This window comes from Lacimicrobium sp. SS2-24 (assembly GCF_002201535.1).
GTDB lineage: Bacteria > Pseudomonadota > Gammaproteobacteria > Enterobacterales > Alteromonadaceae > Lacimicrobium.
The window spans coordinates 172,246-229,916 of sequence record NZ_NIWW01000001.1; the positions used below are offsets into that span (position 1 = coordinate 172,246).

General features: G+C 50.5%; 51 protein-coding genes and 3 tRNA genes (2 of these 54 only partly in view). 36 read left to right on the forward strand and 18 right to left on the reverse strand.

What is annotated here, in order from left to right:
• Window positions 1-1,137, reverse strand: partial view of a class I SAM-dependent methyltransferase gene (locus CCY32_RS00730; protein ID WP_088329207.1) — the 5' portion only. It extends 51 nt beyond the left edge of the window; the window shows 1,137 of its 1,188 coding nt (coding positions 1-1,137); its start codon is at window positions 1,135-1,137; the stop codon falls past the left edge of the window.
• Between the two features lie 103 nt (window positions 1,138-1,240).
• On the opposite strand from CCY32_RS00730, the gene yccX reads away from it, so the two are divergent.
• Together yccX and CCY32_RS00740 are read left to right on the forward strand one after the other, a co-directional pair.
• On the forward strand, window positions 1,241-1,513 hold the full coding sequence (gene yccX / locus CCY32_RS00735; protein WP_088328442.1) for an acylphosphatase: 273 nt from the start codon (window positions 1,241-1,243) through the stop codon (window positions 1,511-1,513).
• Entirely contained in the window at window positions 1,513-2,478 is a 966-nt protein-coding gene (locus CCY32_RS00740) for an NAD(P)H-quinone oxidoreductase (protein WP_088328443.1), read from the forward strand. The genes yccX and CCY32_RS00740 overlap by 1 nt, the downstream gene beginning before the upstream one ends.
• Here CCY32_RS00740 and rnhA read toward each other — a convergent pair.
• Entirely contained in the window at window positions 2,466-2,936 is a 471-nt protein-coding gene (rnhA, locus tag CCY32_RS00745) for a ribonuclease HI (RefSeq protein WP_348638935.1), read from the reverse strand. The genes CCY32_RS00740 and rnhA overlap by 13 nt on opposite strands.
• Before the next feature lie 184 nt (window positions 2,937-3,120).
• Here rnhA and dnaQ point away from each other — a divergent pair, with 184 nt between their 5' ends.
• The 5 genes from dnaQ to CCY32_RS00770 all read left to right on the forward strand — a co-directional run bounded on the left by dnaQ (window position 3,121) and on the right by CCY32_RS00770 (window position 5,689).
• Window positions 3,121-3,834, forward strand: coding sequence for a DNA polymerase III subunit epsilon (gene dnaQ / locus CCY32_RS00750; protein WP_088328445.1), 714 nt, complete (start codon window positions 3,121-3,123; stop codon window positions 3,832-3,834).
• A 1-nt stretch (window position 3,835) separates the two neighbouring features.
• The gene (locus CCY32_RS00755) at window positions 3,836-5,212 is read left to right on the forward strand and encodes a TIGR03503 family protein (RefSeq protein WP_088328446.1); all 1,377 of its coding nucleotides are present in this window, start codon (window positions 3,836-3,838) and stop codon (window positions 5,210-5,212) included.
• A gap of 197 nt (window positions 5,213-5,409) precedes the next feature.
• Window positions 5,410-5,486: transfer RNA gene (locus CCY32_RS00760), tRNA-Asp, on the forward strand.
• Window positions 5,487-5,516: 30 nt separating this feature from the next.
• A tRNA-Asp gene (locus tag CCY32_RS00765) sits at window positions 5,517-5,593 on the forward strand.
• Window positions 5,594-5,612: 19 nt separating this feature from the next.
• Window positions 5,613-5,689 (forward strand) — tRNA-Asp (locus tag CCY32_RS00770).
• A 425-nt stretch (window positions 5,690-6,114) separates the two neighbouring features.
• On the opposite strand, the gene fadE is transcribed toward CCY32_RS00770, so the two are convergent.
• The 4 genes from fadE to purM all read right to left on the reverse strand — a co-directional run bounded on the left by fadE (window position 6,115) and on the right by purM (window position 11,092).
• Window positions 6,115-8,577: an acyl-CoA dehydrogenase FadE gene (gene fadE / locus CCY32_RS00775; RefSeq protein ID WP_088328447.1), complete on the reverse strand. Its 2,463-nt coding sequence runs from the start codon at window positions 8,575-8,577 to the stop codon at window positions 6,115-6,117.
• 144 nt (window positions 8,578-8,721) lie between these two features.
• Window positions 8,722-9,426, reverse strand: a complete 705-nt coding sequence (locus CCY32_RS00780) for a DUF3108 domain-containing protein (protein WP_168171392.1) — start codon at window positions 9,424-9,426, stop codon at window positions 8,722-8,724.
• Window positions 9,413-10,051: a phosphoribosylglycinamide formyltransferase gene (gene purN, locus CCY32_RS00785; RefSeq protein WP_088328449.1), complete on the reverse strand. Its 639-nt coding sequence runs from the start codon at window positions 10,049-10,051 to the stop codon at window positions 9,413-9,415. Before purN ends, CCY32_RS00780 begins: the two co-directional genes overlap by 14 nt.
• Window positions 10,052-10,054: 3 nt before the next feature.
• A complete protein-coding gene (gene purM / locus CCY32_RS00790) occupies window positions 10,055-11,092 on the reverse strand; it encodes a phosphoribosylformylglycinamidine cyclo-ligase (protein WP_088329208.1) in 1,038 nt (345 codons plus the stop codon).
• 326 nt (window positions 11,093-11,418) lie between these two features.
• Between purM and CCY32_RS00795 the strand changes: the two genes are divergently transcribed.
• Both CCY32_RS00795 and hda read left to right on the forward strand, forming a co-directional pair.
• A complete protein-coding gene (locus CCY32_RS00795) occupies window positions 11,419-12,501 on the forward strand; it encodes a DUF2066 domain-containing protein (protein ID WP_168171393.1) in 1,083 nt (360 codons plus the stop codon).
• Window positions 12,498-13,196 (forward strand): DnaA regulatory inactivator Hda, encoded by a 699-nt coding sequence (gene hda / locus CCY32_RS00800; RefSeq protein WP_088328451.1) that lies wholly within the window; start codon window positions 12,498-12,500, stop codon window positions 13,194-13,196. The genes CCY32_RS00795 and hda overlap by 4 nt, the downstream gene beginning before the upstream one ends.
• A 74-nt stretch (window positions 13,197-13,270) precedes the next feature.
• Here the strand turns inward: hda and CCY32_RS00805 are convergent, their stop codons facing one another.
• Genes CCY32_RS00805 through arsC form a run of 3 tightly spaced genes read right to left on the reverse strand, consistent with a single transcriptional unit; the run spans window position 13,271 to window position 14,594 of the window.
• Window positions 13,271-13,657, reverse strand: a complete 387-nt coding sequence (locus CCY32_RS00805) for a DUF2069 domain-containing protein (protein WP_348638930.1) — start codon at window positions 13,655-13,657, stop codon at window positions 13,271-13,273.
• Window positions 13,657-14,250, reverse strand: a complete 594-nt coding sequence (wrbA, locus tag CCY32_RS00810; RefSeq protein WP_348638931.1) for an NAD(P)H:quinone oxidoreductase — start codon at window positions 14,248-14,250, stop codon at window positions 13,657-13,659. Before wrbA ends, CCY32_RS00805 begins: the two co-directional genes overlap by 1 nt.
• Entirely contained in the window at window positions 14,247-14,594 is a 348-nt protein-coding gene (gene arsC, locus CCY32_RS00815) for an arsenate reductase (glutaredoxin) (protein WP_088328453.1), read from the reverse strand. Before arsC ends, wrbA begins: the two co-directional genes overlap by 4 nt.
• 134 nt (window positions 14,595-14,728) lie before the next feature.
• Between arsC and CCY32_RS00820 the strand changes: the two genes are divergently transcribed.
• Window positions 14,729-15,202 carry a TlpA disulfide reductase family protein gene (locus tag CCY32_RS00820; RefSeq protein ID WP_246840486.1) on the forward strand — a complete coding sequence of 158 codons (474 nt, stop codon included), beginning with the start codon at window positions 14,729-14,731 and terminating at the stop codon, window positions 15,200-15,202.
• A 12-nt stretch (window positions 15,203-15,214) separates the two neighbouring features.
• Here CCY32_RS00820 and CCY32_RS00825 read toward each other — a convergent pair whose 3' ends face one another.
• A complete protein-coding gene (locus tag CCY32_RS00825; protein ID WP_246840487.1) occupies window positions 15,215-16,606 on the reverse strand; it encodes a M48 family metalloprotease in 1,392 nt (463 codons plus the stop codon).
• A gap of 301 nt (window positions 16,607-16,907) precedes the next feature.
• Between CCY32_RS00825 and CCY32_RS00830 the strand changes: the two genes are divergently transcribed.
• Both CCY32_RS00830 and CCY32_RS00835 read left to right on the forward strand, forming a co-directional pair.
• The gene (locus CCY32_RS00830; RefSeq protein WP_168171394.1) at window positions 16,908-17,138 is read left to right on the forward strand and encodes a sulfurtransferase TusA family protein; all 231 of its coding nucleotides are present in this window, start codon (window positions 16,908-16,910) and stop codon (window positions 17,136-17,138) included.
• On the forward strand, window positions 17,135-18,229 hold the full coding sequence (locus tag CCY32_RS00835; RefSeq protein ID WP_088328455.1) for an AI-2E family transporter: 1,095 nt from the start codon (window positions 17,135-17,137) through the stop codon (window positions 18,227-18,229). Before CCY32_RS00830 ends, CCY32_RS00835 begins: the two co-directional genes overlap by 4 nt.
• Window positions 18,230-18,302: 73 nt before the next feature.
• Here the strand turns inward: CCY32_RS00835 and bcp are convergent, their stop codons facing one another.
• Together bcp and CCY32_RS00845 are read right to left on the reverse strand one after the other, a co-directional pair.
• Window positions 18,303-18,767, reverse strand: a complete 465-nt coding sequence (bcp, locus tag CCY32_RS00840; RefSeq protein ID WP_088328456.1) for a thioredoxin-dependent thiol peroxidase — start codon at window positions 18,765-18,767, stop codon at window positions 18,303-18,305.
• Between the two features lie 7 nt (window positions 18,768-18,774).
• Complete coding sequence (locus tag CCY32_RS00845; protein WP_088328457.1) at window positions 18,775-19,302, reverse strand: ACT domain-containing protein; 528 nt, start codon at window positions 19,300-19,302, stop codon at window positions 18,775-18,777.
• Between the two features lie 167 nt (window positions 19,303-19,469).
• Between CCY32_RS00845 and dapA the strand changes: the two genes are divergently transcribed.
• The 3 genes from dapA to purC are packed head-to-tail and all read left to right on the forward strand — an operon-like array spanning window position 19,470 to window position 22,201.
• A complete protein-coding gene (gene dapA / locus CCY32_RS00850) occupies window positions 19,470-20,351 on the forward strand; it encodes a 4-hydroxy-tetrahydrodipicolinate synthase (protein WP_088329212.1) in 882 nt (293 codons plus the stop codon).
• A gap of 9 nt (window positions 20,352-20,360) precedes the next feature.
• A complete protein-coding gene (bamC, locus tag CCY32_RS00855; protein ID WP_088328458.1) occupies window positions 20,361-21,467 on the forward strand; it encodes an outer membrane protein assembly factor BamC in 1,107 nt (368 codons plus the stop codon).
• A 20-nt stretch (window positions 21,468-21,487) separates the two neighbouring features.
• Window positions 21,488-22,201, forward strand: coding sequence for a phosphoribosylaminoimidazolesuccinocarboxamide synthase (gene purC / locus CCY32_RS00860; RefSeq protein ID WP_088328459.1), 714 nt, complete (start codon window positions 21,488-21,490; stop codon window positions 22,199-22,201).
• Between the two features lie 78 nt (window positions 22,202-22,279).
• Here purC and CCY32_RS17415 read toward each other — a convergent pair whose 3' ends face one another.
• Entirely contained in the window at window positions 22,280-26,107 is a 3,828-nt protein-coding gene (locus tag CCY32_RS17415; protein ID WP_088328460.1) for a S8 family serine peptidase, read from the reverse strand.
• 292 nt (window positions 26,108-26,399) lie between these two features.
• Here CCY32_RS17415 and CCY32_RS00870 point away from each other — a divergent pair, with 292 nt between their 5' ends.
• The 3 genes from CCY32_RS00870 to CCY32_RS00880 are packed head-to-tail and all read left to right on the forward strand — an operon-like array spanning window position 26,400 to window position 30,207.
• Window positions 26,400-27,584 (forward strand): thiamine pyrophosphate-dependent dehydrogenase E1 component subunit alpha, encoded by a 1,185-nt coding sequence (locus tag CCY32_RS00870; protein ID WP_088328461.1) that lies wholly within the window; start codon window positions 26,400-26,402, stop codon window positions 27,582-27,584.
• A 2-nt stretch (window positions 27,585-27,586) separates the two neighbouring features.
• Entirely contained in the window at window positions 27,587-28,564 is a 978-nt protein-coding gene (locus CCY32_RS00875; RefSeq protein WP_088328462.1) for an alpha-ketoacid dehydrogenase subunit beta, read from the forward strand.
• Window positions 28,565-28,575: 11 nt separating this feature from the next.
• The gene (locus tag CCY32_RS00880; protein WP_088328463.1) at window positions 28,576-30,207 is read left to right on the forward strand and encodes a dihydrolipoyllysine-residue acetyltransferase; all 1,632 of its coding nucleotides are present in this window, start codon (window positions 28,576-28,578) and stop codon (window positions 30,205-30,207) included.
• Window positions 30,208-30,399: 192 nt separating this feature from the next.
• Here the strand turns inward: CCY32_RS00880 and CCY32_RS00885 are convergent, their stop codons facing one another.
• From CCY32_RS00885 to CCY32_RS00900, 4 genes are all read right to left on the reverse strand, one after another.
• Complete coding sequence (locus CCY32_RS00885; RefSeq protein WP_088328464.1) at window positions 30,400-30,759, reverse strand: cytochrome b5-like heme/steroid binding domain-containing protein; 360 nt, start codon at window positions 30,757-30,759, stop codon at window positions 30,400-30,402.
• A gap of 11 nt (window positions 30,760-30,770) precedes the next feature.
• Window positions 30,771-32,096, reverse strand: a complete 1,326-nt coding sequence (locus tag CCY32_RS00890; RefSeq protein ID WP_088328465.1) for a ferredoxin reductase family protein — start codon at window positions 32,094-32,096, stop codon at window positions 30,771-30,773.
• On the reverse strand, window positions 32,086-34,218 hold the full coding sequence (locus tag CCY32_RS00895; protein WP_168171395.1) for an MtrB/PioB family decaheme-associated outer membrane protein: 2,133 nt from the start codon (window positions 34,216-34,218) through the stop codon (window positions 32,086-32,088). The genes CCY32_RS00890 and CCY32_RS00895 overlap by 11 nt, the downstream gene beginning before the upstream one ends.
• Window positions 34,219-34,305: 87 nt before the next feature.
• Window positions 34,306-35,178, reverse strand: coding sequence for a DmsE family decaheme c-type cytochrome (locus CCY32_RS00900; RefSeq protein WP_210401663.1), 873 nt, complete (start codon window positions 35,176-35,178; stop codon window positions 34,306-34,308).
• Between the two features lie 280 nt (window positions 35,179-35,458).
• On the opposite strand from CCY32_RS00900, the gene CCY32_RS00905 reads away from it, so the two are divergent.
• From CCY32_RS00905 to CCY32_RS00925, 5 genes are all read left to right on the forward strand, one after another.
• Window positions 35,459-36,739: an amidohydrolase family protein gene (locus CCY32_RS00905; protein ID WP_141096153.1), complete on the forward strand. Its 1,281-nt coding sequence runs from the start codon at window positions 35,459-35,461 to the stop codon at window positions 36,737-36,739.
• Window positions 36,740-36,825: 86 nt separating this feature from the next.
• On the forward strand, window positions 36,826-37,668 hold the full coding sequence (gene rlmJ, locus CCY32_RS00910) for a 23S rRNA (adenine(2030)-N(6))-methyltransferase RlmJ (protein WP_088328469.1): 843 nt from the start codon (window positions 36,826-36,828) through the stop codon (window positions 37,666-37,668).
• A gap of 5 nt (window positions 37,669-37,673) precedes the next feature.
• Window positions 37,674-39,506, forward strand: a complete 1,833-nt coding sequence (locus CCY32_RS00915; RefSeq protein ID WP_088328470.1) for a protein kinase — start codon at window positions 37,674-37,676, stop codon at window positions 39,504-39,506.
• Between the two features lie 4 nt (window positions 39,507-39,510).
• A complete protein-coding gene (gene tesB / locus CCY32_RS00920; RefSeq protein ID WP_088328471.1) occupies window positions 39,511-40,374 on the forward strand; it encodes an acyl-CoA thioesterase II in 864 nt (287 codons plus the stop codon).
• Complete coding sequence (locus CCY32_RS00925) at window positions 40,374-40,901, forward strand: gamma carbonic anhydrase family protein (protein WP_088328472.1); 528 nt, start codon at window positions 40,374-40,376, stop codon at window positions 40,899-40,901. The genes tesB and CCY32_RS00925 overlap by 1 nt, the downstream gene beginning before the upstream one ends.
• A 464-nt stretch (window positions 40,902-41,365) precedes the next feature.
• Here CCY32_RS00925 and rsmF read toward each other — a convergent pair whose 3' ends face one another.
• A complete protein-coding gene (gene rsmF, locus CCY32_RS00930; RefSeq protein ID WP_088328473.1) occupies window positions 41,366-42,802 on the reverse strand; it encodes a 16S rRNA (cytosine(1407)-C(5))-methyltransferase RsmF in 1,437 nt (478 codons plus the stop codon).
• A 130-nt stretch (window positions 42,803-42,932) separates the two neighbouring features.
• On the opposite strand from rsmF, the gene CCY32_RS00935 reads away from it, so the two are divergent.
• The 13 genes from CCY32_RS00935 to CCY32_RS00995 all read left to right on the forward strand — a co-directional run.
• On the forward strand, window positions 42,933-43,187 hold the full coding sequence (locus CCY32_RS00935) for a DUF3862 domain-containing protein (RefSeq protein ID WP_088328474.1): 255 nt from the start codon (window positions 42,933-42,935) through the stop codon (window positions 43,185-43,187).
• A 105-nt stretch (window positions 43,188-43,292) separates the two neighbouring features.
• On the forward strand, window positions 43,293-43,973 hold the full coding sequence (locus CCY32_RS00940; protein ID WP_088328475.1) for an SIMPL domain-containing protein: 681 nt from the start codon (window positions 43,293-43,295) through the stop codon (window positions 43,971-43,973).
• Window positions 43,974-44,048: 75 nt separating this feature from the next.
• Window positions 44,049-44,513, forward strand: coding sequence for a GAF domain-containing protein (locus tag CCY32_RS00945; RefSeq protein ID WP_088328476.1), 465 nt, complete (start codon window positions 44,049-44,051; stop codon window positions 44,511-44,513).
• Window positions 44,510-44,806 carry a hypothetical protein gene (locus tag CCY32_RS00950; protein WP_088328477.1) on the forward strand — a complete coding sequence of 99 codons (297 nt, stop codon included), beginning with the start codon at window positions 44,510-44,512 and terminating at the stop codon, window positions 44,804-44,806. The genes CCY32_RS00945 and CCY32_RS00950 overlap by 4 nt, the downstream gene beginning before the upstream one ends.
• Window positions 44,807-44,815: 9 nt before the next feature.
• Window positions 44,816-45,496, forward strand: a complete 681-nt coding sequence (proQ, locus tag CCY32_RS00955; protein WP_088328478.1) for an RNA chaperone ProQ — start codon at window positions 44,816-44,818, stop codon at window positions 45,494-45,496.
• 4 nt (window positions 45,497-45,500) lie between these two features.
• The gene (prc, locus tag CCY32_RS00960) at window positions 45,501-47,540 is read left to right on the forward strand and encodes a carboxy terminal-processing peptidase (protein WP_088328479.1); all 2,040 of its coding nucleotides are present in this window, start codon (window positions 45,501-45,503) and stop codon (window positions 47,538-47,540) included.
• A gap of 171 nt (window positions 47,541-47,711) precedes the next feature.
• A complete protein-coding gene (locus CCY32_RS00965) occupies window positions 47,712-49,043 on the forward strand; it encodes a sodium-dependent transporter (RefSeq protein WP_088328480.1) in 1,332 nt (443 codons plus the stop codon).
• Between the two features lie 91 nt (window positions 49,044-49,134).
• Window positions 49,135-50,595 carry a Na+/H+ antiporter NhaC gene (gene nhaC, locus CCY32_RS00970; RefSeq protein WP_088328481.1) on the forward strand — a complete coding sequence of 487 codons (1,461 nt, stop codon included), beginning with the start codon at window positions 49,135-49,137 and terminating at the stop codon, window positions 50,593-50,595.
• Window positions 50,596-50,664: 69 nt separating this feature from the next.
• A complete protein-coding gene (gene pepN / locus CCY32_RS00975) occupies window positions 50,665-53,244 on the forward strand; it encodes an aminopeptidase N (RefSeq protein WP_088328482.1) in 2,580 nt (859 codons plus the stop codon).
• A gap of 39 nt (window positions 53,245-53,283) precedes the next feature.
• On the forward strand, window positions 53,284-53,505 hold the full coding sequence (locus CCY32_RS00980) for a DUF2835 family protein (RefSeq protein WP_088328483.1): 222 nt from the start codon (window positions 53,284-53,286) through the stop codon (window positions 53,503-53,505).
• A gap of 206 nt (window positions 53,506-53,711) precedes the next feature.
• Window positions 53,712-55,775, forward strand: a complete 2,064-nt coding sequence (locus tag CCY32_RS00985) for a DUF1302 domain-containing protein (RefSeq protein WP_088328484.1) — start codon at window positions 53,712-53,714, stop codon at window positions 55,773-55,775.
• Between the two features lie 13 nt (window positions 55,776-55,788).
• A complete protein-coding gene (locus CCY32_RS00990; protein ID WP_088328485.1) occupies window positions 55,789-57,153 on the forward strand; it encodes a DUF1329 domain-containing protein in 1,365 nt (454 codons plus the stop codon).
• Between the two features lie 90 nt (window positions 57,154-57,243).
• Window positions 57,244-57,671: the 5' end (the start) of a YCF48-related protein gene (locus CCY32_RS00995; RefSeq protein ID WP_088328486.1), read on the forward strand. It continues 568 nt past the right edge of the window; only the first 428 of its 996 coding nucleotides appear in the window; the start codon lies at window positions 57,244-57,246; its stop codon lies beyond the right edge, outside the window.

Consider the following 57,671-nt stretch of genomic DNA (forward strand, 5'->3'; position numbering starts at 1 on the left):
GCTGGCCACGGGGTGGTCCGCGGCTTGTGATAACCGCTCAAGAAACTGCACCTGTCGTCCTGCATCCAGAGCGGCATCGGCTACCACTTTGTGAAACAGATCTGTGGGCATTAATCCTGAACAGGAAAAGGTACACAGTATCCCGCCCGCTTCAAGTAACTGCATGGCATACATATTGATGTCTTTATAGCCCCGACAGGCACGGTTAAGGCCGGCTTTACTGTCTACAAATTTGGGCGGGTCGAGAATAATCTGATCAAATTTACGCCCTTCGCTGCTGTAGTCTCTAAGAGCCTGAAAGACATCAGCCTGAATAAAGTCTGCCCGGTTCACATCCAGTTGATTAATTTCCAGGTTACGTCGCGCCATGCTTAACGCCTCTTGTGAGACATCCATGTTGATCACTTTTTTCGCACCGTTGGCCAGGGCATAACTGGCAAAGGTACCGGTGTAACTGAAGCAGTTGAGAACGGTTTTATCTAAAGCATAGCTGGCGGCTATGGCTCGGTTATCACGCTGATCTAAATAGAAGCCGGTTTTGTGGCCACGGCGGGGGTCGAGCAGCACTTTGATGCCGTTTTCTTCAATACAGACTTCATCGGCCACTTCACCGTGCAGAACCTGGACCAGTGGCTCAAGTCCCTCCTTTTTTCTTACTGCCACATCGGAGCGCTCCAGTATGGCGCAATCGGGAAAACATTTTTGTAACGCCCAGACGATTTTAGCGCGGTGCTTGTCGGCGCCGGCACTGAGTAACTGACAAACCAGCAGGTTATCGTATTTATCGATAGTGACACCAGGTAAACGATCTGATTCAGCCGCGACCACTCTGAAGCCGGTAAGACCGTTGCGGGCGATCAGCGCCTGGCGTCCTTCCAGAGCCGCTTCAATGCGTCTCAGAAAAAAGCCATTATCAATCACTTCATCGCGTTCAAAGGTCCAGATACGGATCTGTATCTGTGAGTGAGGGGACCAGGCGCCCCGGCCCAGCCAGGTATTATCGCTGGCGTAGACATCGACGGTGTCGCCGGCGCGCAGTTTTCCTTTTTGCTTGTCAATGGCGCTGGCAAAAACCCAGGGATGATGACGGAGAAGGGATTTTTCGCGCTGCGGATGCAAAACCACACTGGATGTCATAGCATTAAACTCAATTGTCAGACTGATGAGGCGCGATTCTATACCCAAATGACCACAAAATGCAGGTTTGCGCACCACAGTGATAAAATAAAACGAGGGCATTATGACGCAACAATGTATAAAAGCCCGGGTAACCGGCAAGGTCCAGGGCGTATTCTTTCGCCGCAACACGCAAATGGAAGCCAAGCGCCTGGGCATAGTCGGTTATGCCAAAAACCTCAGTGATGGCAGTGTTGAGGTACTGGCTTGTGGTGAACCCAGAGCCCTGGAGCAATTAACCGAGTTTTTGCATCAGGGGCCAGAAAAGAGTCGGGTGGATAGCGTTGATGTCGAATCTGCCGGGCAACACCCGACTAACGGTTTCGACGTGCTGTGATGCGTTATATTCAACATTCTGAGAATGGCGAAATGACAATTGCCGAGACTGCCAAACCAGAAAAACGCCCCAACCAGGTACTGGTGAAGGTGATTGCTTTTGGCATCAACCGAGCAGATTTGTTGCAGCGCCAGGGTAAATATCCGCCGCCTCCCGGTGAAAGCCATATACTGGGCCTGGAAATGGCCGGTGAGGTCGTTGCTGTACCTGACGGCTCCTGCTGGCAGCAAGGGGACCGCGTCTGCGGCCTGGTGGCAGGGGGAGGGTATGCCGAGTATGTCAGTGTTAATCAGGATCACCTGATGCGAGTCCCCGATACGCTTTCACTGGAGGATGCTGCGGGCCTTGCGGAAGTGTACCTGACTGCCTATCAGGCACTGTTTCTGCTCGCTGATTTGCAGTCGGGTGAGTCTCTGCTGTTGCATGCAGGAGCCAGTGGGGTAGGTTCTGCTGCTATTCAACTAGCGCGCCTTAAAGGTGCCCGTGTTGCCGTTACCGCCTCTTCGACCGATAAACTGGATTTCTGCCGCGCACTGGGTGCAGAGCTGCTGATTAATTACAAAGAGCAGGATTTTGCCAGTGAGATCAAAAACTCCTGGAAAGGTGTGGATGTGATCGTCGACATTGTCGGTGGCGATTACCTCAACCGCAATCTGCAAGCATTGACGCTCGACGGGCGCATTGTGCAACTGGCCATGTTGCAGGGGCGTTATGCCGATAAACTGGATATGGCGAAAATGTTGCAAAAACGCGCGACATTGATGGCCTCGACACTGCGTAATCGTGACGACGCCTACAAAGCGGAATTGGTCAGTGCTTTTAGCCGGGACTGTCTACCTGCTTTCAGTCAGGGGCGGTTGAAGGTGTGTGTGCATCACCATTATGCAGCCAATGACATTGAGCTGGCCCACCAGCAACTGGAAAGCAACCGGAACTGCGGTAAGGTCATTGCCTACTGGGACTGAAATCCGCTATCCTCAATTAACCCCGAACCCTCGGCTGCACTGCGCGCCAGCTCATCACAGCGCTCATTTTCAGTGTGACCGCTGTGCCCTTTTACCCAGTGCCAATGGACTTTGTGTTTCTGGCTCAGGGTGTCGAGTAACTGCCACAGATCAACGTTCTTAACTGGCTTTTTGTCTGCGGTTCGCCAGCCGTTTTTACGCCAGTTATGGATCCACTGATTAATGCCCTGACGCAGATACTGGCTGTCGGTGGTCAGATGCACCTCGCAGGGCTCTTTCAGGCTATCGAGGCCAGCTACAGCCGCCATCATTTCCATTCTGTTATTGGTTGTAAGGCGATAGCCCTGACTGAGTTCTTTAACGTGATGGTTGTACTTCATGACGACACCGTAGCCTCCGGGACCTGGGTTGCCCAGGCAGGAACCATCGGTAAATACCTTGATTGTTTTCATAGACAGGTTGTATGTATGGGTTAACGACTTTTCGCCAGTATATCTTTAACTGGCCCTGATGTGGCACTTTTACCCCTTTTCTCGTGCGCAGGAGCGAAAGCACTACTGACTTGGACACGCATCAAGTTACACTGACCCGGGGCTTGGGTATAATGCTCCTTATGCACAATAGAATAAAAAGAGATTGTTGATGAGACAAATTGTACTGGACACTGAAACCACAGGTATTGACCCGAAACAGGGACACAAAATTATTGAGATTGGCTGTGTGGAGCTGAACAATCGACGTCTCACTGGCGAGCATTTCCATGTGTATATCAATCCACAGCGGGAAGTTGAACAGGAAGCCATTGAAGTGCATGGCATCACTAACGAAATGCTCGCCGACAAACCCTCCTTTTCCGAGATTGCCCCGCAATTTCGCGAATTTATCCAGGGTGCACAATTAGTTATCCATAATGCGGCCTTTGATGTTGGCTTTATGGACCATGAATTTTTGCTGACCGGCCAGAAGCCGGGATTCACAGGCAGTATTTGTACCATACTGGATACGCTGACGCTGGCCAGAAAGATGCACCCAGGGCAGAAGAATAACCTCGATGCATTGTGTAAACGCTACGGCATAGACAACTCTCATCGAACCCTGCACGGCGCCTTACTCGATGCCGAAATACTGGCTGACGTGTATCTGCTGATGACCGGCGGGCAGACGGCATTAAACCTCAGTGGCAACAGCAGTAGCGACGGGAGTGATAAGAGTCAGGGGATCCGGCGGTTGCCACAAAACCGTGAAGCGCTAAAGATTATCCGCGCGTCGGCCGATGAACTCAAAGAACATGAAAGCCGGCTCGACTTGATTGAGAATAAAGGTGGAAGTTGCATTTGGCGTCAATGTGCGGAGTAATATGAGAATACAACAGGGAGTCTTTCTGGTGCTGTTGCTGGCAATGGCGCCTTTCACTTTTGCGCAGCAAGGGAATGAGGCGCAGGACACCAGTGCGCCCCCGCCTAACCCCATTACCATGTTGTCGTCTGACCAATACCTCAACAGCATTGAGCTGTTGCAGAACCGTTTTCGCATTGATTATAAGGTTGACGAACTCACCCTGGTGTTTTTCCGGGAATATGGTTCGGCGCCAGTGGTACTGGTACGCCCCGATGGCAGCAAAATTCTTCCTCACAACAGTGACAATAACGATGACATTGACTGGTATGACGATACCACGTACGACCTGGTAAGAATTAAAAAGCCCATGCCCGGACCCTGGCAGGCGGTGGGGCAACTTTTGCCCGGTAGTAAAGTGATGGTGGTCAGTGACATTCGCTTGCAGGCTGAGCCGCTGCCGGAGCTGGTTTTTTCCGGTGAAGTGTTAAAGCTGACCGCGTACCTGACCAATGGTGGTAAACCCATCGAATACGTTGAGTTTGGCAATGCAGTGGAACTTACCGTCGAGTTTATCAGCACCAACAATCCCGATTTTACCAACTTTGGCGCCGAAACCGAACTGGTGGCTCGCTATGAAGACAATGGCATGGGCATGGATGAATACCCCATGGACGGCACCTTTACCGGACAATTTAACCTGAGTATCCCTGAAGGGCAGTGGAAACCGGTGTATACCACCACCACGGCTATGTTCAGTCGCGAGGAGGAAGGGGAGCCGCTGGTACTGCTACCAAATCCGATGAAGCTCTCTGTGGATCAGGATCAGGGTGACGGGCGCCATCGTCTGAATATTGATGTGGATCGCGAAGTAGTCGACATCGAGAGTCTGCTGGTGGACGGAAAAATTCGTTACCCCAATGGTGATGTGCTGAGTTTTTCTCTTACTGAGCCTTCGGATCAGCCCCGCGTAACAGAAATTCTGAATATTGAGTACGGCATCTTCAGGATCAAAATGACTGCTTACGGTAAGACCGTAAATGGTCGCGACTTTGTTCTGGATGTACCAGAATTCAGCTTCCTCTCTGAAGCTCCACTGCCGCCGGAGCCTGACGCAGCACAAGGCGAGGGCGCCATTGCCGAAAACCTGGATTTAGAAGCCCAGGCCAGTGCAGAGCTGGCAGCACAGCAGAATCCTGAACCAGCAGGGGGCGAAGAAGACACCAGCATGGAGAATGTGTGGTTCATCATCGGGCTGGCTAATCTATTGTTGGTGGTAATAGGTGGGGCCATGATTGGATTCTTCATGTTGGGCAAGGGTAGGATCCGTAACCCCCTCAAAGGACGACTGTCGTTTAAACGCAAAAAATCCGATAAAGAGGATACCAGCGGCCAATAGCCTGCGCGTGCTCTGGCTGATCGTAAAACGTCCAGTTTGATTAATAATGCTGCAAACGGCGCGATATGGCGCTGTTTTGCGTGTTTTTGCTGGAAAAAGTGGTTGACTCACTCAGGGGTTAACCGTATCATCTGCGCCGCAGTTGAGGATGAGCGCCTCGCTTTTCACCCTTAACTGTATGATTTATATAAGAAACTGGAGCGGTAGTTCAGTTGGTTAGAATACCGGCCTGTCACGCCGGGGGTCGCGGGTTCGAGTCCCGTCCGCTCCGCCACTTTCTTGTATAAATCCCATTGTTTGTGTTGGAGCGGTAGTTCAGTTGGTTAGAATACCGGCCTGTCACGCCGGGGGTCGCGGGTTCGAGTCCCGTCCGCTCCGCCAACACACAAAGAGATTCAGCGGAGCGGTAGTTCAGTTGGTTAGAATACCGGCCTGTCACGCCGGGGGTCGCGGGTTCGAGTCCCGTCCGCTCCGCCACTTTCTCTCTTTGCAATGGTGTTCTCGTCATACCTCATATTTCATTCAAACACGCTCAAACCGTTAACAGCCGGTTACGTCACTGTCACTCTTACGTTGCTCTGGTTGCGTGGTGTATGCCGTTTCTACAGACTCATCCTCCTGATGCAATCATAGGACCCAACCTGAGTTGAACTCGCCTAAAAGGTATTGAAAGGTCCGACGTGTCAGCACAATGAAGAGGGAAGCTGATTGTCCGAGGGTAAGCTTATTGCTAACGGGATACGCCATCATGGGTGACCTATGCGGGGTTGCAGCAGCATGTTGCCCGGCCCTGTTTTGGCAGCACAGCGCTGAAGGACTCTTTTTACGTATAAAAAAAGCCAGTCATCAGCTGACTGGCTTTTTGTTATCTGCGGATTCTAAGTTACCGCTTTAGTGCCTGATCAGGCAGCTTTTGCTGATTTCTTCTTGTCTTTTTGCAACAGACTCTTGTCAGCCATCAGCTCTTCGGTGTCGAAGTCATCAACATTGATGGTGTCCAGACGCTGTATTTCGGTGCGTCTTAGCAAATCAGCTTCCTGTTCAGTCAGAACGCCCAGCTCCAGGCCTTTGTCTGCAATTTTATCCAGTTGTACAAAGGGGAAGCGTTCGTTCGCCGCTTTGCACACTTTGTCATACAGTGGCTCAGACGCCAATACATCATCCAGCGCCTGTTCCAGTCTGCCAAAGGGATTGCTCTCTTCGCGACTGAGATACTGCCCCTGACCCAGACGGTCACGGCTTTCACAGGGCGTTTGCAGAATGTTGGCAATCTGATGATCAAGCTTGTCTGCGGGGCGCCCAAAGTTTTTACCAAAGGGCATTACGATCAGTTTCAGTATCTTGCCAATGGCAGGGGCGGGGAAGTTATCCAGTAATTCTTCCATGGCCACCTGTGCGCGGTACAGGCTGTCCTGCATCGCCCAATGTACCAGGGGCAGATCGGCTTTCTGGCGACCTTCGTCTTCATAGCGTTTCAGTACGGCGCTGCCCATGTATACGTAGCTGAGAATGTCACCGAGCCTTGCAGATACCCGCTCCCGACGTTTCAGCTCGCCGCCCAGCACCCCCATTGAGATGTCTGTTAAAAAGGCGAGGTTAGAGCTCAGTCTCTCCATGCCCTGATAGTAACGGCGTGTTTCGTCTTTAAACGGACTACCGGCCAGTTTCGCACCCGTCAGCGAGAACCACAGACTGCGCAGGAAGTTGCTGATAGCAAATCCGATATGACCAAATAGGGCTTTGTCGAATTCTTTAAGGGCTTCAGCACTGTCGGTGTTCTGAGCCGCATAGAGTTCTTTGAGTACATAGGGATGACAACGCATGGCTCCCTGGCCGAAAATCATCATATTACGGGTCAGAATATTGGCTCCTTCCACGGTGATGGCAATTGGTGCGCCCTGATAGCCACGGCCAATATAGTTTTTCGGCCCCAGGATAATGCCTTTACCGCCATGTACATCCATAGAGTCATTCACCACCTGACGCATCTTTTCGGTCAGATGATATTTACAAATAGCAGAGATAACCGAAGGCTTCTGGCCAATGTCCAGGCCTTTGGTGGTCATGCTGGTTACGGCGTCCATAAGGTAGGCGTTACCACCGATGCGTCCAAGCATTTCTTCCACCCCTTCCATCTTACCTACAGGCATTTTGAACTGGCGGCGAATCCTTGCATAGGCTCCGGTAGCCAGCGCAGTGGTTTTTGACCCACCAGCGGAGTTGGAGGGCAGCGTAATACAGCGGCCAACCGACAGACACTCCACCAGCATTCTCCAGCCCTGACCGGCCATTTTCGGACCACCGATAATAAAATCCAGCGGCACAAACAGGTTTTCACCGCGAATAGGACCATTCTGGAACGGAATGTTGAGAGGGAAGTGACGACGGCCAATGTCCAGGCCTTCCAGATCGGCGGGGATCAGCGCGCAGGTAATACCCAGCTCTTTTTCACTGCCGAGCAGACCTTCAGGATCCTGCATTTTAAACGCCAGACCAACGATCGTGGCAACCGGGGCAAGGGTAATGTAACGCTTGTTAAAGGTCAGTTTCATCCCCAACACTTCTTTACCTTCCCATTCGCCTTTACATACCACTCCGGTATCGGGAATGGCACCGGCGTCAGAGCCAGCTTCGGGGCTGGTCAGGGCAAAACAGGGGATTTCCTCACCGGTAGCCAGACGCGGCAGAAAATGATCTTTCTGTTCTTGGGTGCCATAGTGCTGCAACAGTTCGCCTGGGCCTAATGAGTTAGGCACACCTACGGTAGAGGCCAGCACAATGCCTGCACCGGATAGCTTTTGCAGCACCCGTGACTGGGCGTAAGCAGAAAATTCCAGTCCGCCATATTCTTTTTTAATGATCATGGCGAAGAATTTTTCGTCTTTGAGGAACTGCCACAGCTGCGGAGGCAAATCCGCACGAGTATGGTTGATTTCCCATTCATCTGCCATGCGGCACGCTTCTTCCACCGGGCCGTCCAAGAACGCCTGCTCTTCAGCTGTCAGACGTGCTTTGGGTACCGCGTGCAGTTTTTCCCAGTCGGGTTTGCCACTGAAAATATCGCCGTCCCACCATACTGTACCGGCATCAATGGCCTCCTGCTCAGTGCGGGACATCTCCGGCATGATCTTTTTATAAAGACGAAAGATCGGTGCCGTCATGTAGGTTTTACGCAGGTTGCTGATGTTCAATGGCAGCGCCAAAGCGCCAAAGACAATCCAGCTAAGCACGCCAATATGACCGGCAATGGTGCCGGCCGCCAGTACCGCAGCCACCAGCAGGGTGGTTACGGTCAGTTTCAGTCGCCAATAGCTGGCGACGCCCAGGGTGATTAACACCAGTAATAGCCAGAATGTGATTTGCATGATAACTCCAGTTGTAAGAGGTCTGACCAGATGTGAGTGAAAATAGGCGTTTTAACACTAAAGGTCAAGCCCTTGTGGGTAAATTGCCGGTTTAACAGGTCAGACTTTGTCTATTTAATAATAGTTGCTCAGCGAGCAGCTGGATCAATCGTTGGCGGTGGGACTAACGTCAGTGGTGTAAGCGGAAAGTTGGATATCAAGCTGCTCATCGCCATCTTTGAGCTGGCGCAGCCGCACCATCTGATGATCCAGCTGTGGTGCCAGCCAGATATAGGTTTCCCGGGGGCTGTCTTTACGCACTTTCTGAAGTTTAATGGTGTCAAGCTCGCCAATCGGCAGGGTTAGCCTTTCTTCGCCCATCACAGCGAAGATCTCTTCGTCTTTTTTACCTCGCTCATTAATCGTCTGGTAATGAAAGTGGTTTTCACCCGCTGCAAGACGGCGCCGGATATCCAGATGGAATAACTGGTTGTCGGTTTCCTCAGACCAGGGCAAATGTTTATCCTGATTGACAATGATTTCGTTGTTTTGTGACGAAAAACGGATGTCTGTTTGACGGTCTTTGCCCGTTCCGCTGCGCTGGTAAGCATACTGCTGAGGAATAAACTCCCCTTTTTCAAAGCGAAACTCGCTGGTTTCCCGACGTTTGTCAGAAAGAAATAAAAAAGAAGCAGAGGAGCTGAAATGCAGGGTATAGAGACCGTCTTTGCTATGAGAGAGGCGCTGAGTGGCATGACCTAGCTCCATGCCAGAGCGAAAGGCGGTGTAATGGGCCTCGAAAGAAGAGAGCGCTTGTGCCAGGGCTGACTGGCAAAAAAGCAGCCCTGCAAGCAGATTAATCCGCAGCATATCCCTGTGCAGGAACCTTTTGATTATCGAGAAAAACCTGACCATCCTTTAATGCCAACCTGTCTGTACAGAACCATTTTACGACTAGTGGATAGATACAAAGTTCCTGCTGGCGCACTCGTTCGGACAGTTCTTGTTCAGTGTCGCCCTCAAACACGGGGACCTTTGCCTGCAATACGACCGGCCCCCCATCGAGTTCAGGCGTAACGAAGTGCACGCTGGCACCGTGTTCTGAATCTTTCGCTTCCAGGGCGCGCCGATGGGTATGCAAGCCTTTGTATTTGGGGAGTAAAGACGGATGAATATTGAGCATGCGGCCCTGATAATGTGCCACAAAGTCTTCACTGAGAATACGCATAAAACCGGCCAGTACAACCAGATCCGGGGAAAAGCGGTCGATCTCCGCCATCAGCGCAGCATCATAGCTTTGTCGGTCAGCAAAGCCTTTGTGACTGAGCACTGCTCTGGTAATTCCGGCTTCCGCCGCCCGAGTCAGGCCGTACGCATCGGCCTGATTAGAAATTACCGCGCTGATACGTCCGTCAATCTGCTGGTTGTTAATTGCGTCAATCAGTGACTGTAAGTTGGTGCCGTTACCGGAAATCAGTACAACAATAGATTTCATGGCTTAGCGTATCTCAACCTGACTATCACCTTCCGCCGCTGCCACCTTACCAATAACCCAGGCGGACTCTCCTTCTGCGTTGAGCAGATCAACGGCCTTTTGTGCTTGCTCAGCGGGCACGGCAATGACCAGACCGACACCGCAGTTAAAGGTACGGTACATTTCATGACTGGTGACATTTCCCTGCTGCTGCAACCAGGTGAAAATGGGAGGCCACTGCCAGCTGCTACCATCGATAATGACCTTGGCATTGTCTGGCAGTACCCGTGGAATATTCTCCCAGAAGCCGCCACCTGTAATATGCGAAATGGCATGCACCGGGAGCGTCTCGATCAGCTTCAGAACTGGTTTGACATAAATGCGGGTTGGCTCAAGCAGGTGCTCGGCTATGGTTCTGTCTTCCAGCATCTCATCGGTGGAGGCCTCGCTGACTTCAATGATTTTACGAATCAGGGAGAAGCCATTGGAGTGGGGGCCTGATGAGGCCAGTGCTATCAAGCTGTCACCCGGCGCCACTTTGCTGCCGTCAATCACATCATCAGCTTCCACCACACCAACACAGAAACCCGCGATATCGTAATCGTCACCATGATACATGCCTGGCATTTCTGCGGTTTCACCGCCGATCAGGGCGCAGCCAGACAGCTCACAGCCCTTACCGATTCCGGCAACAACTTCAGCAGCATTATCAACATTCAGTTTGCCGGTGGCATAGTAATCGAGGAAAAACAGTGGCTCTGCGCCTTGTACAATCAAATCGTTAACGCACATGGCCACTAAGTCGATACCCACGCCATCGTGGCGTCCCAGATCCATTGCCAGTCTCAGCTTTGTGCCGACGCCGTCAGTGCCAGACACCAGGAGAGGCTGTTTGTATTTCTGGGGGATGGCGCACAGGGCTCCGAATCCGCCTAATCCACCCTTTACTTCTGGTCTGTGGGTTTTCTTTGTCACACTCTTGATGCGTTCAACCAACTGGTTTCCGGCGTCAATATCAACACCGGCATCTTTATAACTCAGGGAGGGCTTGGATTGGCTCACGGCTGTCCTCTTTTTGGATAGGCGAAAAAATTGCCGCGATTTTATCAGTTTCAACCCTTTTTGGGTATCCGCAAACACGCCTAAAACACAACATAACCTTAACCAGGAAGAATAGGGCGCACCGTATAGGTGAATATTACCTGCGCAGAGGCCTCTGGCATGGTTTTTTAAAACCGGAGCTGGAGCTGGCAGACACCAGGAAGCCACCCTCATGGCGTCGAGCAGGCTCATTATATGGGCGGTATCATCACTACCTGTAAATTAGGATGAAATCTTCCGCCAATTCAAAGACAATAAGCCTCCCAAAGGCTGGCGAAGTGAGACCTATGAAACAAATCCGGATGATACTGACAGGCTGTCTCTTATTGCTGAGTTTGCCAGGGTACACCGCGTTGGTAGAGGGCTTGTATGAAGGCCGGGTAGCGATTGCACAGCAGTCTGTGAAGGTTCAACGCCAGGCCGCACGCGATGCCATGGCACAAGTGCTGGTTAAGGTTAAGGGCAACAAAGATGTGCTGGAAAGCGAGGTCATTCGTGCGAAGCTCACTGAGGCTGAGAATTTTATGCGCCAGTATCGCTTTGAAAATGAGCAGGGGCAGGGCTATTTCGTTGCGGCATTTGATGTCCAGAAAATCAACGATTTAATCCGAGCTGCGGGATTCAATGTGTGGGGTAACCGCCGCCCCTCCACGCTGGTGTGGTTAGCTGTAGAAGAGCCGCAGACGCAATCCCGTACACTGATTTCTGAACAGCGTCCGAGTGACGAAACCACTATTATGCTGCAAAGTGCCAGAAATCGTGGCATTGAGATTAACTTTCCTTTGCTGGATATTGAAGATTTAAATCGCATCGGAGTGTTCGATGTATGGGGCAGGTTTACCGGTCAGCTTATGGCCGCCAGCGAGCGCTATGCCGTTGAAGCCATGCTGAGTGCCCGCCTGTATAAGACGCAAGCGGCTGAATCTGAGATGCCGGCACAAGATGCTCCGCTCATTTGGCAGTTGGACTGGAACCATGTCATGCAGAGCTCGCAGCAGGAAGGTACCCTCCGGGGAGACAGCAAAGCGGCTCTGTTGAAAGAGCTGGTTGAGTTACATGCAGAAGAACTGGCTGCAAGTTTCACCGGTGAAGCCAGTGAACAGGGTGCCAGCGTGGTGGAATTGCAGTTTAATAATGTGTCAGATATCGCAACCTATGTGAAAATCACCCGTATCTTACAAAGTCTCTCTGTGGTCTCTCATGCGTCGTTGCGGCAGCTTTCCGGCACGGTCGGAATATTCAATGTGCGCTTGTCAGGCAGCGAACAGGGACTGATTAATGCCATCGCACTGGAAGATCGTATTCAGCGTCAACGGGATCAGTTTGGACAGCCGATGAAAACACTGGAATTCAACTGGGTAGAATTATGATTTCACAGTTGTATTTGCCGGTACAGCTGCCCGACGATGAGAATTTTGAGAGTTTCCATGCCGGGCCAAATGCGCAGCTGATTAGCCATCTTAAGAGCTGGTTCGACACCTCGCAGTCCCCTTTTTTGACCTACATCAGCGGTGAACACGGACAAGGTAAGAGCCATTTGTTATACAGTGTCTGCAACCTGGCCGCTGACAGCAACAAAACCTGCGCTTATGTGGGTCTGAAAAATCTGGCTGAACTGGCACCTGAGATGCTGTCAGGGCTGGAGCACCTTGATTGTATTTGTCTGGATGATATTCATCTTTTGCAGGGACAGCAGGAATGGCAGCGTGCCGTATTTGATTTGATCAATCGGGTTCGTGAGCAGGGGCAGTGCCGCCTGGCCATCACGGCGCTGCAAGGGCCTAAACAGGTACCGCTGGCCCTGGCTGACCTGCAATCGAGACTCAGCTGGGGGGTTAGTTTTCATTTGCAGCCCCTGAGTGATGAAATGCGCACTGAAGTGCTGACTTCAAGGGCTTATCGACGAGGGATGACAATGCCGGCAGAGGTGGCCCGTTTTCTAATCAACCATTGTCACAGAGATATGCCGACGCTGATGAAAGTACTGGAAAAACTGGATGTATCCAGTCTGCAGGCCGGGCATAAGCTGACCATTCCGTTTGTCAAAAAAGTGTTGAAGTTTTAGCCGGTTGACCACCTGCGATCTTTCTGCGCAGTGCTTATGCACAGGCGCCGAAGCGGGGCAGAACCATGCCCCCGTTATGATGAGTTTTTCTTTTTTAATCCCAGACCCAATTCGCGTCCGCGTAATCGGGCAAAAAAGCTGCAACCAATGAAAGCGCTGAAGGCGAGCAGGATCTCTACCGCCGCATACCAACGTTCGTTTTCCAGTGCGTACACTGCGGTCAGACCGTGTAACAGATAAAACATCAGAACAAAGTTAGCCCAGGCATGAGTATAGGGCTTTCCTTTGAGAATGCCGGGTAAGGGAAATAACAGAGGTAAGACCCACATCAGAGTAATAAACAGCACGGAATATTCAATGCTTTCTCCCAATGCAAAATGCCACAGCACAACCCAGAGCAACAGGCCCAGATAAGAAAGCAGCGCCAGCTGCCTGAAAAAACGCGTTTTGGACGACAACATCAGTCTCCTATTTTTAAGGCCAGGGCTGCCAATCGTTTTCCCTGAGCCAGACAAATTTTTTGCTCAGCAAGGCTTAATGGGGTATCACCCTGCATGCCGGCGTAATGGCTCGGGCCGTATGGCGTGCCGCCGCTTTCGGTGCTATTGAGCTCTGGTACCGTATACGGGGTACCCATAATCAGCATGCCATGGTGCAACAGCGGTATCATCATACTGATCAGTGTGGTTTCCTGTCCGCCATGCAGACTGCCGCTGGAGGTGAAAACACAGGCTGGTTTACCGCACAAGGAGCCCGAAAGCCACAATTTCGAGGTGCCATCCCAGAAGTGTTTCATGGCTGCAGCCATGTTGCCAAAGCGAGTGGGACTGCCCAGCGCGAGGGCGCTGCATTGTTCCAGTTCCTCGAGTGTCACATAGGGATCGCCTCGCTCAGGTACAGCAGGCTTATGGCCGTTAAGATTATGGGTGACCTCCGGCACGGTGCGCAGGCGCGCCTCGAGCCCTTGCTGTTCTATTCCCTGTGCTATCTTACAGGCCAGATTCCGGGTGCTTCCCTGTCTGCTGTAATATAAAACCAGTGCATAGCTCATCAAAGAATATCCAGTACCTGTTCGGGCGGGCGACCAATGCGGGCCTGGTCGCCATGTATGACAACCGGGCGTTCCAGTAATTTGGGATTCTCGGCGATGGCAGTTAGCAGTTCTGCTTCGCTGGCCTCGGCCAGATTCAGAGACTGGTAGAGGGTTTCTTTGGTACGCATCATCTGGCGTACAGATTCAAAGCCAAGTTTTTCTTTGAGTGATTTGAGCTGCTGTTCATCCAGGGGAGATTGCAGATACAGCACCACGTCGGGCACGACACCTTGTTCTTCCAACAGAGCCAGTGTTTGGCGGCTTTTTGAGCATCTGGGGTTATGTAGAATCTGAATTTGTGACATGCTAAATGCCCTTGGCGTTAACTAAAAACGCCATGATAACAAAAGGTAAGAATCCTCACACAACTTCTGATGAGAATTGGCCGGGGAGCGCTATCTGGAAAAAGACAACCACCGTTCTGAGAGAGGATCTGAACGTGCGACAAAAGATAATTCTGATTGGGCTGGCGCTGGTAGCGCTGTTCATGGGCGTTGGCGTGCAGCAATGGTATACCCGTGATTTTGTCACACTCGATGGTGAGGCTCATCGCTGGCGCAGTTATCAGGGGCAGTGGGTCGTAGTGAATTACTTTGCTGAATGGTGTGCCCCGTGTTTACGGGAAATTCCTGAGCTAAATAAATTTGCACAAATGACTGAGGACACTGACATCAGCCTCTTTGGCGTCAGTTTTGACCGCTTGCCCGAGCAAGAGCTTGAGGCGCTGGCACAGAAGTACGCCATCAACTTTCCTTTGATTCGAACAGAACCACCCCCCATGATGCCCAATGAACGGCCGAACAGCTTGCCCGCAACCTTTATCATCGGTCCTGATGGTCAGGTGGTGCGTCAACTGATGGGAGAACAAGAGGCAGAAATACTGCTAAAAGTCATTGAGCGCCTTTCTGAATAATAGCTCACTGTCTTAGAGTTTTTTCAGACGGGTTTCTGCTTCGCGCATTTGTTCGATACGGGCAAGAATGCGTTGTTTTTCCAGAACACTGTTGTGGGTAAAGTTATACGCGGTTTTTAACTCATCCACGGCCCGACTATAGGCAGAATTGAGGGCATACACTTCTGCCCGGGCCTGATGCATTTCCATTAAGCGTCCACTCTTGCCGTACGCATCGGTCAGCAACTGGTAACTGAGCAGATGATTGGGGTTAACCAATAGGTAGTCTTTGAGGTAGGTCACTGCACGGTTATAGTCTTTGTTTTCTATCAGCGCGTTGGCCAGGTTCAGTGCCAGAACCCGATTCCGGGGCTGAGTTTTGATGAGCTCAGACAGTCGAGCAATGGCATTTTGCGGCTGCCCTGTTGCCAGCGCAATATCCGTATAGGTATCAATATAAAACAGGTTTTCCGGATCCTGAGCCAACAGTTCATTGATGATGGTTGATGCCCTGGCGTATTCTTCTTCACCAAAAAGTGCCAGAGCCAGGCCGTACTGACTGCTTTTGACATCAATCTCTGAGCGGGCCTGATTGAGCCTGTCAGTAAAATACGCAACACGCTGCTTGGTTTCGATACTGTAGCGAGCCAAAAGACGCGCTTTAACCAACTGAAAGGCCAGACTCTGGGGTCTTCTGATAGCAGGATAGTTGGCTACTCTGGCTTTCATATCCGCGACCCTGGATTCGGGTAAGGGGTGTGTCAGCAAAAAAGCCGGAGGCTTAGATACGTAACGATACTCAGCTGCCAGTTTGGAGAAAAAACTAGCCGAAGCCTGGGGTTCGAATCCGGCCTGAGCTAGAATTTCAATGCCGACACGGTCGGCCTCTTTTTCGTTACTGCGGGTGTAGTTGATTATCGCTTGCTGGCCGGCAGCCTGGCCGGCGCTGATGGCAGCCATTCCGGCTTCGGGATTGGCCAGCGCCAGTAAAATGCCACCGAGCATGGAGACAACCTGCAACGGGGAGGCGTTCTGACGGGCTTCCATGCTGCGGGCAATGTGTCGCTGGGTGACGTGTGCGACTTCGTGGGCTACCACAGAGGCCAGTTCACTCTCGCTGTCGGCAGCGACGATCAAACCGCTATGAACGCCGATGTGTCCACCATAAAAGGCAAAGGCGTTAATGTCGTTGCTGTTAATGGGGAAAAAACGAAACGGAAACTTAGCGTTTTCTGCCTGAGCGACCAGACGATTACCCAGATCCTGAATGTATTCTTCAATAAGTGGATCGTTGATGATAGGAGCCCGGGCCTGCAATTGCCTCATCAACACCTCTCCAATCAGGATTTCTTTGTCGATACTGATGGCGCTGGAAGCGACCACGCCAATTTCAGGTAAGGTGTTTTTATCTGAATCGGATCTCACCTGGGCGCCAACCATTAAGGTCATACAGCAACTGAGACAAAGAAGAACCGCTCTTATCATCTTAACACTCATCGGAATTCTGAAAGGCTTTGAGACAGCATAACCGGGTTTAGTTCAGCTATTTGCTCACTTTTAATCAAAATACCGTATTCGCGACGCTAAACCAATGGCAATTACCGACATGGCGCTATCATTGAACCGTTTGCCTGGAAGATTTTCCCACATCCGATCTGACAGTTCAGTTTTTAGCAAAAAAATAGGATAGTATGCGGGCCTGTATGATGTTTGGAGTCACCTTGCTTTGCCTGTTTTAGACCTATCGGTATTGACCTGTCCTTTGTCTTTGCTGGAACTGAAGCGCTGGCTGCAAAAACAGGGCAGGGAGCAAACACTTTACTTGATCCTCAGAGCCGGCTCGGCAGATAATCAGGATATTCTCAACTGGCTGCAAAAGCAGGGCATTGAGTTACTTCCGGTTGAGCATTCAGCGTCACAACACCATTACCAACTTTTATTCAAGGATCCCAGATGATAGAAGTGTTTAGCAGCTGGTATAAGCAAAAGTTTTCTGACCCGGCTTCAGTGGCACTGTTACTGTTGCTGTTGGGTACCTTTGCGGTGTTTATTTTCTGGGGAGATATGCTGGCACCGGTTCTGGTGGCCATCGTTATTGCCTATTTACTCGAATGGCCAGTGAGCAAGTTACTGGCTACGGGCATGAGCCGCACCTGGGCGACGGTAATGATTCTGATTCTGTTCGTGGGGCTGAGTGCATTGGCGCTAGTGGGCTTGCTGCCCGTTATCTGGCGTCAGGCCATGAACCTGTTGATTGAATTACCACAGATTTGGTCGGAGGCACAGCTATGGCTGAGCGCATTACCCGATAAATATCCCGGCTTTCTGGTCCAGTCGGACATCAATAACGCCCTGAAAGGGGTGAATGACCGTGTAGTGGGACTTGGAGAAGATATTATCAGTGCATCCTTCAGCTCCATTGTCAGTATGGTGGCTCTGTTGATTTATCTTATTTTGGTTCCGCTGATGGTGTTTTTTATGCTCAAGGACAAAAATGAGCTGCTCACCAACATATCCCGCATCATGCCCCGGGACAGGCGACTGGTGAAACAGGTGGCTCTGGAGATGAACTCGCAGATTGTTAATTATATCCGCGGTAAGGTGCTGGAAATTCTGATTGTGGGCACCATGAGCGCCGTGACCTTTGCGTTGATGGATTTACGCTATTCGTTGTTGCTTGGGGTGCTGGTGGGGTTCTCTGTACTGATCCCGTACATCGGTGCTGCGGTTGTAACCTTTCCGGTTGCCGCGGTGGCATTGTTTCAGTGGGGGGTGACCCCGCCGTTCTGGTATCTGATGACGGCCTATGGCGTGATTCAGGCCCTGGATGGTAACCTGATCGTGCCGATTCTGTTCTCGGAAGCGGTCAGTCTGCATCCGGTCTATATCATCATAGCCGTCTTGTTTTTTGGCGGGTTGTGGGGCTTTTGGGGCGTATTCTTTGCGATTCCGCTGGCGACACTGGTAAAAGCGCTGCTGAATGCCTGGTCCGGTACCAGCGACGCGTTGCAGTCGCAACAACCGCCCAAACTGACCGACCAGGCATAACAAGCCGTTTCAGGTTCTTTTCAATTGCGGTTAGGGAGTGGGTGTGCGCGCGATGGCATAGCTCCCGCCACCATTAACCCTGCAAATAATCCAGTACCACCTGATGATGGTCTTTGGTTTTGAATTTATCAAAGACCTGTTCCACCTGGCCTTTTTCATTAATCAAAAAACTGATGCGATGAATACCATCGTATTCTTTACCCATAAACTTTTTCGGTCCCCACACACCAAACGCGTCCGCCACGGCATGATCTTCATCAGATAGCAGCGTAAAGTTGAGGGATTCTTTTTCAATAAACTTGGGCAGTCGCTTGACCGGATCCGGGCTGATACCCAGAACCACAACATTATGTTTTTCCAGTTGTTCCTTGCTGTCGCGCAGGTTCTGTGCCTGCACTGTGCAGCCCGGGGTCATTGCTTTGGGGTAGAAGTAGACCAAGACTTTCTTACCTTTAAGTGCGTCGAGACTCACCGTATTGTTGTCCTGATCCGGCAGGCTGAAAGCCGGTGCCGGTTGTCCTGCTGCTAGTATGTTCATAATGACCTCAATGTTTTGGGTTAATGGTGCCCTGTAGACTTAACTCCCGAAGTCGGGTCGTAAAAGCTGCGCGAATGACATCAATATCGGTTTCTTTTGGCATGCTGACCACCATTTTACAGGTCATCATTTCTGCCTCCCCGTCCTTTTCACGAAAGGTGTTCTGACGAAACGCCGTGACCGTAATGTCAAACTCGGCAAAAAACGCGGTAATGTCATGAATCACGCCCAGGGCGTCTTTTCCGGAAATTTCCACATCTGCCAGATGAACCAGATCCTGACGATGGTGCTGTCGGGTACGTTTCATCATCGACAGCAGATCATGTTGCTGGCACACCTGTGGGATCTGGAACTCAGCCTTGGCAATTGCACCCTGAGTGCCTTCAAGGATCATGGTCAGGGAGAAGTCCTGACCATAAACGGCCTGACGGCTGTCGAGGATATTGCAATGACAGGCACCCACTGTGGCTGCCAAGGTGCTGAGAATACCAATTTTGTCGGTCCCTAAAATGGTGACAATCAGTTGATGTTTCATAAGCTGTCGATTGAGTGTCTGAAGGTCGGCAAGTCTATCATAATGTTGGCATTTCTCTATGGATCCGTTGTGAGTGATAAGTTTGGCGCAAAAAGGGGAGGAAATGGCGCTTGTTTTTACCCCCTGACCTCTTTACCATTGTGCGCTTAATTTTCAAAGGGGCAATAATGTTCAAAGGCAGTATCGTAGCGCTTGTAACGCCGATGACAGAAAACGGCGACGTTGATTATTCATCTCTTCAGGACCTGGTGGAATTCCACATAAAATCCGGTACCGATGCCATTGTGGCCGTGGGTACGACCGGAGAGTCGGCAACGCTGCCGATGGAAGAACATATCCATGTTGTCCGAAAGACCGTGGAGTATGCTGCCGGACGCATCAAAGTGATATCCGGTAGTGGCGCTAACTCAACGGATGAAGCGATAGAACTGAGCCAGGCCTCAGCAGAAGTCGGCGCAGACGGTCTGCTCAGTGTTGTGCCTTATTACAATAAACCTCAGCAACGCGGAATGATCGCACACTTTGAAAAAGTGGCGGACGCCTGTGAATTGCCCCTGCTGCTGTACAATGTACCCGGGCGCACCGTAGCCGACATGTTGCCGGAAACAACGGCGGTACTGGCCAGGCACCCCAATATTGTTGGTATTAAGGATGCCACCGGCGATCTGGAGCGACTAGAGGCCCTTAAGCGTGTGTTGCCCGGCGATTTTATTCTGCTAAGTGGTGACGATCCCAGTGGTTGTGAATTTATGTTACGCGGCGGCCATGGTGTGATCTCTGTTACCGCGAATGTGGTTCCTTCCATGATGGCGCAGCTTTGCAAGGCAGCTCTTAGTGGCAGTCGGGAGCAGGCGGAGCAAATTGATACTCCGCTGCAGGCATTGCACCATGCCCTGTTTATTGAACCTAACCCTGTGATGCCCAAGTGGGCACTGTATCGAATGGGATTGATTCCAAGCCCGGTATTACGGTTGCCGATGGTCGAGCCGGAACTCGACAGCCAAAATACAATCGAAGCTGTGTTGCATGATATCGGCGTAATTTCCTGAGGAGCTTTCATGATCCGACATTCCCTTTTTGTACTTTCTCCACTGTTGTTGCTGGCAGCCTGTTCCAGCCCACATGAGCGTCGTATAGCCAACGATGATTTTGCTTACCTAAAGCAGGACAACCGACAAAGCCTGAAGGTCCCACCGGGCCTCAATCCCCCCCAACAAAGCCGCGAATATCAGATTCCGGAACTGGGTCCGAATGCGCCGCGCGATTTATTGGGGGAAAAGCTTCAGGTGTTATCACCCTCATTAGTATTACCGCTGGTAACTGGCTCTCACGTTGAAGAAGGTCAGCGCAGTGCCACCGTTTATTTCGATCAGGTTGATGATAGTCAGCCGTTGGATACGTCTGTATGGGGCAGTCTGATAAGCTATCTGGAAGAGCAGGGCATTGGTGTTGACATGTTTGACAAGGAAGCCGGTACCCTCGTGACAGACTGGATGCTGATGGAAACTGAACTCGACAGTGGTTGGTTTGACTGGACACCGACGGAGCGCAGTGTTGGCAAGCGCTTTGAGTTTAAACTGAATGTGAAGCCTCACGGGCGCACAGCGGCGCTCAATGTGCGTCTTAAAGATTATCTTGAAACGGTCGGCCAACAGACCCGCTCTGCAGAGCAGCTGGATGCGGATGATATACGCCGCAATGAAGTCGATATTCTCAATCGCGTCATCGGTCATTACCAGACACAACTGCAGATTGCCGATATTCGTAAAGTGAGGCAAATTCGCCAGGGTATGGAGATGCAGTTGGGCACCAACGGCAAAGGTGAGCCGGCGTTTATCGTGGATGGCGACTACGACATTGCCTGGACCCGCATTCAACTGGTGTTGCGTAAACTGGGCTTCAACGTGAAGGATTTGGATAAGTCCAACGGACTGCTGTTTGTGTCCTATGAGGGCGGCGAAAGCAGCTGGTGGGATAGCCTGTTCGGAAATGATGATGATTTACCCCTGGATAAACAGGAGTACCGTCTGCACCTGACGCGTGTGGAGAATAAGACGGCCATCACTTTTATGGACAATGAAAGCAATAATTTGCCTGAGACCCTGTTATCAGGAATCTTCAAGCCATTTTCCAGCACAATGGCCGCGGATAACCTGGATATTTAACTTTTTAAGAGAAGCATTCAATGGAAAAGCAAACAGAACTTTACCGGGGCAAAGCTAAGACGGTCTACACGACGGAAGATCCCAACCGTCTTGTACTACATTTCCGGAATGACACGTCCGCCTTCGATGGTGAAAAAATTGAGCAACTTGACCGTAAAGGGATGATTAATAATAAATTTAATCACTTTATTATGTCGAAGCTCGAACAGGCCGGTATTCCAACACAGGTGGAGGCCTTATTATCCGATACGGACTCCCTGGTTAAAAAGCTGGAGATGATTCCGGTTGAATGTGTGGTCCGCAATATCGCCGCCGGATCTATTTGCCGTCGTCTGGGTGTGGAAGAAGGTCAGGTTCTGAATCCGCCTACGTTTGAGTTTTTCCTTAAAAATGACGCACTGCATGATCCGATGATTAATGAGTCTCACATCCGCACTTTTGGTTGGGCTGAAGAGAGAGACATTGAGCAAATGAAAGCACTGACCTTCAAAGTTAATGATGTGCTCAAAGCGCTCTTTGACGAAGCAGGTATGTTGCTGGTCGATTACAAACTGGAATTTGGTCTGTTCGAGGGCAAGATTACCCTGGGTGATGAAATTACTCCCGATGGTTGCCGTTTGTGGGACAAAGAAACCCGTAAGAAGATGGATAAAGATCGCTTTCGCCAGGGACTGGGCAACGTGGTTGAAGCCTATGAAGAAGTGGCGGCAAGGTTGGGGATTACCCTCGATTAAAGAGGTTCATTAAATCCGCTTTGCAAGCATAGTGCATTACGAAAAACAGGGGCCAGACAGGCCCCTGTTTTTTTGGTTTTACGATCTGCGTGCCCCTGTCATCCTGCGCAAGGATAACAGCAGCAGTGCCCACAATCCGGCATAGATGCTGCCGCCTCCGGAGCCGCTATTCGTCTGCACCGGCCTTGGGTTGACCGTAACGGATACGGATGCCTGACTGTTAAGGCCTGTGGGATCGGTGACCGTGATGCTAAAGCCCAGGGTTGTGGCACTGCTTACCACGGGCAGCGTTATGCTGGGTTGCAACACCGACTGATTGAAACTGACCTCTGTACCTGAGGTTTGTTGCCACTGCACGCTCAATGCGTCATCGTTAGGATCCGACGCAGTAGCATTGAGTGTTAAGGTACTGCCGGATGTGCCGCTGAGCGTGGCGTTGCTCTGGTTATTAATCAATACCAACGGCGCGCCTTCAACCTGCACAACAGACTGAGAGGCGTGCTCTTCCTCTATTGCCCCGGGGTGTTCGGGCAGGGCTGAAATGATGCTAACCCCGACCGGACCACCGGCATAGGTGTCCGCCACACTGACTGCGAAGCTGAGGGTGGTTGGCGTTGCTGAACCCGCAGGCTGAGTGATCTGCCACTGCGCCCCGGTAGCGGTGAGAACATGCTCACCGCTGACGCTGTCACTGATTAGTTGTACATGTTCAGGTAATTGCGTATCGATCACATAGGTGCGGTCTTCAGACTGTGAATTGGCGGCAACCTGAATGCTGTAGGTTAATTGTTCTCCGGCCAGGATACGTTGTGATGATTGCGGAATCAGGGTGACATCATCAGACTGGCGTATCAGATCCACATTCAGCAGGCCCAGATTGCCGGGCTGTTCGGGGCTGGTGCCCAGATCGACAGCACCGTAAGCTTTACCACCATTGGTCAGTGTCTGGTTCCATCCTAGCCTGAGTGCAAAAGGCTCTTGCAATGCCACTGAGTCAGGGCCCGTTAAGCTCAGATTGTCCTGCTGCACACCCTCAACGGTGGTGTGCAGTAGCGTGAAGTTGTCGCTTTCACCGCCGCTGCCTTGCCAGTTTTGTACTAATACCCAGTATTCTCCGGCTTCAGGCAGGCTCAGATCCACTTTCTCTATGGCTGACGCTGTGGCACTGAGCTGAATCAGTTCCTCTTCTTGTGGTACACCGTCATTGTTTTCATCCCGGCCAACCCAAAGGTCGAGATCCGGCGCATCACTATCGATTGTCTCAACAACAAAACGCTTGGCATTAACCGGAACAGAAAAGAAAAATTCCGCTACACCGTCGCCGAGGTCATCAAACACATCATCATTGTTACTGTCTTCAGGAATGCTCTGATTAAACGACTGGGGCAATGCCAGACCATATGAGCGAACCGTCAGTTGTGTAATGGCCACACTTTCTGCCTCGTCCAGTAAGACAGAATCAGCATTGCGTCTCGCATCAACAGTAATGCTTTGAGGCAGGGTAGTGAGTTGAGGTTTGATCGCTACCGGCATGGTCAACAGCTGACCTGTAGCGGAGGATAACTGCACACTGGCAAATACCCATTGCCCTTGCTCTGCATTGCCGGTGCTTGCTTCTATTTGCAACTGTTGTTGCTGGCCACTGGCAAGTGAAAAGGTTTGCGGTGTAACACTGAAACTGATGTCAGAGGCATCACTGACAATGTCGACCGACCAGGTATCTGCGCGGGTCGCCTCAACCGTTCTTTGCCAGCTACAACTGCCAAAACAGCGGCTGTCTGCCAGTGATGGCATATTCAGGGTCTTTGGATCGCCGCCGATATCTGGATTCGCTGCCTCGTAATCGGCAATGGCGATATCCATAATAAGGCCTGCATCGGCTGCATTGCTGACATCAAGCATGCCAGAACCCATATCGAAGGGATCTGAAGGGGTCAGGCTGTCCTCTTTAAATGTTATGGGATTGGCACTTAACATTAACGCTGACTGGATTTGCGCGGCACTCCATTGCGGATGTAGGCCTCTGAGCAGTGCCGCGGCACCGGCAACATGGGGTGCGGCCATAGAGGTGCCACTTAAAAAGGCATAATCTGCCGGATCGGGAAACTGCTTGAAACCATCGGGTTGATCATCGGCATACGCCGACCAGATGTCCACACCGGGCGCCGCAAGGCTTGGCGTAATCACATCCGTTAAGGTGGCGTTGGGTCCGCGTGAAGTGAAGTCTGCTGCGATATTTGCCAGTTCCGGGTCTGAGCCTATTTCACTGGAGGAAATGGTTGCTGTATGGCCTGTGCCGCTGGCCAGCCAGGTGCGCAATGCTTCGCCGTCAGAGGCGTTGATATGAATGGACGGTAACACATGGTTATCTGCCACCAGGTTCTCAGCATCACCGGTGACATTGGCCAGTACCATGCCGCCGGCCCCGCCTTCTTTGACATGTTTGCCTTTATCAATCCGGGCAATTTCACCGCGGTCGCAGACCACGATTTCACCGCTGAAGGTACCCGCAGGGAATGGCTGCAAGCACTGCGCAGGGTCTCCGGAGGGATCGTTTGGATTTGTAAAGTCCCCAGCGTAGACAATGGAAGCAGTGATGCCAGAAGTCTTGGCTTCCCCCTCAATAGTAGCGGGGGCCGTGTCGCCACCGCTGAAATCCCCCAGCGTTTTACTGCTAAATACTCTGTCATGGGTGTAGGCGGCAACGTTTAGCACCCAGGGAGCCGCAGTATCAGCAGATGCCGATTCCGGATCCGGACCGCTGTTTCCGGCTGAATTGGCCACGATGATGCCGGCTTCACGGGCATTCAGAAAGGCCTGGCCCTTGCTACCCTGCCAGGGCGATATAAATGAGGCACCGATAGAATGATTAATCACATCGACACCATCGATGATTGCCTGCTCCAGGGCTGTGACAACCAGGTCGGTCCAACACCCTGCAAAATCAACGTCATCCTCCTCACCCGGTTCACACACCTGATAGCTGATGAGATTAGCTCTTGGGGCAATGCCTGCCATGCGACTAAACGTGAAGTCCGGCATGGGATCGCCATCTGCATCCAGAAGCGGAACATTAAGCAGAATGTTTCCGGCTGCCGCACCCGCCACATGTGAGCCATGCCCATTATGATCTTCGCCGTCTTGGGGCGTACCCGGCGCAAATTCGTCATAACGGGAGGTGATTCTGTCGTAGCTATACACACCGATCAGTTTGTTGTTACATAGCTGAGGACTGGTCTGGCAATCACCTAAAAATCCGCCCGCAGGATTCTGATGTTCGTAACCATCTCCCGCTTGTTGCGCAAAGGCGGGATGATCGGTATTGATGCCAGTATCTAAAATTCCAATGACAACCCCTTCGCCCTGATAGGCCGACAGACCATTGAAACCCTCCCAGACCTGATCTGCACCGGTCCAGGCGGGGCTGGCGTCTGTCATCAGAGGTAGCTTCACAGAGCGTTCAACAAAGGCAACGTCAGGAAGAGATGCCACCTTTGCTGCTTGTTTCGGAGTAAGGCGCAGCACCATGCCATTGAGTGCATACTGAAAATCTGCCACCAGCTTGGTATGGCTAATCTCTCGCTCGATGACATGCAGCAGACTCTGTTGATGTTGTTTCAGTGCGCTGACGTATGCACGGGCTTGCGGAGAATGCACATCCAGACGTTGGCTCTGAGTGCTGTGCGAATCTTTAGCTCTTTTTGCCTCGGCAAGATGTCGCACGGCAGCGGGTTGATGCATCCTGACAATGTAATCGTACGGCCGGTTCTTCAGACCCGGCTCTTTCACAAATTTATTCTGGATCATCGTCTGAGGCAATGGGGCGCCAGATTGGCGGGCTTCAACGCCGGGCAACAATATGATGGTGCCAAGGGCCGTTATCAGCAAATTGCGGGGGAATGTCATAAATCATACTCCGGAAATCGTCCGTCAGATTAGACGGTACTATTGCCCAATGATAAACAAAAAACACCGTCAAATGTTTGTACCATGTTCAGCGAATGTGGATCACTTGTTAAAATTAGGCTGTTTATCCTAATTAAATCTATTCAGTTGGTGTTTATATACTAATTAAATTCAGTGCGGCCAGCTAAAAAGCAACACCTTGAGGACTATCCTCTACTAGTATAGTGCTCAACATTAACACCAGAGCCAGACGTCGATTTTCTCGTCGGCTCAGGAACAGCAAAGGCACATCATGAAAGACAGAAATCATCTTTCTAACGTCGGTCTCGTTCACAAGGTCAGTATTATCGAAAATGGCCTTATCGACATTCCTATGTTGCAGATTCTTAAACCCGATGGCTCGCCCCACAAGGATGCTGTCGTGCCTGATATCGATCAGGAACTGGCGCTGAAAATCTATCGCACCATGCGATTCATCCGGGTATTAGACGAGCGGATGGTGGCGGCCCAACGACAAGGGCGCATCAGTTTCTATCTTGCCAGCACCGGCGAAGAAGCCGCCAGTGTGGCCAGTGCCGCTGCCCTGGAACCACAGGACATGATCATGTCTCAGTACCGCGAGCAGGGGGCGTTGGCATTCCGTGGGTACAGTACCGAAGCCTTTATGAATCAAATGTTCAGCAACGAGAAAGAGGCCAATAAAGGTCGTCAGATGCCGATTCATTATGGTGATAAAAGTCTCAATTTCATGACCATATCCTCGCCTTTGGGAACGCAAATTCCGCAGGCATCAGGGTATGCGTACGGCCAGAAAATGGCGGGTGAAGAGGCGGTCACCATTTGCTATTTCGGAGAGGGAGCCGCATCGGAAGGCGATTTTCATGCCGGCCTGAATATGGCGGCGGTACTTAATTGCCCGGTCATTTTCTTTTGTCGTAACAATGGTTACGCCATATCTACCCCCTCAGAAGAACAGTTTGCCGGGGATGGTATTGCCTCTAGGGGGCTAGGTTATGGGGTGAAAACCATTCGTGTGGATGGTAATGATAGTTTTGCGGTTTACGCGGCAACCCAAAAAGCCAGAGCCTTAGCCCTGAAAGAAAACTGCCCGGTATTAATCGAAGCGATGACCTATCGTTTGGCGGCACACTCCACCTCAGATGACCCTACCGGCTATCGCTCCAAAGAAGAAGAATCAAAATGGCAGCAAAAGGATCCCATTGCGCGCCTTGGGGCCTGGTTGAAAGGCAAGGGCTGGTTAGATGAAGAGCAGGAAAACAAAGATCTCGAAACGATGCGCCAGGAAGTATTGCAAGAGCTCAAGCGAGTAGAGAAAGTGCCGGTGTGTAAAATTGACGAGATTATTGAAGATGTTTACGACACGCCGCCCTGGCACCTGAAAGAGCAGCTCAGTGAACTCAAGAAGCACATGGCCAAATACCCCGAGGCCTATCCAAAAACATCAGGGAGGCTGTAACGATGGCGAAGATGAATTTATTGCAGGCAATTAATAACGCCCTGATCACAGCAATGGAAGAAAATGAAAAGGTCATGGTTTTTGGCGAAGATGTCGGTCACTTTGGTGGCGTCTTCAGGGCTACCAGTAACTTGCAGCAGCAGTTTGGTCGTGATCGGTGTTTCAATACACCCCTGACAGAGCAGGGCATCATAGGCTTTGCAAACGGTCTGGCCTCTCAGGGTTCGGTGCCGGTGGCTGAGATTCAGTTTGGTGACTATATCTTTCCGGCTTTTGACCAAATCGTTAACGAAACCGCCAAGTGGCGTTATCGCTCCGGTGGACAGTTTAGCTGCGGCACCCTGACGATCCGTACCCCCTATGGTGGCGGTATTGCCGGTGGACACTATCACTCTCAGTCTCCTGAAGCCTATTTTGCTCATACACCGGGACTGAAGATTGTGATGCCACGCAACCCTTATCAGGCAAAGGGACTACTACTGGCCTCTATTCGTGATGACAACCCGGTGCTGTTTATGGAGCCCAAGCGACTCTACCGTGCTTCAGTAGGGGAGGTGCCCGAAGAGGATTATACCTTGCCATTGGGTAAGGCTGAGATCACCAAATCAGGTACAGACATTACACTGCTGGCCTGGGGCGCTCAGATGGAAGTGCTGGATAAAGCGACTGAAATGGCCCAGAAAGAAGGTATCGATGCTGAAGTTATTGATTTACGCAGTATATTGCCCTGGGACGTGGATACGGTTTGCGAATCAGTGGTGAAAACCGGTCGGCTTTTAATCTCTCATGAAGCCCCTTTGACTGGCGGTTTTGCCAGCGAGATTGCCGCGACCGTGCAGGACAAATGCTTCCTCAATCTGGAATCGCCGATAGCAAGAGTATGTGGTCTGGATACGCCTTATCCGCTTGCTCATGAAAAGGAATATATGCCGGATCACCTGAAGGTATTTGAAGCCATTAAACGCACTGTGCACTACTAGGAGCCTGGTTTATGAAAGACTTTATTTTACCCGATATTGGCGAAGGCATAGTGGAATGCGAACTGGTGGAGTGGCTCGTCAAAGAGGGCGACAAGATTGAAGAAGATCAGCCCGTTGCTGATGTCATGACCGACAAGGCTCTGGTACAGATTCCAGCGATGGATACAGGCGTGGTGAAGAAGCTCTACTACCAAAAAGGTGAAATCGCCAAAGTCCACGAGCCGCTGTTCGCCATGGAGGTGGAAGATGACACCGACGGTCAGGATGAAAGCCAAACACAACCCGAGCCTCAACAGGCTAAAACCGAAAGCGCCAAGACCACAGCCCAGCCCGAATCTGGCAATAGGGGAAAGCAGACCGAAGATTTTATCCTGCCGGACATCGGAGAGGGAATCGTTGAGTGTGAACTGGTTGAATGGCTGGTTGAGGAAGGCGATATCATTGAAGAAGACCAGCCTGTTGCGGATGTGATGACGGACAAAGCGCTGGTACAGATACCGTCTAAATTTAACGGCAAAGTACTCAAGCGTTATTATCAAAAAGGGGAAATCGCCAGGGTTCATGAGCCACTGTTTGCCATTGAAGTGGATGCCGAGACAGATACTTCAGAACAAAACACCGCCGCACCGGTTTCAGCAAACCATCATGATCAGGCGCAGACTGAACGGCCAGTCGTACCGGGTAAGACCCAGTCCGATGAAAAATTCCCCGGCGGAGACTTTGACCCTGACCCTGCACCACCGGGTAAGGCGCTGGCCAGCCCCGCTGTCAGGCGTTTGGCCAGAGAAATGGATGTGGATTTAACCAAGGTCAAAGGAAGCGGTAAAAAAGGCCGTGTGATGAAACAGGACCTGTACAAGCTGGATGCGCCTGCAGCCGCCACTGAAACGCCAGCAGAAAGAGCACCAGAAGCAAAAGCCTCGGGCATAGCGCAAGGGGGAACAAGGGTGGAGCCTATTCGTGGTGTGCGCGCCGCCATGGCGAAACAAATGTCTGCTTCGGTATTCAGTATTCCGCACTTCAGTGTCAGTGATGAGATTGAAATGGACGCCCTGATGGCGGCGCGTGCACAACTTAAGCCTGAGTTTGAGAAACAGGGCGTGAAGCTCAGCTTTATGCCTTTTATTATCAAAGCCATGTCACTGGCACTGAAACAGTTTCCTATCGTCAACGCGCAGGTCAACGAGGATTGCACTGAACTCACGTACTTCGATGACCATAATATTGGCATGGCAGTGGACTCGAAAATTGGTCTGCTGGTGCCTAATATTAAAGGCGTTCAACACCTCAGCCTGTTTGAAGTGGCGAAAGAGGCCAACCGTTTGATTGAGCAGGCCCGGGAAGGGCGCTTAGGCGGCGCAGATCTCAAAGGCGGCACCATCAGTATTTCTAATGTAGGTGTGATTGGTGGTACGGTGGCGACTCCCGTCATCAACAAGCCCGAATCAGCCATTGTGGCGTTGGGTAAAATTCAGCGTTTACCGCGCTTTGACGAACAGGATAATGTCAAAGCCGTGAATATTATGCACATCAGCTGGTCCGGGGATCACCGCATTATTGACGGCGCCACCATGGTGCGCTTCAGCAATCTGTGGAAATCCTATCTGGAGAATCCGCTGACAATGCTATCGCAGCTGAAGTAACGCTACATATCTTGCCAAAGCCCGCACATCGCGGGCTTTTATTTGAGTCGATAGGGTGACAGCTTCGTGTCCTTAAAGGCTTTGCCGTTATTGGATAAGCTCCATGCACTAATCGGAACGAAACAGGCTATAACGGCATAAATATAAGAGACGTTTGATTGAGTCGCCAGATATCGCAATTGTCAGAGCATTTTAGTCCTCTTTAAGCACGCCAATCTGATAACGGGCCATCATATCCCAGGCCATCTGACTGTGATTATTGCCATAGCCTTTGGTCTTCATGCCCTCTGTGGCCTCATTTCCGCACCAGTTTGCCATAACAATGGCAGGGGCTGGATGTTTGGGAATATAATCGCTGAAATCGTACACCCGGCTTTCAATCACCATCCAGCAATCTTCAGTGGTATTATGCTTGGCCACTTCCGCCAGGGTATAGCCTGGCTTTTCCTCTGCAGCATCTGATGGGGTTACAGGCACAAGCCAGAATAGCATCAGCAATGTGCCGACACAGGACCAGAAGGCAACAAAGGCGGCAAATCCAACTTGTTTCATTTTGTTTCTCCTTACGATAGTACAAATTCTTCAGTGGTGATGCGACTTAGTGGTACACCGGCATCCGTTAGTATTCTGCGGCTACTGTCAATCAGCGGCACTGGACCACATATATAGACTTCTCTGTGGTTAAAATCGGGACAATGTTGTTTAACAAAATAGCTATTAAGAGGGCCTTGCTGGTAAAAAAAGTGGGGGGTAAAGCTTAAGCCGGAAATGGTATTAGACAATTTTTGTAGTTCATCGCCGAATACCAGCCTTGCTTCATCCTGTACACAATAAATAAGATGAACATTCACATCCTCATTGAGCCTGGCATGGTGCCTGAGCCGCGCCAGAAAAGGAGTAATGCCGATGCCTCCGGCAATCCATAACTCCGCCTGATTCGCACTAGCCTTAGGATCAAAAAAGCGACCATAGGGACCCTCTACACTGACTTCTGTATTAATGGCAAGGTTTTGCAGTGCCCGGCTGCCGTCACCCAGTGCTTTGATGGCCATACGCAGGGTCGGTTCACAAGGCGACGATGAAAGGGTATAGGGATGTTCTTCGTTGTTGCCGGACTCCAGCTCGCGGCAAAAGGGGGTCAGATAAACAAACTGGCCCGGCTGGTATTTCAGATGAGCCCGCAGAGGCTGTAGCGTCAGTTCCACTACATTATTCGCCGGGTGAGTAACTTCCGTTACCTTATAGGGCAGGCGACCGCGCCAGCGTGAAAATATCCAGCGGTAACCAATAGCACCAAGGGCCATCAAGGCCAGCAGCCCCCAGACAGCATTTCCCCAATGGCCGGGTAAGGTGCGACTGAGCATCAGCGTATGCACCAGGGCAAATACTACCGTGACACCACTTAAGTTGTGCATCCATTTCCAGCGCTGATAATCAGGCTTGCCGAAAAAGGCAAACGTCGGGGCCATAAAGATCATTAAGGCGATAAGTGCCACCCAGCCCCAAAGCACGGCTGACTGTGATGAGAACAGTGTATAAACTGCTGCGTCCATAGAGATCTCCGCAGCGGCAAAAGCGAGTAATAAGGGATGGGTAAGGATCATCAAAAAGCCGGTGGCGCCTAGCTGATGGTGCAGCTTCCACAATTTAGTCAGTCCGCCAAAGGGTTGATCAAATCCCGGTACCCGGCAGCACAGTATGGCGGCCACCAACAATAATGCCATCCCCCAGATGCCGGTCAGACGCCCCAGCACATTCAACAGCGCCCCGGCAGATGAAAAATCTGCAGCGGTGATAAATAACAAGGCTAAAAGGCCGGGCAGAATGGCCAGTGTGAGGGTGAAGGTTTTAAGTTTCGAGGGTATCACTGGTGCTGCCTTAATATTCATAACGATAACTTAGTCCCAACCAGGTCGCCTGATAACGGGGACTTTGCTGGCCTGTTAAAAGCACATTGCTAAGGGTATTCACTGCGACATCATCCAGGGCAAAATCATCGCTGTCGTAGGTCTCACGGATGAGTGTCAGTGCTGCAGATGACGATGCAGATAAATGATAGCGCACAGTCAGATTCGCTGTGTTTAATTGTGTTTTAAGATCCGGCAGCGGTGCGCTTTGCAAGGCGCTGCCATGATGATGAATGATCTCACCGACGGAACGGCTATGGTTAAATGCCAGTGACAGATCCAGGGTTCCTTGTGCCTGCCAGTCAGAAAAGACCGGTCTGATCCCCTGACGTTCCAGGTTAAATCCAAGTGTCTGAAAATTATCGCTGGCACTGACTTGCCAGTTGCGCTGTGGATCGAAAGCTTCAGCGGGGGCAAATCCCCGAAAGGAGCGACCGGATTGCTGATACTGGTAGTTGTCATAGCTGTAAAAGCCGGAAAGTTGCCAGTCCTTATGGCTGATATAACTGATATTTCCGCTAATCGAGTACATTTTTGAGTTGTTGAGACCGAAGTAACCGTCAGGATAGGAATCCTGATTCCAGCTTAGCTGTGCCCCCAGACTCAGTGAGGTCTGAGGATACCAGTCCGCTTGTAACGAGACGCTATCCCGGTCCCGTTCACTCAGGTAGTACTTGCGCAGTAAGGGATGGTTCTCAAACTCTTCGGCTTCTGTGGTGCCGGGAACATGGGTCTGAATCAGTGGCCGGTTGCCAATATAGTCATCGGTGCGCCGCTGCTGGTGAGAATAACTGACTGCCATTGCCAGTGTCTCAAAGTAATGGCTGCGAAAGCCCAGGCGGATGTCATTTTCCCTGGCCCGGGTAATTTCTGAATAATCCCGCCGGGTGTCTGTGTAGTAGTAACCCGCCTGTACCTGTGTTGCTGTCATTAGCCGCCAGTTCGCCTCGATGTTTGCCTTGCCTTTGCTCAGACTGTAAGGCCGATTTAACCTGGCATCTGTAGAGCTCTGCTGATGAGCGGCATCGCCGGAAACCCGTTGATAGGCTGCCACAGGCGTGTGATTGTCTCTGTCACGGTAGTCTAACCTGGCGATCAGATTAAGGCCCGATAAGGGGCGCGAACTCAGGCGAAGATTGAGGTTAGTAGTATCGATCCTGCCATCCAGCGACTCTATGGGAAGGGGAGTATTAACAATCAGCTGGGAGTTCGCGGTATAGGGCGAAAAATGCTGATTCTGAGATTGTCGACCCAGTGCCGCATCAATATAAAGTCGGGTGTAAGGTGTAAAGCGATAACTCCCGTTAACGCGAAACTGATGAGCCTGGTTATCCGGCTCTGTGGCCATCTGATTGGTGCCATCAGGGAAACCCACACGAGCAGCCCACTGAGGATGTTGTCCGAAGGCTGTGGGCCAGATAACTGAGGTCAGGGTATTGTCAAAAAATGAGCCGTGATAGCCAAGTGTCCAGCTTAGTCTGCTGCCAAAATACGCCAGAGAAATACTGGCCTGATGGGTATGATGTTCCACTGGAGCAGCCAGTAATACTGCGCGCACATTGCCGCCGTTAGACCCCGTGGCACCGCCAAGGGCTTTGGTTCCTGTGATACTGTCGCGGCGAAAATCAACATTTACAGCCCAGTTTTCACCCAGGTGCCGCTGATAATCCAGTTCCAGCCAGTGGCGCTTATGCCTGAGGCTGACAGGGTTCAGATGATCAGTAACAGAGCTCATACCCGCGGTGGTATTATCACTAACCTGCCAGTTTTCGGGCAAGCTGAATTCTGCCAGTCGGGTACTGTGAAAAGGGCTAAGCGCATCCTCATAGTTATATCCTGATATCTGACGCCAGTTCAGATTCACTGACTGGTTATCATCCAACTGCCCTTTGAGCATAAAACGTGCAGACGACAGACCAAGGTTATTGGCTTCAATATGCCAGTTATCGGTATCTGAAAATCCCGGCAAGAGCAGGTCAATATTAACAAAGGGTGTGAAACCCCGGTCATTGAAACCATGGGAACTACCAAACTGATAGGCATCCTGGTCAAGATATCCGAGGGTGGTTTCTATATTACCCTGCAAAGATTCAGTGGCTTGCACGCATAAACAACTGCTCAGCCAAAGCAGGAGCAGGCTGGCACAATTTGTAGGAAGCGTTCTGGAGGTACAAAGGGCCATCGGCATGCCTTAGCGGGTCAGACCCGAGCCGGACGGATGGTTGCTGCCGTGTACCTGAGCATGACAATTCATGCAGTCTTTACCCAGTAAATTAGAGGACGCGCCTCTTGGCGGGATGCCCAATCCGCTTTCCTGATTGCTCGGATGAAAGGCGGCCTGATGACATTGCTGACACAGAAACGGCGTACGCGTATTGAGTAACGCATTGTGATTGGAGCCATGGGGCGTATGGCAACTGCTACAGTCTTCGGTTACCGGCGCATGTTCCCATAAAAAGGGACCGCGTTTCTCAGCATGGCAATTCAGGCATTGTTCATTCAGGGTGAAGGCCTTTAATTCGGCAGGTCCCGGTCCACCATGGGGCGAATGACAATCGATGCAGTTCATCTGGCCTGAGCGCAGCGGATGGCTGGAGGGACGCATTATCTGAGCACGCTGGCGCTGATGGCAGTCCATACACTGATTGTTAAGTTGCAAAAACCTTTTCATCGCGCCATCACTCTGGTGAATGGTGTGGCAGCTGGTACAGCCCTGCTGACTAAACTCGTGAGCACTGCCGGCCCAATAATGCCCTGCGGTATCCTGATGACAATCTAAACAAACCCCGTCGCGCTGATGAGCAGGCTGCTCTGAATTAAAAACGATCGCAGGCGGCGGACGTACACCCTCCACCAACTTTAAATGAGCAGCACTTGGGCCATGACAGCTCTGGCAACCCTGCTGATTGGTCGAGAAAGGGGCGTTTTCAGATGAGGATTGTCCATGCACACCGTGCATCACACTCTCGGCTGGATGGTTACTGTCAGCACCATGGCACATCAGACACAGCCTGGGATCGTCTGACATATACTCCTGCTCAGCCTCTGTTGTTTCGCTAGCCATTAAACGGCCGGAGACTAGGGTGAAAGTTATAAACCAGCCTGCCAGCCACAATTTTGATGTGCCCTTGCTGAGTATTTTCATTGATTTCCTGTCAATTGAAGTTCCCCAAAGCATACTAGTACAGAAATTTCTTATCTGTTGGCAAGACGAATTGTTTTTTGAGCTACATCAACTTGAAATGTCTTTGGGGATAGTGGCTATCTATCCGTTGCTATGTAGATTATGTTAAGCAGCTGCTACCTTACCTGGTAGTCAGGATTTCAAAGATAAGAGGATTGCCGTGCAACAGCTTAGATATTTTAGTTTTGCGCTAATGCTGATTTTTATTGCTAACAGCGCAGTTGTGGTAGCAACACCACTGGTCATAACGGCCGAACGCTATCTGGATGTGGTTCAGGGGGAGCTGATTTCACCTGCAGTCATCGTGATTAACAATGGTCTGATTGCTGAGATTAACCCCGGGTATGTTCCTCCAAACAGCCGTCATGTCAGGCTTGAGGGCATGACACTTTTACCAGGTCTGATGGACATGCATAGTCATGTCACCATCGATTTCTTCAGTGACGATCACTGGACGACGGCACCGGTAATGGAAACGCCGGCTGACTGGGCTTTACATGGTGTGACCTTTAGCCGACAAATGCTGGACGCAGGTTTTACCACCATCAGGGATGCCGGTGGCTTTCCCGGTTTTTCCGATATCGCCCTGATGCGGGCTATCGAAAGAGGAGACATAGTTGGGCCAAGAATGTTTCCGGCTGGCCACTACATCTCGATTACCGGTGGGCACTGTGACATCACCGGGTTTGCCCCCGGTATCCAGGAACTGGGCCCGAAACAGGGTATCGCTGATGGTAAGGCCGAACTGTTGAAGGCTATCCGTTATCAGGCAAAACACGGTGTCAGGGTGATTAAGGTCTGTGCGACGGCGGGGGTTTTTTCCAAAGGCGATAGTCCCGGGGCACAACAGTACTCCGATGAGGAATTGCAGATCATTGTTGAGGAAAGTGCCCGCCACGGACTTCGGGTCATGGCCCATGCCCATGGTAGTGAAGGTATCATGGCAGCAGTCAAAGCCGGTGTAGCCTCCATTGAACATGGCTCAATGCTGACGCCGGACATTATTCGGGAAATGAAAGAAAGAGGCACCTATTATGTGCCTACAATACACTTAAATGATCTGCCACTGCCTCCTGAAACACCTAGCTGGACCGTTAAAAAGAATGAATTCCTAAAACCTCATGTGGAAAACAGTTTCAGGCTGGCACTTAAGCATAACCTGAATATTGCTCTGGGGAGCGATGCCGGTGTGATGGAACATAAAGATGCCCGTCTGGAGTTTTACGCTATGGTCAAACGGGGAATGAGTCCTTTACACGCTATTCAGAGCGCCACCATCAATGCAGCAGACTTACTGGGTGTCTCTGACAGAGGGCAAATCAAAGCCGGGATGCTGGCTGATATCGTCGCCGTCAGCGGCAACCCTTTGGAAGATATACGGACACTTGAGGAGGTAAACGTGGTCATTAAAGGCGGTGTCATTATCAACGCTGACAAATAGCCCTTACCAGAAAGCAAAGACCGGCGTGCCAGCAGAGTGGAAATCCCTTAAACTGTTGTCAGATAAAATATCATTGGAATCGTCCCTTGTTCAGTTACCGTCATGCCTTTCATGCTGGCAATCATGCCGATGTGCTCAAACACCTGTGTCAGATGTTGTTGCTGGAAAAACTCTGCAACAAAGATAAGGCCTTTGTGTATATCGACACCCATGCCGGCGCCGGGCTCTATGATTTAACCTCCGAATCGGCACAGAAAACAGCTGAGTATCAGGCAGGTATTGATGCCTTAACCGATGCGGCCTGCCACAATCCTCATATTCGCGCTTATTTGAAATTGGTCGAACAGTATCGAAAGCAAAATCGTTACCCGGGCTCTCCTGAAATTGCCCGAAGGCTGTGCCGGGCACAGGATAGCCTGCAACTGATGGAGTGGCACAATAACGAAGTGCAGCAACTTGCCCTTAATTTCAAGCACCAGAAACGGGTAAAAGTGCACCACCGGGATGGTTTTGAAGGCTTGGTCGCCATTACGCCGCCCAAACCGGCGCGTGGCATGGTCTTGATCGATCCCTCCTATGAACTCGAAACCGATTATCAGGTATTACCCGACACCCTTGCCAAGGCCTACAGACGCTGGCAGACCGGCATTTATGCAATCTGGTATCCTCTTTTAGCTAAAAAGCGGGATCGTAGTCAGGGGATGATTGAGGCCATAGGCAGAGGCCCTTATAGTTCGGTGCTGGATATACAGCTCAGTGTCTTGCCACAGGATGAAGAGTTGGGTATGTACGGCTCGGGAATGCTGATTATCAATCCACCCTGGCAGTTTGACCAGCAAGTGGCGTCATTGCTGCCAGAGCTTACACAGGCGCTCGGGCAGGGTGGTGCAGGTGATTTTAAAGTTAGCTGGTTGGCCCAGCAGGATTAGTATTGATGTCAGTACCAGATTCCCGTCTTAAGCACTTCTATATTCCCGATGAACAGTCTATCTATCTGTTGTCTCATCAGGACGCGCAAAAGCTTAAAGATTGGATCAACTTATGTATAGAACAATTGGAACTGCTGGGTTACAGCAATATTGAGCTGATCGGCAAAGGGGCATTTGGTTTCGCTTTTGCTGGCATCAATGAGCGCAAACAGGAATTGGTATTCAAGTTCTCACGCATTAATTTGCCGCAACATGTGCAGGACAGGCTCGAAGAGGAAGCCTACATGCTGAGCCAGGTGGATCATCCCCAGATTCCTCAATTGGAGGAATTTCAGCGTATTAAAAAGCAGGCTATCCTGGTCATGGAACGGGCGAAGGGGCGGGATTTAGAGCAAGTTTCTTTGCAACAAGGGCCTTTATCTCCCCGCCTAATTGTGAGAATAGCGGTACAACTGGCACAGCTACTTTGGCATCTGCGACAGCATCAACACCAGGGGCAGGGTAAACCCATCGTACACGGTGACATTAAGCCTTCTAACCTGGTCTTTGATGCCGATGGCGAACAAATCGCGCTGATTGATTGGGGTTCCTGCGTGTATGCGCAGGTGGATGCACAGGGCCAATATGTGGGCAGTAATGTGATGGATCTGATGTCCAGCGACCTGCAGCAGACCAATGCCAGATTAGGTGATGTGTATTTTATTGGCGAAGAACAATTAAACGGTGCCCTCTCCAGTCCCCGTTTTGATGAACAGGGTGTGGCCAGTACGCTGTATGCACTGGCATCTGGCCAATCCTGTCGCTTTGGTACTCAGGTTATCACGCCCAACTCATTGGGATTACCTCAGGAGCTGGCGCATACTCTGACGGCCATGCTCAGTGATGATGCCAGAACCCGTCGTGAAGGTGGGGATTACTTTATGAACAATGCCCGATACCTGCAAAACCTGGTGTTTACGGACAACCATAGCCCGGAGCATCAAGCGGTGATTCCTTGCTGGACCCATCAGAGTGACAAACCCATTGATACGGTGGTGTACAGCTCGAGAAAGTCATTTTTGCGTGCCGAATCAGTAGAAGATGAGCTGCGCTATCTTAATGACGAGCAGTTTGAGCGATATTATAAGAACTATATGCAAGGCATGGGACAAACCGAAAAGGCATTTATCTCGGCAGTGAGTCGGCTGGGAAGGTACCCGGTTGTGGGTGGTTTGGCCGTGCGCTGGCATCCGGAGGGGATTTATATTGATTCAAGCCTCAACCTGCACGATCCCAGCATGAAGTATTCCTTTGAGGTGTCGGTAAATAATGTGGTCACACTGGCACGGGCCATACATCGTGTAGGGGTATTCAAAAGTTGTATGTTCAATGCACGGGATACCTTGCATCTGGAGCGTGGTGGTATTCATGAAGCCTTTATACCCGAGCCGGATATGGCTATTCCTTATGAGGTAAGCCGTATTTCCGTTGAGGAAGCACAAAGTCGCATGCATTCCTATTTTGAGGACGGGGATGATCCGGATGAACTGCTCAAACTACCAGAATCCATATTATCGGTGCTCAGTGAGCTGAATGAGATTCATCATACCGGGTGTATTATATTTGAGGCGCTGGAAACCCATTTAAAAGTTCATAGCTATTACACTCTCTTAGATCACAGTAAAGAAGACCGATTCCAGAGCTTGTTAACGCGCCTAATTGTGCATATACCTCAAATTGAAGGGGTAGGAATATCTGGTTTTATGAAATTACCCTATAAAGACACCCGCTTTTTTGAACACATGGCGTGTCTGCCAGACAAATTTTACCCTCGGAATCCACTGGAAGTGAGAACCTGACGTAATGAAAAACTCTGTAAAACTGACTGAATTACTGACATTGGAACGCCTGGAAAAGGGGTTATATCGCGGTTTGAGCTGGGATCTGGGCTTTCGGGCCTTATTTGGTGGCCAGGTAATGGGGCAGGCCCTGGCCGCAGCTCAACGGACGGTAGAAGAGGATCGTACTGCCCATTCAATGCATTGCTATTTCTTATTGCCTGGTGATGCACATCAGCCGGTCGTGTATGACGTGGAATTCATTCGCGATGGTCGCAGTTTTTGTACCCGCAGGGTCAAGGCAATTCAGAACGGCAGAACGATTTTCTATATGACGGCCTCATTTCAGGTGCAGGAGGAAGGGCTGACCCATCAGCATGCCGATATGCCTGATGTGCCGGACCCAGAGAGTCTGGAGCCAGACATTCGATTCTATGAGAACGTGCTGGATAAACTGCCACCGAACATGGTGGAAAAGCTGGCCTATCATCGTCCGGTGGATATGCGCACCGTGCAGGCCATCAATCCTATGAAACCCCAGGTTGCACCGCCGACCCGTAATGTGTGGATGAAAAGTGTCGAAGCACTTGGCGATGACGTGAATATTCATCAAACGACTTTGACCTATGCGTCAGACTATTACTTTTTGGTGACCGCACTGCAACCCCATGGCATGTCTATCATGCATCCTAATATCCGTATGGCTACGATTGATCATGCCATGTGGTTTCATCGTCCTTTCCGGTTTGACGACTGGTTACTTTATTGTATGGAAAGCCCCTTTTCAGGAGGCTCCAGAGGATTTGCCCGAGGCCAGATCTTTAATCGCCAGGGCGAGTTGGTCGCATCAACCATGCAGGAAGGACTTATGCGCAAGGTGGATAAATAATGTTATACGAATTAAATGCTAACAAACCTGAATTACACGATGGCGTCTATATTGCGCCGGGTGCACGCATTATTGGTGAGGTAAAACTCGGCGCACAGTCCTCGGTTTGGTTTAATGCGGTTATTCGTGCGGACAATCATCCGATCCTGATAGGCAAGACGAGCAATGTTCAGGATGGTGCGGTGCTGCATACCGATGAAGGTGTTCCCTTAACCTTGGGAGAGGGCGTGACAGTTGGTCACAAAGCCATGTTGCACGGGTGTGTTATCGGTGATTTTAGTTTAATCGGCATTAATGCGGTGATACTCAACGGCGCGCGTATCGGTAAGCACTGCCTGATTGGGGCCAATGCCCTGATCACCGAAAACATGGAGATTCCCGATCGTAGTCTGGTGGTGGGGAGTCCGGCCAAAGTCATACGTCAGTTAAACGATGAACAGTGCAAAATGCTAGAGGCCTCTGCGAGCCATTATGTGCAAAATGCCGAACGATTCAGTCAGTCACTCAACCCTGTAGAACCTGACTGATCTACGCGGCCCACATACTCAATGTCGCGAGCGGACGGTGTGAAGCGCGAAAAATACATTGCCATAGACAAAAAAAGGCCCAAGAACCCGGGGAGGGTCTTGGGCTTAGGGGAATGGCTCATAAATGAGCCGTGCGCTAACTTTTAAGGCATGGAAAACGGAAAATTCAGATACCGCTGTTTCAGCCGGACTCTAATTGTAGAACAAGCCTGAGTGTTTTTTAAACAAATTTCGAATATAAATATATTCGTTATATAAAACAACAACATATAGATCAATTTCAGGTGATTTCCGGGGCGTAAGGCACAGCTTCTGCAGAGCTTATCCACAAGATTGTCCCAGCTTTTCCCATAGCTTAACAACAGGCATAATAGCCAGCTCTGCGGGCTGCGCAAAAAAGGACATCACATGTAAGTTGGGACAGAAGTGACACCCATTCAGCTTCTGCCGGTCAGAGCAATTCTCTATGCATGATTCCAGTCACTCAGTTTATCTCGCACCAACTCTCTGGGAAGCAGGTTTTTAAGTTTGCTTCCAAGACCTTTTCCTACACCTATCGCCGAACCTTGCCAGGTAAGAATGACTTCGCCTTGTGGCGGTGGCGTTGGCATAAAAAGATCTTTCCCCTGATAAAACGCACGTAACTGAGCGGTATCCAGTGCTAACACTTGTCGGGTCATGTGCCGACCTAAACACAAGGCGCCATCATGAGACAGGCGGTAGCCGGATTTATGCTCAGTGGCCAGTCTTACCCCGATTCGCTGAAAACGAAATTGAGTCAGAAAAGGCGCAATCTGGTCAGGAAATAGCCAGTATTCCCTGTCTCGTACATAGATTTGGGCGGTGTCGTCCAGTTCTGTGCCAAACTGGTCACTAAGATACGTGCAAAATTGCTGGCGTTGCTTACGGGTTGCGGGTACATAGGGCAGTTTTGCTTTTCTGGCGTTGGCAGCAGGCAGATTCAGGCTGCGGACTTTTTTCAGTCTCGCCACGAAGAACCCCTCGGTGTCGTATACCTGGGGCCACACATGAAGGAAGCCCTGCTCAGTAGTGATCTTCTCAGCCCCACTAAAAGCCTGCTCTAGGGGAGAGATTTCCACAGCGTCCTGATAGCGTTCCAGCAAATACTGGCACACGGCCTGATTCTCCTGTTGGTTCAGGGTACAGGTGGAGTAAACCAGATAGCCACCGGGTTTCAGTGCTTTAAAAGCGCTGTCAATCAGGTTTCTCTGTACTGAGCTCAGTGTTGCTATTGATGCTTCAGACCAGTTTCTGAGCGCATCAGGATCTTTTCTGATGGTTCCTTCACCGCCACAAGGTGCATCCAGCAAGACCCCGTCAAAGCTCTCCGGTAGCCACTCCCCGAACACCTCTGCATCAAAATGGCTCAATGCGGTATTGTTAACGCCCAGGCGCTGTATGGCGGCGGCAAGAGTTTTAATCCTGCTGGCGGACAATTCATTGGCTACCAGCAACCCCTTGTTCTGCATCAGTGCAGCGATTTGGGTGGTTTTAGAGCCTGGTGCGGCGGCCATGTCTAGTACCGTTTGCGGTAACGCGTTACCGAATAATATCTCTGCAGGGAGCATGGAGCTGGCCTCCTGAATATAGAACTGGCCAGCCAGATGTTCCGGTGTGCTACCCAGAGGCTGCACGGTTTCCTGCTCCGCTGGACGTTCCACCCAAAAGCCCTGCTGGCACCAGGGAATTGGGCTGAGCTTCCAGCCCCTGGCAGTCATTTTTCTGTAAAAGTCCTCCACCTCAGTAAACAGTGTATTAACCCTGATACTTTTTCGTAAGGGACGCTGACATGTCTGAAGAAAAGTCTCCAGTGAATGATGTGGCGGCAGCTGCGACGCAATGTAATCGATAAAGGCTTGTGGAATATAGGGTGAGGGCATTAGGGTGCGATGGCAAAGTTGAGCATGGGGGCATTATACCGATGTGACAAAATTAAACATCTGAGGCACTTGGTGGCACTGTATTGAGTAGGGTAAACTGCGTTGAGCATAACAACCTCAAGGAAAAAAGATGAAAAAATGGTTAATCGGTGCATTGTTGGTAACCCTGGCTGGCTGTTCAAAAGTGAACATGGAATCTTATGACCAGATTAAGGCTGGCATGTCTTATGCCGAAGTAAAACAGGTATTGGGTGAAGCCGACCGCTGTGAAGAAAAACTGGCCAATACGCAGTGTATCTGGGGCAGTGACGAAAAATATATCAAAGTGAATTTCGTCAGCGATGCGGCAGTCTATTTTGATCACAAAGGACTGATGCCTGAGTAAACACACTTCATGAAGAGATCAGCAACAATTCATCATGGGTTAAGGTAGGGCGCAGGAGAATGACTCCATTGAAAACATTACAACGTCGCTAACCGGGAGAACATAATGAGAGTCTTTTTCACTATCTTAGCGTTGCTGATCTTTAGCACTTCAGTTGCAGCCCAGCCAGTTTCTGATACAACCATACGGGTTGTGGGGCAGGCCAGTGTCAGTAAGGTTCCTGATCTTTTTCATTTCAATTTGTATATAGAGGAACGTGGGCAGGTTATCCGCAAGCTCAACGATAGTCTTACGGACAAGACAGAACGAATTGTCGCCAGTTTGACAGAACAGGGAGTAGAACAGCGGGATATCGCATCCATGCAGGTTCAACTGCAACCCTGGTACGAACATCGTAACGGCATGACCGAGCAAAAGGGATTTGTGTTGTCACGCACGGTCAGCGTTAGTCTGCGAGCATTAAAGTTGTACGATAAAGTGCTCGACGCAGTGTTCAAGTTGGGCGCCACCCGGATGGATGGCTTTGAATATGGCTTTGATGATCCCCGCACACTCTATCTCGGTGCTCTGGAACTGGCGATACAGGACGCTCAGCAGAGGGCTGAGAAGCTCGCCGCAGCGGCCGGTGTAAAAGTGGGTAAGGTGACAAGTATCAACGAAATGTCGCAATACCGTCCGGCGCCGATGATGGCCGAGTCGATGATGAAAGTGCAGCGCGGCGCCAGCATGCCGGGCGAGCAGGACATCAATGCCAGAGTCGAAGTGCAGTTTGAGTTAATTAATTAAAGCAGGATACCTGTTAACCCTGTCGGCAGCGTCAGGGTTTAGGTTATCCGATAATAACAAGTAGCAGTAATCAATATGTCGTTAGAAAAATCACAGTTATACGCGGAAATTGTCCAGCAAGGGCGTGCCCTGATCGAGGGCGAACCGGATTTAATCGCTAATTTGGCAAATTTGAGTGCCTTATTGTGGATGAGATTACCGCAAATTAACTGGGCGGGATTTTATCTCTTTAAAGATGACGAATTGGTGCTGGGCCCATTTCAGGGCAAACCAGCCTGTGTCAGAATTCCTATGGGACGGGGAGTATGCGGCACTGCAGCGAAGCTGGGCAAACCACAACTGGTAGCTGATGTGCATCAGTTTGAAGGTCATATCGCATGTGACAGTGCCTCTAATGCTGAGGTTGTGATTCCCTTCTATTTACAAGGAAATCTGGCGGGTGTGCTGGATATTGATAGTCCGCTGGTTGAACGCTTTGATCAGGAGGATCTGGACGGATTACAGGCCCTGGTTACTGTGCTACAGGAGAGCTTGTCTTGAAGCATATGGTGGATATACATGTGGTACTAGCTACCCCCGCTGACATGGAGTTCTGGGAGGAGCAAGCCGAAGAAGCCAGTGATAAGTTGAATGAGTTTTTGCATTATCTTTATGCCAGAGTGGAAGAAGATATAGATACTCATCAACTGGAATTAATGCTCCAGCATATCTGGGAAAATTGGTATGAGGATCAGTATTTATTGGATATAGAAGAGCATGAGCTGCATGACTGGGTTGACCAACTACTGGCAACTTGGGATGATGAGCACCCTGAAGCACACACAGACCATTAGAACAATTGAATGGATAACCCACAACAGAAGTTTTCAAACAGCAAAGAAGTGATCGCTTTTTTGGCTGACACCTATCCTGCCTGCTTTAGTACTCAGGGTGAGGCGAAGCCCCTTAAAATAGGTATTTTTCAGGATCTTGCTGAGCGCCTGGCGGATGATGAGCGCATCAGTAAGACATTGCTGCGCACCTCCTTACGTCATTACACCAACAGCTGGCGTTATTTACATGCCGTGATCGCGGGTGCACACCGGGTGGATCTTGATGGTAAGGAAGATGCGGTCATTGACGAGGAACATGCTGCCCACGCCAAAGAGCAATTGGCCGCCAGTAAAGAAAAGGCGGCGCAGCGTCGTAAAGAGCAGCGGGAGAAATCTGCAAAAGCCCCTAACGGCGCGAAAAAACCCTCAAAAGCCAGGCACGGTCAGGGCAGTAAGCCAGAAAAAGCGGGAAATCACGTTGCCAAGGGAACTAAAGACGGTTCTGCTAAACCAATAAAAAGACCCCCCCCTGCTAAACTGAGTGAGAGTGATCTGATCGCTGGAACACATGTCACCGTTAAACTTGGGAAAGTGCCTGTCGAAGGCACCATCAGTGAAATAGCTAAGGAAGGGGTTCACGTACAGCTAAGTACCGGTATGGTAGTTAAAGTCCCTGCCGACACGCTGAGGTTAGCTCCTCCTAAGAGGTAACAATATGAATTATGCACTCCGGGTTTCCATTGCAACAGCTATTCTTGCCCTTAGCGGGCAGGCGGTTGCTGTATCAGCTACTGACAGTATTGATGAGTTGCCAGAGCTGCAGCAGGAATCACAGCACGCGGTTGCGTCAAAACGCGTAGCGTCTCTTTTCACCAGAGCACATTACAAAAATGTTGAACTGGATGACCAGATGTCGTCAAAGATTTTTGATCGTTATTTGCAGGGGCTGGATTCAAACAAAAACGTGTTTCTGGCATCCGATGTTGAAAAGCTTGAGAGACACAGAAACAGTTTTGATGATGCGCTGCAGCGAGGAAACCTGGGGCCGGCCTACGAAATGTATCAACTCAATATAAAGCGTCGCGCTGAGCGCTATGAGTATGCATTGACCCTCTTACAGGAGCCTTTTGATTTTGAAAAAGAAGGCGACGCCTTTCACTATGACCGTGAAGACGCGCAATGGCCTGTAGATGAGGCGCAATTAAACGAATTATGGCGTCAGCGCGTAAAGTATGACGCACTAAACCTGAAGCTCGCCGGTAAAGACTGGGAGGGTATTCAGGAGCTATTGGAAAAACGTTACAACAGAGCCATCAAACGGCTGACACAGACCCAGAGCGAGGATGTGTTTCAGGCGGTGATGAACTCCTTTGCCCGCAGTGTTGAGGCACATACCAGTTATCTCTCCCCCCGAAATGCAGAGCGCTTCCAGATGGAGATGGATTTGTCTTTTGAAGGGATCGGTGCGGTCTTGCAGTCGGAAGATGATCATACCGTTATCCGCTCAATCGTGCCCGGTGGTCCGGCCGATTTGTCAAAGCAAATTAAACCAGAAGATAAAATTGTGGGTGTTGCGCAGGATGAAGACGAGTTCGTCGATGTGGTGGGCTGGCGACTGGATGAAGTCGTTGAGCTGATCAAAGGGCCCAAGGGCAGTGTGGTCAGACTCCAGGTTTTAAAAGGTTCGGTAGACAGCGGTGCGCCGTCGGTCGTAAGTCTCACTCGTGACAAAATTAAACTTGAGGACCGTGCCGCTAAATCTGAAGTCTATGTTCCTGATCAAGGTCCAAATATGGGTGAAAAGCTCGGTGTCATTACGATTCCGTCTTTTTACAATAAACTCCATCAGGATGTGCGTACTGAAATCGAAAGCCTGAAAGAGCAGGGCGTACAGGGACTGATTATAGATTTACGTGGAAACGGTGGCGGCTCATTGAGTGAGGCCACCCTGTTATCCGGCTTATTTATCGATAAAGGACCAGTGGTGCAAATCCGCGACGGAGCGGGGCGCATTCGTGAAGAACGAGACACTGATGGTCTGGTATTTTACGAAGGACCACTGACCGTATTGGTGGACAGATACAGTGCCTCTGCGTCAGAGATATTTGCCGCTGCCATGCAGGATTATGGTCGCGCCTTAATCGTGGGCGAGCAAACGTTCGGTAAGGGTACCGTGCAACAACATCGCGGTCTTGGTCGTATTTACGATTTGTATGATAATCCGCTGGGTAGCGTACAGTTTACCATTGCTAAGTTCTACCGGATTAATGGTGGGAGTACTCAGCACAAAGGCGTTGTGCCGGATATCATGTTGCCATCTCCAATCGATCCTCAGGACTGGGGCGAAAGTAAAGAAGAAAATGCGCTGCCCTGGGACAGTATCGTTCGCGCCCATTATACGACCTTCGGTGACACCGCCGATGCGGTGCAGAAAGTGGAAGAAAAGCATAAACAGCGCGTCCAGCAAGATCCTGAATTTGCCTATATTTATGAGGATATTGAAGAGTATCGTCGTAATAAAGAAGAGAAGTTTATTTCTCTTGTAGAGTCTGAGCGCAAGCAGGAAAAAGCCGAGCAGGAGCAAAAAGCTTTGCAACGGGCCAATGAGCGCCTCGCACGTCTTGGTAAGGAGCCGGTTGAAAATCTGGATGACTTACCCGAAGACCTGGAAGAAATTGATCCCTTCCTCAATGAGGCGGCTGCGATTACCTTTGATGTGGTGAGCACAGGCAAGTATGCCATCAAAACGTTGTAATCGTTGAGTCACAGATGTCGGGGCCATGTATCGTTACATGGCCTTGTTTTTATGTGCAGCACAATCCAGTCAGATGTGCGTGAAAAATAACTATCCGTCACAACAGCGTGACAGGAGCAATCAGTCAGGATCGTTCCCGACCTAAAAATAACAAAAAAACAGGGTAAAAAAATGAGTGCAAGAGGAGAGTTTTCTTCCCGATTAGGGTTTGTGCTGGCGGCTGCGGGATCGGCTGTAGGGTTGGGTAATATCTGGGGCTTTCCGACTCAGGTGGCCAGTAACGGAGGCGCAGCATTTGTACTCATGTACATCCTGCTCGCGTTTGTTTTGGCATACCCGGTCTTGATGGCTGAGCTGCTCATTGGCAGAGCCACGCAGTCCAATATGGTGGACGCCCTCGGAAAAATTTCCGGTAGTGTCATAGGTAAGGCCACAGGAATTTGGGGCTGCGTTACGGTTTCCCTGATTCTTGCTTTTTATGCCATTGTGGCGGGTTGGATGATCGCATATGGATTGCAGGCCCTGAGCAGTATTTTTGCTTGGCAAGGGGTGTCTCAATGGCTTACCAGTTTCTCGGATAGCCGCAACCTTATATTTTGTGCGCTATTTGTCTTATTGACAGCACTGATTGTGACCGGCGGAGTCAGTAAGGGTATTGAGAAATGGTCTGTCCGTCTTATGCCCACGTTATTTTTAATTGTGCTGTTGCTGATTGCCTACGTGATGACACTGGATGGTGCGATGCAGGGACTCAAAGTCTATTTGCTTCCGGACTTTTCCAAAGTACTGAACCCAGATCTGCTTATCAGCGCCATGGGACAGGCGTTCTTTTCCATGTCGCTGGGTGTGGGCACGATGCTAGTTTATGGCTCTTATGTCAGTCGCAAAGAAAAACTGCCAAGCCTCGGCGCTTCGGTGGCTCTGGTGGATATAGCCGTTGCGATTCTTGCTGGATTGCTGATTATTCCTGCCATGTATGTCGCTTTACACAACGGTGTAGAGATTTTCTCAGAATCCGGAGAGCTGATCGCAGGGGACACCCTTATCTTCACGGTTTTACCTGCTTTGTTTGATACCATGGGGTCGGCAGGTAACCTGGTGGCCCTTTCCTTTTTTATTCTGATGACGATCGCCGCCGTTACCTCGTCTATTTCCATGCTGGAAGTCCCCGTAGCCTATGTGGTTGAAAGTCGCGGCATGAAGCGAGGACCGGCGGTATGGTTAATCGCCGCTGTGGTGTTTGTCTGCAGTACCGTGATTGCACTTAATTTTGAGTCGTTGTTCGGATTGGTTATCGCGGCAACCACCCAATACAGTCAGCCATTGCTGGGCCTGATGTTATGTATATTTGCGGGGTGGGTGTGGAAGCGCAACGAGATTCTCAAAGAGCTGCGTTACAGTGACGCGGCTGCCGAGCAGGGCTTATTTTGGAAGATCTGGCCCTGGTACGTGCGTTTTGTCTGTCCGGTCATTATTATACTGATGTTCTATCGGTCTTTTTAAGGCCTTGGGTAAGCCCGCTGAACAGAGCGCTAACGGTCTGTGGCGGATCTATAATCGGTCGTGAGAATAACAATAATACTAGGAGCCACTGATGTCTGACCGAAGACAACCCTCAATGCTTGATGCATTGATCCCTATTGCCGTATTGGTTTTGCTTTTAAGCTCTTCGGTGATTCTGTTTGCCGATGACTCGTCTTATGGCCCAAATCAGATCGCTTTATTGCTGGCGATGGGCGTGGCGGCCATTATCGGGCTTAAAAATGGTTATAAATGGCATGAAATAGAAGAAGGGATTGTTCACGGTATCTCATTGTCATTGGGTGCGGTGCTGATTTTATTGTCAGTCGGCGCACTGATTGGCACCTGGTTACTATCAGGGACCGTGCCGATGCTTATCTATTATGGATTGAAACTTCTCGATCCGTCCTTCTTTTATGCCGCCACGTGTATTATTTGCGCCATCGTGGCGATGAGCATAGGCAGCTCCTGGACGACGGCGGCGACAGTTGGTGTGGCGCTGATTGGCGTCGCTAATGGCATGGGCATGTCCGAAGCCGTCACTGCCGGTGCGATTGTTTCTGGTGCTTATTTTGGTGACAAGATCTCACCCTTGTCTGAAACCACCAACCTGGCACCTGCGGTAGCCGGAACCGAATTATTTGAACATATTCGCTATATGCTGTGGACGACGATCCCCAGCTTTGTGCTGGCGGTTTTGCTATTTGTGATAGTCGGCCTCAATGCCTCCGGTCAGGCTTCACTGGAAAAAATTGACAAAATGCAGCGCCTGCTCGAGGCCAATTTTGAACTCAGTCCGGTATTGTTGGTACCGCTGATTGTGTTACTGACGTTGGCTATTCGCAAGGTTCCTGCGTTTCCCACCGTGTCCATTGGTGCGCTGCTCGGCGGATTATGGGCCGTATGGTTTCAGCCTGACGTGGTGCAAAGCCTGGCCCAACAGGGACGTGAAGGCTGGTTGGCGTCAGTGACGGTGGTCTGGACAAGTCTGTTTAACGGGGTCAGCCTGGAGACGGGGAACAGTGATCTGAATGACCTGCTCAGCGGCGGCGGTATGTCGAGTATGCTCAATACCATCTGGCTGATTATTTGTGCCATGTCTTTTGGTGCGGTGGTAGAAAAAACCGGGCTTCTGAAGCGGGTTGTCACCGTGTTTCTGCAAGGGGCGACGACGGCCGGTGGGATGGTCACGCGAACCATGGCCACGTGCCTGGGTACCAATCTGATTACCGCTGACCAGTATATGTCTATTGTCATGCCTGGTCGCATGTACAAAGAAGAATTTGCCAAACGAGGGCTGCACCAGTTAAATCTGTCACGCAGTCTCGAAGATGGAGGGACACTGACGTCACCGCTTATCCCTTGGAATACCTGTGGCGCCTACATGCATAGTGTGCTGATGGTCAGCCCACTGGAGTACATCTTTTTCGCGTTTTTCAATCTTATCAATCCTGTACTGGCGATCATCTATGCTTATCTCGGCATTAAGATTTTACGTATACCTGTACCCTCGTCAGAACCAGCTAAGGCCTGATAGACTGTAAACCGCATACTCAATTCTCGGTGGCCTTAGGGCCACCGCTCATCTGTGCCAGGAGTTGTCATGTCTTCAAATCAGCCAACCGCAATGAAACTTGCCGATTATCAGCCCTGTGCGTTTCGCATCACGGATATCTATCTGGAGTTTGACTTAGCAGACCAGCAAACCCGTGTCACAGCGACAAGCCAGGTGGAGCGGGTGCAGCAGAGCTGCCGGGACCTGCAACTCGACGGTAAGAATCTGACATTGATAGGTGTCTGGGTCGATGGACAAGAAACGGACGTCGCCGTATCTGAGCACGGGATCACCCTCGCTGACGTGCCGGATAGGTTTGAACTTAAGATCGTTACCGATATCAATCCCATTGATAACCATGCGCTGGAGGGGTTGTATAAATCCGGTGGCGCGTTTTGCACACAATGTGAGGCGCAAGGTTTTCGAAGAATCACGTATTTCCTGGATCGTCCTGATGTCATGGCCCGTTATCGCGTCAAGCTGACAGCCGACAAGAAGACCTGTCCTTATTTGCTGGCGAATGGCAATCTGGTGGATAGTGGAGAGACAACAAAGGGGCGCCACTGGGCTGTATGGGAAGATCCCTTTCCCAAACCCTGTTATTTATTTGCACTGGTTGCGGGTGATTTTGATTTGCTGGAAGACAGCTTTACCACGCAATCCGCTAAGGTAGTTAAACTGCAGCTCTTTGTGGATAAAGGTAACAGCGAACGCGGTCATCACGCATTGGCATCACTTAAAAAAGCCATGGCCTGGGATGAGCAGAAGTATGGTCTGGAATATGATCTGGACCGATACATGATTGTCGCTGTGGACTTTTTCAATATGGGCGCGATGGAAAACAAGGGCCTGAACGTTTTCAACAGCAAATATGTACTGGCTGATGCGGCGTCCGCCACAGACCAGGATTATTTTAATATAGAGTCCGTCATCGCCCATGAGTATTTTCACAACTGGACCGGCAACCGCATAACCTGTCGGGACTGGTTCCAGTTGAGCCTGAAAGAAGGGTTAACGGTTTTCAGAGATCAGCAATTCAGCGCAGACATGGCCAGTGATGCTATCGTCAGAATCAATCAGGTAAAAGTGATGCGAGAGCATCAGTTTGCAGAAGACAGTGGACCCATGGCGCACCCCATCCGCCCTGCTGAAGTTGTGGAAATGAATAACTTTTACTCGGTAACTGTCTACGACAAAGGCGCCGAGGTGATTCGTATGCTGCACAGGATATTAGGGGAGGCGGGCTTTAGAAAAGGAATGGATTGTTATATTTCCCGTCATGACGGCCAGGCCGTTACCTGCGATGATTTTGTGCAGGCGATGGCAGATGCCAATCATGCCGATTTGAGTTTGTTCCGGCGTTGGTACAGTCAATCAGGCACCCCCGTAGTGGGACTGACGAGTCACTGGGATAAGGCGAAAAAGACGCTGACTCTGAACATGACGCAATATACGCCGCCGACAGCGGACCAGCCCCATAAACAATCACTGCATATTCCTGTCGGTATAGAAATCATTCCTCTTTCAGGCAAAGGAGAGCGTATCAGTCGGGTCATACCGCTCACGTCAGGCCAGCACAGCGTGACCATAGAAGGCGTGCAGTGTGAATCAGCCATCGCTGCACTGACGGGCTTTTCTGCACCGGCCAGACTGGACTATCAGGCCTCACTGGAAGAGCAGATGGCGGTAGTACTGTATGCCAGTGATCCTGTCGCGCGTTGGGATGCGAGCCAGAAGCTGGTCAGTGATGCGCTATTTGATATGGCAAAGCAGGCTCACGAGCAGACCATACCGAAATACATTGATTCACTGTTCGCCGGTTTGCTCAGACAGGCTTTGTCTGAGCCAGCACTGATAGCAGAAATGCTTGAATTGCCCAGCTTTGAAACACTCTCTCAGCAACGAGAGCAGATAGATGTAGATGGACTTCTGCAGGCCAGGGGGAAATTAAACGCGCACCTAGGCGCTGTGTTTGCACAACAGTGGAGAAGCTTATATGCCTCGCTGTCTAATCCAGGCTATGCCTATGAGCAAGGTCAGGTTGAGCGCCGTCGGCTGGCGGGCGTGACGTTAGGTTATATCGCAGCGGTGAAAGATGATGATACTGCGCAGATGCTGCAGAGCATCTATCAACACAGCGATAATATGACCGATTCACTGGCGGTGTTAAAAGCCTGTCAAACGCAGAACCTGCCCCTGTTTGATACCCTGATGCAGGATTTTGAAAACAAATGGCAGGACGATCCTCTGGTTATGGATAAATGGTTTTCGCTGCACGCCGGGCGACAGCATGAAGCATGCCTCAGCACACTGCAGTTGCTGCTTTGTCATGGCAGATATAACGTTAATAATCCAAACCGGGTCAGATCAGTCATGGGGACCTTTGCATTTTATAATACCGCGGGCTTCCACCGTCGTGATGGTAGCGGCTATCGTTTTTTGACGGACTATCTGCTGGAGCTCGATGGGGTGAATTCGCAGGTGGCAGCAAGGTTGATCACGCCAATGTTACAATACGCTAAACTCGACGAGGACAGGCAGCAGAAAATCCGGTTGCAGTTACTGAGGCTTTTTGAACACAAGAATCTGAGCCGTGACCTGTATGAAAAAGTGCAAAAAGCCTTGTAGCTTCGGAGTCACTGCCTCCACTCCTGTGGATATGAATCGATGAAAACCTATTTTTTTCGTATTCATTTAAATTACGAACAATGCCAGGACTTGTATACGGGCCGCACTACCTATGCTGTGGTTACCGCAGAGTCCGGGCAACGAATTCGCATTCCAGCAAGCAATTTGCGCCCGTTTATTGGTCAATATGGAATACGCGGGCGTTTTCGCTTAATTACTAATCAAAATAACAAGATTCTTTCATTTGAGTCCGTATCCTGATTTTAAAAGCTGGAAAATTCACCAGCAAGCCATTGAATATCATAAGAAAAGCAACTAGGCTCAACTGGTACGATTTGTTCTTGCTAATGGACTAAAATGATGTAATCATTTTGTTAATTGTCCAGCAATGGCGCCGGATACCGAGGCAAAAGCATCTGCAACGGGACACAAAAACACATGGTTGCAGGCTCAGGGGAGAATAAAAAATGAATAACAGGCCGCGCAAATTTAACAAAACACCAATAGCAATTGGCATCGCAGCATTACTTGGAGGAGCTCTGGCTCCTGCTATGGCGGCGAGCTGGGATGTCGGTGATGTGTCAATTAGCTTAGATTCCAATTTCTCGTTCGGTGCAAGTTACCGGATAGAGGAGCGGGATTTCAGTCTGATTGGTAACAGTAATCATCCTAAATTTGACTGGACCGGATATAACGGTACTACCAACTTGGTTTATTCCTCGGCCGATATCTGGGGTCAGAGTGACGGCGCTTATTCCACCAACGGTGACAATGGCAATCTCAACTTTGATCCATGGGAATCCTTTTCAACGCAATTTAAGGGTTCACATGACCTGAGTATCACCTACAAAGACATGGGCTTTTTCGCCCGGGCCATGTATTTCTATGATTTTGAACTCATGGATGGCGATAGAGCATGGAAAAACCCCGTCTCAGCCCAGGCTGGTTTCAACGAGCCTTATGATCCCTGTAGCGACCCGGAAGCCAAAGATGAGCTGTGTCGCGATTTCCGCTTGTTAGATGCGTTTTTCTATTATGATTTTTACATGGGCGATGTACCCGTTTCGTTGCGGATCGGTAATCAGGTGGTCAGCTGGGGGGAAAGTACCTTCATCCAGCATGGTATTAATACCATCAATCCGGTTGACGTATCCCGTGCTCAGGCACCGGGTGCGGAACTCAAGGAAGTCTTTATTCCTGTCGGAATGGTCTACGCTCAGTTTGGCCTGACCACAAACCTGGGTATGTCCATTTACTACCAGTACGAGTGGGAGAAGAGTCGTCTGCCACAAGCAGGGAGCTATTTCGCCACCAATGATTTTGCCGGTGAGGGCGGTCAGGCATCAAACGTACAGTTAGGCTTTACGGGTAATCCGGATATCGATTTGGACTTTTTGCTGATGAGTCTCAATGGGTTGGGTGATGGTCTTCGGGCCGGGGCCGATGCCAGCATGATTTCTCAGGCATATCTGGCGTTTCCAACAAAAGTTGCGGTGCGCGGATACAGCGATGAGGCGCACAACGATGCGGATGACCAGGGACAATACGGTATTAAATTGTCGTATTATTCCGAAGCGCTGAATGATACTGAATTTGGTTTCTATCACATTAATTACCACAGTCAGCGTCCGCTGATTTCCGGTATTGCGTCTGACTTCACCCAGGCAGGTATTGGTGCCGACCTGGCGTACCTTGCAGCAAACCAAATTACAAAAGACAACATCACTAACTTACGTGGCTTTACCAAAGCTGAGTTTGAATACCCTGAAGACATTAAGCTTTACGGCATCAGTTTTAATACCCAGATAGGGGAAACAGCGCTTGCCGGTGAAGTGGCCTATCGACAGGATGAGCCCCTTCAGATTGATGATGTGGAACTGTTGTATGCCGGTATGCCTCAGCAGCTGGCCAATGCGGGGCTGCGTCCAGACCTGGCCGGCATTTCACAACTTGATGATTATCTGGGTTATACAGTAGGACCCGGTGAAACTGCCCCAGGCGCGGTATTCTCAGACACAACACAGATTCAATTGACAGCCACACACTTATTCGGCCCGGTCTTGGGTACAGATAACCTGGTCGTGCTGGGTGAAGTCGGTTATGTTAATGTGCATGATATGCCTGATCCTGAGCTGCTACGTCTGAATGGTCCGGGCACGTCCAGAAGTGGTCCTATACCGGGTAAAGAAGGCCTGCACACCGGTCTGTCAAACGGTCCTGAAACCAATCCGTTTCCGACCGATGATGCCTGGGGTTATCGACTGCTGGCGAAGGCGGATTACAACAACGTGTTCTCTGGCGTCAATATGTCAGTCAGGGCAACATTTGCCCATGACGTAGATGGCATCACACCAGACCCCTTGTTCCTGTTTGTTGAGGACAGAAAGTCTTCCAGTATTTCACTGGACTTTGACTACCTGAGTAAGTGGTCGGCAAGTTTCTCATTGAATTCCTTCTGGGGTGGCGTAGGTACAACGAACTCGCTGTCTGATCGGGACTTCGTATCCTTTAACATCAAATATTCAATCTAGGGAGTAGTAGCAAATGAAAAAGTTAACCCTAGTCGCAACAGCATTAAGTCTGGTGCTGAGCTCAACCTTGGTCCAGGCTAAGGTCTCAGAAGCAGAAGCGGCAAAATTAGGTACAGAACTGACGCCCCTGGGCGGCGAAAAGTCTGCCAATGCGGATGGAAGCATTCCGGCGTGGGACGGTGGTATAACAGAACCGCCAGCGGGTTATTCTGTGGGTGACCATCATCCGGATCCCTATCCTGATGATAAGGTGCTGTTTGAGATCACTGCGGCGAATATGGCAGAACATGCATCGCTGCTTTCTGAAGGGCAGAAGAAGTTATTTGAAACCTATCCTAGTACCTTCAGAATTCCGGTATATGAAACCCGTCGCAGTGCTTCTGCACCTGAGTTTGTCTATGAAGCGACCAAAGAAAATGCAACCAGAGCAGAGTTGGTTAAAGGTGGTAATGGTATAAAGAATGCCGCTATGGGGATCCCTTTCCCTATTCCACAAAACGGCCTGGAAGCGATATGGAACCACATATTGCGCTATCGCGGTGAAGCGATTCAGCGTTACGGTGGCCAGGCTGCGCCTACTGCGGCAGGGGACTACAACATCATTGGTTTCGATGACATCCTGATGATCAAGTATTCTGAGCAGGGCGTGACGCCGGAGAAGCTGGTTGAAGAAAACGTGCTGATGAAGTTCAAGCAGAGTATCACAGAGCCAGCACGGCTTGCTGGTACCGCACTGCTTGTTCATGAAACCATGGATCAGGTACGTGAGCCACGTCAGGCATGGACCTACAACACGGGGCAACGGCGTGTGCGCAAAGCGCCCAATATCGCCTATGATGCGCCGGGCACTGCGGCAGATGGTTTAAGAACCACTGATGATTTTGATATGTTCAATGGCGCACCAGATCGTTACAACTGGACGCTAAAGGGCAAGCAAGAACTGTATGTGCCGTACAATAACTACAAACTACATAGTGACAAAGTCTCTTATAGTGATGTATTGAAGCCCGGTCATATTAATCCTGACCTGACGCGCTATGAAAAACACCGGGTCTGGGTGGTCGAAGCTAACCTGAAAGAAGAATACCGTCATATTTATCAGAAACGGGTCTTCTACATTGATGAGGACAGCTGGCAGATTCTGGTGGCGGATATGTATGACAACCGTAACGAGTTGTATCGTGTGGCCATGGCCTATGCGGTAAACTATTACGAAGTGCCTGCGCTATGGTCTACACTGGATGTGTATCATGATCTGAACTCTCGCCGTTACCTGGCTTTGGGTCTGGATAATGAAACCCAGATGTATGATTTCACTATCGAGCCACAAGACGGTGATTTTACACCTCAGGCCTTGCGCCGTTCAGGTATAAGATAACTGAGATTACCAATCTCTGTATGGGAATGGTATAAAACGGTTGGCATCGCCAGCCGTTTTTGTTTTGGCTCTTCAACTGTGCGAAATTCTATGAAAAAAAACATATTGCCTTTGTTTTCCGCCGTGCTCACGTTCACTGCCAGTGTACTCGCTGACGTGACCCCTCAAGCTTCCTTTCAGGCGCCGCTGGCGTCAAAATCCCTGTTACTGGATATCAGCCGCGTTGGTAATAAACAGCAACTCATCGCCGTGGGAGAGCGCGGCCATGTGCTGATGTCGGAGGACGGCAAGAACTGGCAACAAAAACAGGTACCCATTACGGCAACACTGACCGCGGTTTTTGCGCGCGATGATCACATCTGGGCGGTAGGACATGATGCGGTCATTTTGTACAGCAATGACGGGGGTAATAACTGGCAGATTCAGAATTTCGTTCCGGAGTTACAAAAGCCGCTGATGGACGTCCTCTTTTTTGACGACCAACATGGTATTGCAATCGGTGCCTATGGCCTGTTTTA

Excerpts from the sequence above, each read along its gene's own strand:
- yccX (WP_088328442.1), top strand. The coding sequence starts at position 1,241 with ATGACGCAACAATGTATAAAAGCCCGGGTAACCGGCAAGGTCCAGGGC.
- CCY32_RS00740 (WP_088328443.1), top strand. The coding sequence starts at position 1,513 with ATGCGTTATATTCAACATTCTGAGAATGGCGAAATGACAATTGCCGAG.
- dnaQ (WP_088328445.1), top strand. The coding sequence starts at position 3,121 with ATGAGACAAATTGTACTGGACACTGAAACCACAGGTATTGACCCGAAA.
- CCY32_RS00755 (WP_088328446.1), top strand. The coding sequence starts at position 3,836 with ATGAGAATACAACAGGGAGTCTTTCTGGTGCTGTTGCTGGCAATGGCG.
- fadE (WP_088328447.1), bottom strand. The coding sequence starts at position 8,577 with ATGCAAATCACATTCTGGCTATTACTGGTGTTAATCACCCTGGGCGTC.
- CCY32_RS00780 (WP_168171392.1), bottom strand. The coding sequence starts at position 9,426 with ATGCTGCGGATTAATCTGCTTGCAGGGCTGCTTTTTTGCCAGTCAGCC.
- purN (WP_088328449.1), bottom strand. The coding sequence starts at position 10,051 with ATGAAATCTATTGTTGTACTGATTTCCGGTAACGGCACCAACTTACAG.
- CCY32_RS00795 (WP_168171393.1), top strand. The coding sequence starts at position 11,419 with ATGAAACAAATCCGGATGATACTGACAGGCTGTCTCTTATTGCTGAGT.
- hda (WP_088328451.1), top strand. The coding sequence starts at position 12,498 with ATGATTTCACAGTTGTATTTGCCGGTACAGCTGCCCGACGATGAGAAT.
- CCY32_RS00805 (WP_348638930.1), bottom strand. The coding sequence starts at position 13,657 with ATGTTGTCGTCCAAAACGCGTTTTTTCAGGCAGCTGGCGCTGCTTTCT.
- arsC (WP_088328453.1), bottom strand. The coding sequence starts at position 14,594 with ATGTCACAAATTCAGATTCTACATAACCCCAGATGCTCAAAAAGCCGC.
- CCY32_RS00835 (WP_088328455.1), top strand. The coding sequence starts at position 17,135 with ATGATAGAAGTGTTTAGCAGCTGGTATAAGCAAAAGTTTTCTGACCCG.
- bcp (WP_088328456.1), bottom strand. The coding sequence starts at position 18,767 with ATGAACATACTAGCAGCAGGACAACCGGCACCGGCTTTCAGCCTGCCG.
- CCY32_RS00845 (WP_088328457.1), bottom strand. The coding sequence starts at position 19,302 with ATGAAACATCAACTGATTGTCACCATTTTAGGGACCGACAAAATTGGT.
- dapA (WP_088329212.1), top strand. The coding sequence starts at position 19,470 with ATGTTCAAAGGCAGTATCGTAGCGCTTGTAACGCCGATGACAGAAAAC.
- bamC (WP_088328458.1), top strand. The coding sequence starts at position 20,361 with ATGATCCGACATTCCCTTTTTGTACTTTCTCCACTGTTGTTGCTGGCA.
- purC (WP_088328459.1), top strand. The coding sequence starts at position 21,488 with ATGGAAAAGCAAACAGAACTTTACCGGGGCAAAGCTAAGACGGTCTAC.
- CCY32_RS17415 (WP_088328460.1), bottom strand. The coding sequence starts at position 26,107 with ATGACATTCCCCCGCAATTTGCTGATAACGGCCCTTGGCACCATCATA.
- CCY32_RS00870 (WP_088328461.1), top strand. The coding sequence starts at position 26,400 with ATGAAAGACAGAAATCATCTTTCTAACGTCGGTCTCGTTCACAAGGTC.
- CCY32_RS00875 (WP_088328462.1), top strand. The coding sequence starts at position 27,587 with ATGGCGAAGATGAATTTATTGCAGGCAATTAATAACGCCCTGATCACA.
- CCY32_RS00880 (WP_088328463.1), top strand. The coding sequence starts at position 28,576 with ATGAAAGACTTTATTTTACCCGATATTGGCGAAGGCATAGTGGAATGC.
- CCY32_RS00885 (WP_088328464.1), bottom strand. The coding sequence starts at position 30,759 with ATGAAACAAGTTGGATTTGCCGCCTTTGTTGCCTTCTGGTCCTGTGTC.
- CCY32_RS00890 (WP_088328465.1), bottom strand. The coding sequence starts at position 32,096 with ATGAATATTAAGGCAGCACCAGTGATACCCTCGAAACTTAAAACCTTC.
- CCY32_RS00900 (WP_210401663.1), bottom strand. The coding sequence starts at position 35,178 with ATGGCTAGCGAAACAACAGAGGCTGAGCAGGAGTATATGTCAGACGAT.
- CCY32_RS00915 (WP_088328470.1), top strand. The coding sequence starts at position 37,674 with ATGTCAGTACCAGATTCCCGTCTTAAGCACTTCTATATTCCCGATGAA.
- tesB (WP_088328471.1), top strand. The coding sequence starts at position 39,511 with ATGAAAAACTCTGTAAAACTGACTGAATTACTGACATTGGAACGCCTG.
- CCY32_RS00925 (WP_088328472.1), top strand. The coding sequence starts at position 40,374 with ATGTTATACGAATTAAATGCTAACAAACCTGAATTACACGATGGCGTC.
- rsmF (WP_088328473.1), bottom strand. The coding sequence starts at position 42,802 with ATGCCCTCACCCTATATTCCACAAGCCTTTATCGATTACATTGCGTCG.
- CCY32_RS00935 (WP_088328474.1), top strand. The coding sequence starts at position 42,933 with ATGAAAAAATGGTTAATCGGTGCATTGTTGGTAACCCTGGCTGGCTGT.
- CCY32_RS00940 (WP_088328475.1), top strand. The coding sequence starts at position 43,293 with ATGAGAGTCTTTTTCACTATCTTAGCGTTGCTGATCTTTAGCACTTCA.
- CCY32_RS00945 (WP_088328476.1), top strand. The coding sequence starts at position 44,049 with ATGTCGTTAGAAAAATCACAGTTATACGCGGAAATTGTCCAGCAAGGG.
- proQ (WP_088328478.1), top strand. The coding sequence starts at position 44,816 with ATGGATAACCCACAACAGAAGTTTTCAAACAGCAAAGAAGTGATCGCT.
- prc (WP_088328479.1), top strand. The coding sequence starts at position 45,501 with ATGAATTATGCACTCCGGGTTTCCATTGCAACAGCTATTCTTGCCCTT.
- CCY32_RS00965 (WP_088328480.1), top strand. The coding sequence starts at position 47,712 with ATGAGTGCAAGAGGAGAGTTTTCTTCCCGATTAGGGTTTGTGCTGGCG.
- nhaC (WP_088328481.1), top strand. The coding sequence starts at position 49,135 with ATGTCTGACCGAAGACAACCCTCAATGCTTGATGCATTGATCCCTATT.
- pepN (WP_088328482.1), top strand. The coding sequence starts at position 50,665 with ATGTCTTCAAATCAGCCAACCGCAATGAAACTTGCCGATTATCAGCCC.
- CCY32_RS00980 (WP_088328483.1), top strand. The coding sequence starts at position 53,284 with ATGAAAACCTATTTTTTTCGTATTCATTTAAATTACGAACAATGCCAG.
- CCY32_RS00985 (WP_088328484.1), top strand. The coding sequence starts at position 53,712 with ATGAATAACAGGCCGCGCAAATTTAACAAAACACCAATAGCAATTGGC.
- CCY32_RS00990 (WP_088328485.1), top strand. The coding sequence starts at position 55,789 with ATGAAAAAGTTAACCCTAGTCGCAACAGCATTAAGTCTGGTGCTGAGC.